The organism is Pseudomonas paeninsulae, assembly GCF_035621475.1.
GTDB classification, from domain to species: domain Bacteria; phylum Pseudomonadota; class Gammaproteobacteria; order Pseudomonadales; family Pseudomonadaceae; genus Aquipseudomonas; species Aquipseudomonas paeninsulae.
The window spans coordinates 3,487,438-3,543,687 of record NZ_CP141799.1 but is presented as its reverse complement, the minus strand read 5'-3'; the positions used below and the strand labels follow the sequence as shown (position 1 = coordinate 3,543,687).

Annotated in this window: 48 protein-coding genes, 4 tRNA genes and 1 pseudogene (2 of these 53 cut by a window edge); 35 read left to right on the top strand and 18 right to left on the bottom strand. The window is 62.5% G+C overall.

Going from position 1 to position 56,250, the window contains the following annotated elements:
• From glyA to purU, 6 genes are all read left to right on the top strand, one after another.
• Positions 1–75 carry the final stretch of a serine hydroxymethyltransferase gene (gene glyA / locus VCJ09_RS16300; protein ID WP_324731178.1) on the top strand. The gene continues 1,179 nt to the left of window position 1, outside the view, so 75 of the gene's 1,254 nt are visible here — the last part of the coding sequence; its start codon lies off the left edge, out of view; the stop codon is at positions 73–75.
• Between the two features lie 120 nt (positions 76–195).
• Positions 196–1,446: a sarcosine oxidase subunit beta family protein gene (locus tag VCJ09_RS16295; RefSeq protein WP_079204272.1), complete on the top strand. Its 1,251-nt coding sequence runs from the start codon at positions 196–198 to the stop codon at positions 1,444–1,446.
• A 15-nt stretch (positions 1,447–1,461) separates the two neighbouring features.
• Positions 1,462–1,791 (top strand): sarcosine oxidase subunit delta, encoded by a 330-nt coding sequence (locus VCJ09_RS16290; protein ID WP_025163301.1) that lies wholly within the window; start codon positions 1,462–1,464, stop codon positions 1,789–1,791.
• Positions 1,788–4,805: a sarcosine oxidase subunit alpha gene (locus VCJ09_RS16285; protein WP_324731177.1), complete on the top strand. Its 3,018-nt coding sequence runs from the start codon at positions 1,788–1,790 to the stop codon at positions 4,803–4,805. Before VCJ09_RS16290 ends, VCJ09_RS16285 begins: the two co-directional genes overlap by 4 nt.
• An 86-nt stretch (positions 4,806–4,891) precedes the next feature.
• Positions 4,892–5,521, top strand: coding sequence for a sarcosine oxidase subunit gamma (locus VCJ09_RS16280; protein ID WP_324731176.1), 630 nt, complete (start codon positions 4,892–4,894; stop codon positions 5,519–5,521).
• A gap of 134 nt (positions 5,522–5,655) precedes the next feature.
• The gene (purU, locus tag VCJ09_RS16275) at positions 5,656–6,513 is read left to right on the top strand and encodes a formyltetrahydrofolate deformylase (protein ID WP_324731175.1); all 858 of its coding nucleotides are present in this window, start codon (positions 5,656–5,658) and stop codon (positions 6,511–6,513) included.
• 519 nt (positions 6,514–7,032) lie between these two features.
• Here purU and VCJ09_RS16270 read toward each other — a convergent pair.
• Positions 7,033–7,587 carry a UPF0149 family protein gene (locus tag VCJ09_RS16270; protein ID WP_324731174.1) on the bottom strand — a complete coding sequence of 185 codons (555 nt, stop codon included), beginning with the start codon at positions 7,585–7,587 and terminating at the stop codon, positions 7,033–7,035.
• A 244-nt stretch (positions 7,588–7,831) separates the two neighbouring features.
• On the opposite strand from VCJ09_RS16270, the gene VCJ09_RS16265 reads away from it, so the two are divergent.
• Both VCJ09_RS16265 and VCJ09_RS16260 read left to right on the top strand, forming a co-directional pair.
• Positions 7,832–8,695, top strand: a complete 864-nt coding sequence (locus VCJ09_RS16265) for a fumarylacetoacetate hydrolase family protein (protein ID WP_324731173.1) — start codon at positions 7,832–7,834, stop codon at positions 8,693–8,695.
• 659 nt (positions 8,696–9,354) lie between these two features.
• Positions 9,355–9,944: pseudogene (locus VCJ09_RS16260) on the top strand (aminotransferase-like domain-containing protein); the annotation flags it as partial.
• 302 nt (positions 9,945–10,246) lie between these two features.
• Here the strand turns inward: VCJ09_RS16260 and VCJ09_RS16255 are convergent.
• Positions 10,247–11,251 (bottom strand): cyclase family protein, encoded by a 1,005-nt coding sequence (locus VCJ09_RS16255; RefSeq protein ID WP_324731172.1) that lies wholly within the window; start codon positions 11,249–11,251, stop codon positions 10,247–10,249.
• A 127-nt stretch (positions 11,252–11,378) separates the two neighbouring features.
• Between VCJ09_RS16255 and VCJ09_RS16250 the strand changes: the two genes are divergently transcribed.
• Positions 11,379–12,269 (top strand): LysR family transcriptional regulator, encoded by an 891-nt coding sequence (locus VCJ09_RS16250; RefSeq protein ID WP_324731171.1) that lies wholly within the window; start codon positions 11,379–11,381, stop codon positions 12,267–12,269.
• Positions 12,270–12,453: 184 nt separating this feature from the next.
• Here the strand turns inward: VCJ09_RS16250 and VCJ09_RS16245 are convergent, their stop codons facing one another.
• Positions 12,454–12,762, bottom strand: coding sequence for an antibiotic biosynthesis monooxygenase family protein (locus VCJ09_RS16245; RefSeq protein WP_324731170.1), 309 nt, complete (start codon positions 12,760–12,762; stop codon positions 12,454–12,456).
• A gap of 87 nt (positions 12,763–12,849) precedes the next feature.
• Between VCJ09_RS16245 and VCJ09_RS16240 the strand changes: the two genes are divergently transcribed.
• Together VCJ09_RS16240 and VCJ09_RS16235 are read left to right on the top strand one after the other, a co-directional pair.
• Positions 12,850–13,062 (top strand): hypothetical protein, encoded by a 213-nt coding sequence (locus VCJ09_RS16240; protein ID WP_324731169.1) that lies wholly within the window; start codon positions 12,850–12,852, stop codon positions 13,060–13,062.
• Between the two features lie 10 nt (positions 13,063–13,072).
• A complete protein-coding gene (locus VCJ09_RS16235) occupies positions 13,073–13,228 on the top strand; it encodes a fumarylacetoacetate hydrolase family protein (RefSeq protein WP_324731168.1) in 156 nt (51 codons plus the stop codon).
• 277 nt (positions 13,229–13,505) lie between these two features.
• On the opposite strand, the gene VCJ09_RS16230 is transcribed toward VCJ09_RS16235, so the two are convergent.
• The 5 genes from VCJ09_RS16230 to VCJ09_RS16210 all read right to left on the bottom strand — a co-directional run bounded on the left by VCJ09_RS16230 (position 13,506) and on the right by VCJ09_RS16210 (position 17,736).
• Positions 13,506–13,667 carry a hypothetical protein gene (locus VCJ09_RS16230; RefSeq protein WP_324731167.1) on the bottom strand — a complete coding sequence of 54 codons (162 nt, stop codon included), beginning with the start codon at positions 13,665–13,667 and terminating at the stop codon, positions 13,506–13,508.
• 450 nt (positions 13,668–14,117) lie between these two features.
• The gene (locus VCJ09_RS16225; RefSeq protein WP_324731166.1) at positions 14,118–14,327 is read right to left on the bottom strand and encodes a hypothetical protein; all 210 of its coding nucleotides are present in this window, start codon (positions 14,325–14,327) and stop codon (positions 14,118–14,120) included.
• A 236-nt stretch (positions 14,328–14,563) separates the two neighbouring features.
• Positions 14,564–14,908 carry a YdbL family protein gene (locus VCJ09_RS16220; RefSeq protein ID WP_324731165.1) on the bottom strand — a complete coding sequence of 115 codons (345 nt, stop codon included), beginning with the start codon at positions 14,906–14,908 and terminating at the stop codon, positions 14,564–14,566.
• Between the two features lie 11 nt (positions 14,909–14,919).
• Positions 14,920–15,111, bottom strand: a complete 192-nt coding sequence (locus VCJ09_RS16215) for a YnbE family lipoprotein (protein ID WP_324731164.1) — start codon at positions 15,109–15,111, stop codon at positions 14,920–14,922.
• Between the two features lie 15 nt (positions 15,112–15,126).
• A complete protein-coding gene (locus tag VCJ09_RS16210) occupies positions 15,127–17,736 on the bottom strand; it encodes an intermembrane phospholipid transport protein YdbH family protein (RefSeq protein WP_324731163.1) in 2,610 nt (869 codons plus the stop codon).
• 853 nt (positions 17,737–18,589) lie between these two features.
• On the opposite strand from VCJ09_RS16210, the gene VCJ09_RS16205 reads away from it, so the two are divergent.
• Both VCJ09_RS16205 and rmuC read left to right on the top strand, forming a co-directional pair.
• Positions 18,590–18,937, top strand: coding sequence for a tetratricopeptide repeat protein (locus VCJ09_RS16205; RefSeq protein WP_324731162.1), 348 nt, complete (start codon positions 18,590–18,592; stop codon positions 18,935–18,937).
• Positions 18,938–19,006: 69 nt separating this feature from the next.
• Entirely contained in the window at positions 19,007–20,494 is a 1,488-nt protein-coding gene (gene rmuC, locus VCJ09_RS16200; protein ID WP_324731161.1) for a DNA recombination protein RmuC, read from the top strand.
• 450 nt (positions 20,495–20,944) lie between these two features.
• On the opposite strand, the gene VCJ09_RS16195 is transcribed toward rmuC, so the two are convergent.
• The 3 genes from VCJ09_RS16195 to VCJ09_RS16185 all read right to left on the bottom strand — a co-directional run bounded on the left by VCJ09_RS16195 (position 20,945) and on the right by VCJ09_RS16185 (position 27,116).
• Positions 20,945–21,970 carry an IS110 family RNA-guided transposase gene (locus VCJ09_RS16195; protein ID WP_324731160.1) on the bottom strand — a complete coding sequence of 342 codons (1,026 nt, stop codon included), beginning with the start codon at positions 21,968–21,970 and terminating at the stop codon, positions 20,945–20,947.
• A gap of 225 nt (positions 21,971–22,195) precedes the next feature.
• On the bottom strand, positions 22,196–23,452 hold the full coding sequence (locus VCJ09_RS16190; RefSeq protein ID WP_324731159.1) for an MgtC/SapB family protein: 1,257 nt from the start codon (positions 23,450–23,452) through the stop codon (positions 22,196–22,198).
• A gap of 181 nt (positions 23,453–23,633) precedes the next feature.
• Positions 23,634–27,116, bottom strand: a complete 3,483-nt coding sequence (locus tag VCJ09_RS16185; protein WP_324731158.1) for a hybrid sensor histidine kinase/response regulator — start codon at positions 27,114–27,116, stop codon at positions 23,634–23,636.
• A 248-nt stretch (positions 27,117–27,364) separates the two neighbouring features.
• On the opposite strand from VCJ09_RS16185, the gene VCJ09_RS16180 reads away from it, so the two are divergent.
• The 5 genes from VCJ09_RS16180 (at position 27,365) to VCJ09_RS16160 (ending at position 32,175) form a co-directional block, all read left to right on the top strand.
• A complete protein-coding gene (locus tag VCJ09_RS16180) occupies positions 27,365–27,934 on the top strand; it encodes a GNAT family N-acetyltransferase (RefSeq protein WP_079202619.1) in 570 nt (189 codons plus the stop codon).
• Positions 27,935–27,937: 3 nt separating this feature from the next.
• Positions 27,938–28,777 (top strand): AraC family transcriptional regulator, encoded by an 840-nt coding sequence (locus VCJ09_RS16175; RefSeq protein ID WP_324731157.1) that lies wholly within the window; start codon positions 27,938–27,940, stop codon positions 28,775–28,777.
• Between the two features lie 250 nt (positions 28,778–29,027).
• Positions 29,028–29,738 (top strand): AzlC family ABC transporter permease, encoded by a 711-nt coding sequence (locus tag VCJ09_RS16170; protein ID WP_079202617.1) that lies wholly within the window; start codon positions 29,028–29,030, stop codon positions 29,736–29,738.
• Positions 29,738–30,067, top strand: a complete 330-nt coding sequence (locus VCJ09_RS16165) for an AzlD domain-containing protein (protein ID WP_079202616.1) — start codon at positions 29,738–29,740, stop codon at positions 30,065–30,067. Before VCJ09_RS16170 ends, VCJ09_RS16165 begins: the two co-directional genes overlap by 1 nt.
• A gap of 230 nt (positions 30,068–30,297) precedes the next feature.
• Positions 30,298–32,175: an MFS transporter gene (locus VCJ09_RS16160; RefSeq protein ID WP_324731156.1), complete on the top strand. Its 1,878-nt coding sequence runs from the start codon at positions 30,298–30,300 to the stop codon at positions 32,173–32,175.
• Between the two features lie 4 nt (positions 32,176–32,179).
• On the opposite strand, the gene VCJ09_RS16155 is transcribed toward VCJ09_RS16160, so the two are convergent.
• Positions 32,180–33,670, bottom strand: coding sequence for an MDR family MFS transporter (locus VCJ09_RS16155; protein WP_324734678.1), 1,491 nt, complete (start codon positions 33,668–33,670; stop codon positions 32,180–32,182).
• 49 nt (positions 33,671–33,719) lie between these two features.
• Positions 33,720–34,769: an HlyD family secretion protein gene (locus VCJ09_RS16150; protein WP_324731155.1), complete on the bottom strand. Its 1,050-nt coding sequence runs from the start codon at positions 34,767–34,769 to the stop codon at positions 33,720–33,722.
• Positions 34,770–34,890: 121 nt separating this feature from the next.
• Here VCJ09_RS16150 and VCJ09_RS16145 point away from each other — a divergent pair, with 121 nt between their 5' ends.
• The 8 genes from VCJ09_RS16145 (at position 34,891) to VCJ09_RS16110 (ending at position 39,492) form a co-directional block, all read left to right on the top strand.
• Positions 34,891–35,811: a LysR family transcriptional regulator gene (locus VCJ09_RS16145; RefSeq protein WP_324731154.1), complete on the top strand. Its 921-nt coding sequence runs from the start codon at positions 34,891–34,893 to the stop codon at positions 35,809–35,811.
• Positions 35,812–35,843: 32 nt separating this feature from the next.
• Positions 35,844–37,325: a glutamate--tRNA ligase gene (gltX, locus tag VCJ09_RS16140; RefSeq protein WP_324731153.1), complete on the top strand. Its 1,482-nt coding sequence runs from the start codon at positions 35,844–35,846 to the stop codon at positions 37,323–37,325.
• Between the two features lie 123 nt (positions 37,326–37,448).
• A tRNA-Ala gene (locus VCJ09_RS16135) sits at positions 37,449–37,524 on the top strand.
• A gap of 65 nt (positions 37,525–37,589) precedes the next feature.
• Positions 37,590–37,665: transfer RNA gene (locus VCJ09_RS16130), tRNA-Glu, on the top strand.
• A gap of 52 nt (positions 37,666–37,717) precedes the next feature.
• Positions 37,718–37,793: transfer RNA gene (locus VCJ09_RS16125), tRNA-Ala, on the top strand.
• A gap of 62 nt (positions 37,794–37,855) precedes the next feature.
• Positions 37,856–37,931, top strand: a tRNA-Glu gene (locus VCJ09_RS16120).
• Positions 37,932–38,101: 170 nt separating this feature from the next.
• Positions 38,102–38,641 (top strand): TetR/AcrR family transcriptional regulator, encoded by a 540-nt coding sequence (locus VCJ09_RS16115; protein ID WP_324731152.1) that lies wholly within the window; start codon positions 38,102–38,104, stop codon positions 38,639–38,641.
• An 11-nt stretch (positions 38,642–38,652) separates the two neighbouring features.
• On the top strand, positions 38,653–39,492 hold the full coding sequence (locus tag VCJ09_RS16110) for an alpha/beta fold hydrolase (protein ID WP_324731151.1): 840 nt from the start codon (positions 38,653–38,655) through the stop codon (positions 39,490–39,492).
• Here VCJ09_RS16110 and VCJ09_RS16105 read toward each other — a convergent pair.
• Positions 39,462–41,378: a sensor domain-containing diguanylate cyclase gene (locus VCJ09_RS16105; protein WP_324731150.1), complete on the bottom strand. Its 1,917-nt coding sequence runs from the start codon at positions 41,376–41,378 to the stop codon at positions 39,462–39,464. The genes VCJ09_RS16110 and VCJ09_RS16105 overlap by 31 nt on opposite strands.
• A gap of 332 nt (positions 41,379–41,710) precedes the next feature.
• On the opposite strand from VCJ09_RS16105, the gene VCJ09_RS16100 reads away from it, so the two are divergent.
• Positions 41,711–42,160: an acyl-CoA thioesterase gene (locus VCJ09_RS16100; RefSeq protein WP_324731149.1), complete on the top strand. Its 450-nt coding sequence runs from the start codon at positions 41,711–41,713 to the stop codon at positions 42,158–42,160.
• 9 nt (positions 42,161–42,169) lie between these two features.
• Here the strand turns inward: VCJ09_RS16100 and VCJ09_RS16095 are convergent, their stop codons facing one another.
• Positions 42,170–42,559 carry a hypothetical protein gene (locus VCJ09_RS16095; protein WP_324731148.1) on the bottom strand — a complete coding sequence of 130 codons (390 nt, stop codon included), beginning with the start codon at positions 42,557–42,559 and terminating at the stop codon, positions 42,170–42,172.
• Between the two features lie 150 nt (positions 42,560–42,709).
• Between VCJ09_RS16095 and VCJ09_RS16090 the strand changes: the two genes are divergently transcribed.
• Complete coding sequence (locus VCJ09_RS16090) at positions 42,710–43,699, top strand: tRNA dihydrouridine synthase (protein ID WP_324731147.1); 990 nt, start codon at positions 42,710–42,712, stop codon at positions 43,697–43,699.
• A gap of 177 nt (positions 43,700–43,876) precedes the next feature.
• Here VCJ09_RS16090 and VCJ09_RS16085 read toward each other — a convergent pair whose 3' ends face one another.
• The 3 genes from VCJ09_RS16085 to VCJ09_RS16075 form a co-directional block, all read right to left on the bottom strand.
• A complete protein-coding gene (locus VCJ09_RS16085; protein ID WP_324731146.1) occupies positions 43,877–44,623 on the bottom strand; it encodes an SDR family oxidoreductase in 747 nt (248 codons plus the stop codon).
• Between the two features lie 68 nt (positions 44,624–44,691).
• Positions 44,692–48,369 carry a PAS domain S-box protein gene (locus VCJ09_RS16080; RefSeq protein WP_324731144.1) on the bottom strand — a complete coding sequence of 1,226 codons (3,678 nt, stop codon included), beginning with the start codon at positions 48,367–48,369 and terminating at the stop codon, positions 44,692–44,694.
• Between the two features lie 94 nt (positions 48,370–48,463).
• Positions 48,464–49,369 carry a LysR family transcriptional regulator gene (locus VCJ09_RS16075; RefSeq protein WP_324731143.1) on the bottom strand — a complete coding sequence of 302 codons (906 nt, stop codon included), beginning with the start codon at positions 49,367–49,369 and terminating at the stop codon, positions 48,464–48,466.
• Between the two features lie 212 nt (positions 49,370–49,581).
• Between VCJ09_RS16075 and leuC the strand changes: the two genes are divergently transcribed.
• The 7 genes from leuC to VCJ09_RS16040 form a co-directional block, all read left to right on the top strand.
• Positions 49,582–51,009 (top strand): 3-isopropylmalate dehydratase large subunit, encoded by a 1,428-nt coding sequence (gene leuC / locus VCJ09_RS16070; protein WP_324731142.1) that lies wholly within the window; start codon positions 49,582–49,584, stop codon positions 51,007–51,009.
• 11 nt (positions 51,010–51,020) lie between these two features.
• Complete coding sequence (leuD, locus tag VCJ09_RS16065; protein ID WP_324731141.1) at positions 51,021–51,665, top strand: 3-isopropylmalate dehydratase small subunit; 645 nt, start codon at positions 51,021–51,023, stop codon at positions 51,663–51,665.
• Between the two features lie 9 nt (positions 51,666–51,674).
• Positions 51,675–52,439, top strand: a complete 765-nt coding sequence (locus VCJ09_RS16060; protein WP_324731140.1) for a class I SAM-dependent methyltransferase — start codon at positions 51,675–51,677, stop codon at positions 52,437–52,439.
• A 37-nt stretch (positions 52,440–52,476) separates the two neighbouring features.
• On the top strand, positions 52,477–53,559 hold the full coding sequence (leuB, locus tag VCJ09_RS16055; protein ID WP_324731139.1) for a 3-isopropylmalate dehydrogenase: 1,083 nt from the start codon (positions 52,477–52,479) through the stop codon (positions 53,557–53,559).
• Positions 53,560–53,614: 55 nt separating this feature from the next.
• Positions 53,615–54,727, top strand: a complete 1,113-nt coding sequence (gene asd / locus VCJ09_RS16050; RefSeq protein WP_324731138.1) for an aspartate-semialdehyde dehydrogenase — start codon at positions 53,615–53,617, stop codon at positions 54,725–54,727.
• Between the two features lie 162 nt (positions 54,728–54,889).
• Positions 54,890–55,900 (top strand): aspartate-semialdehyde dehydrogenase, encoded by a 1,011-nt coding sequence (locus VCJ09_RS16045; RefSeq protein WP_324731137.1) that lies wholly within the window; start codon positions 54,890–54,892, stop codon positions 55,898–55,900.
• Positions 55,901–56,054: 154 nt separating this feature from the next.
• Positions 56,055–56,250: the start of a FimV/HubP family polar landmark protein gene (locus VCJ09_RS16040; RefSeq protein ID WP_324731136.1), read on the top strand. 2,627 nt of this gene lie beyond the right edge of the window; 196 of the gene's 2,823 nt are visible here — the first part of the coding sequence; it begins with the start codon at positions 56,055–56,057; its stop codon lies off the right edge, out of view.

Below are 56,250 nucleotides of genomic sequence, written 5' to 3'. Positions count from 1 at the left end.
GGCGATGCCGACGTCGAGGCCCAGGTGGCTACTCTGGCGGCAGGGCTGTGCGCCGATTACCCGGTATATCGCTGAAAGCAATGATCCGGTAGGAGCGGGGGGGACGCCAAGTCCCATGCCCGCGAAGTGTAGAGATCGCGGGCATGGCCCGCTCCTACAGACAAGGTTCCAGCTTTCCGTTTCAGGAGCATCCCCATGCAACGTTATTCCGGCTTCGGCCTGCTCAAGCACTCCTTCAGCCACCACGAAAACTGGCAGCGCATGTGGCGCACGCCGACACCCAAGCCGGTCTACGACGTGATCATCGTCGGCGGCGGCGGCCATGGCCTGGCCACGGCCTACTACCTGGCCAAAGAATTCGGCGTGAAGAACGTCGCGGTGATCGAGAAGGGTTGGCTGGGCGGCGGTAACACCGCGCGCAACACCACCATCGTGCGTTCCAACTACCTGTGGGACGAATCGGCGCACCTCTACGAGCACGCCATGAAGTTGTGGGAAGGCCTGTCGCAGGACATCAACTACAACGTGATGTTCTCCCAGCGCGGCGTGTTCAACCTCGGTCATTCTCTGCAAGACATGCGCGACATCGAACGCCGGGTCGGCGCCAACCGCCTCAACGGTATCGATGGCGAGGTGCTCAATGCCAAGCAGGTCGAGGAACTGATCCCGTACATGGATTGCAGCAAGAACACCCGTTACCCGGTGATGGGCGCGTCCCTGCAACGGCGCGGCGGCGTGGCCCGTCACGATGCCGTGGCCTGGGGCTATGCCCGTGCCGCCGATGCCCTGGGCGTCGACCTGATCCAGCAGACCGAAGTGACCGGTTTTCGCAAGGAAAACGGCGTGTGCATCGGCGTGGAAACCAACAAGGGCTTCATCGGCGGCAAGCGCGTCGGCGTGGTCACCGCCGGTAACTCCGGGCACATGGCCAAGCAGGCCGGTTTCCGCCTGCCGATCGAGTCGCACCCGCTGCAGGCGCTGGTGTCCGAGCCGATCAAACCGATCATCGACAGCGTGATCATGTCCAACGCGGTCCACGGCTATATCAGCCAGTCGGACAAGGGTGACCTGGTCATCGGTGCCGGTATCGACGGTTACGTCGGTTACGGCCAGCGCGGCTCCTACCCGACCATCGAACACACCCTGCAGGCGATCGTCGAGCTGTTCCCGGTGCTCTCGCGGGTGCGCATGAACCGCCAGTGGGGCGGCATCGTCGACACCACGCCGGACGCTTGCCCGATCATCAGCAAGACCCCGGTGCCGAACCTGTTCTTCAACTGCGGTTGGGGTACCGGCGGCTTCAAGGCCACCCCGGGTTCCGGCCACGTATTCGCCGCCAGCCTGGCCAAAGGCGAGATGCATGCACTGGCCAAACCCTTCGCCATGGACCGTTTCTACAACGGCGCCTTGATCGACGAGCACGGCGCTGCCGGCGTCGCCCACTAACAGGAGAAATCCGACATGCTGAACATCTTCTGTCCCCATTGTGGCGAGCTGCGCTCCGAAGAGGAATTCCACTCGGCCGGCCAGGCGCACATCCCGCGCCCGCTGGACCCGAATGCCTGCACCGATGCGGAGTGGGGCGAGTACCTGTTCTTCCGCGACAACCCGCGCGGCATTCACCACGAGCTATGGATTCACGCGGCCGGTTGCCGGCAGTACTTCAATGCCACGCGCGACACCATCAGCTACGAAATTTTCGAAACCTACAAGATTGGCGAAAAGCCGAGCGTGACCGCTAAGCCGAACAGTGCGAAGCAGCCCAGCCGTGCGGCAGGAGAAAAGGCATGAGTCAGATCAATCGCCTGAGCAAGGGTGGCCGGATCAACCGCAACCAGCCTTTGACCTTCACCTTCAACGGTGAGAGCTATCAGGGTTTCAGCGGCGACACCCTGGCCGCCGCGTTGCTGGCCAACGGCGTCGACGTCGTCGGTCGTAGCTTCAAGTACTCGCGTCCGCGCGGCATCGTCGCCGCCGGCGCCGAAGAGCCCAACGCGGTGCTGCAGATCGGCGCCAGCGAAGCGACTCAGATCCCCAACGTGCGCGCCACCCAGCAGGCCCTGTACAGCGGCCTGGTGGCCAACAGCGTGAACGGCTGGCCGAGCGTCAACAATGACCTGATGGGCATTCTCGGCAAGGTCGGTGGGCAGATGATGCCGCCGGGGTTCTATTACAAGACCTTCATGTACCCGCAGAACCTCTGGCTGACCTACGAGAAGTACATCCGTAAGGCGGCTGGCTTGGGCCGCGCGCCGAAGGAAAACGATCCGGACAGCTACGACTACCTGAACCAGCACTGCGACGTGCTGGTGGTCGGTGGCGGCGCCGCCGGTCTGGCCGCCGCATTGGCTGCCGGGCGTAGCGGTGCACGGGTGATTCTGGCCGACGAGCAGGAAGAGTTTGGCGGTCATCTGCTCGACAGCCGTGAAAGCCTCGATGGCAAACCGGCCGCCGATTGGGTGGCCAAGACCCTCGCCGAACTGCAGAAGATGCCGGAAGTCACCCTGTTGCCGCGCTCGACCGTGCACGGTTATCACGATCACAACTTCCTCACCATCCACGAGCGGCGCACCGATCACCTCGGTGATGCCGCACCGATGGGCGAGGTGCGTCAGCGCCTGCACCGTGTGCGTGCCAAGCGCGTGGTCCTGGCCGCCGGCGCCCACGAGCGTCCGCTGGTGTATGGCAACAACGACGTGCCCGGCAACATGCTGGCCGGCGCGGTGTCCACCTATGTGCGCCGTTACGGCGTGGCCCCGGGCAAGCAGCTGGTGCTGTCGACCACCAACGATTACGCCTACCGCGTGGCGCTGGACTGCCTGGAAGCCGGGATCAAGGTGGTCGCCATCGCCGACGCCCGGCCCAATCCCAAGGGTGCCTGGGTCGAAGAAGCACGGGCCAAGGGCCTGCGCGTCCTGACCGGCAGTGCGGTGATCGAAGTGCGTGGCAGCAAGCGCGTCAGCGCGGCGCGCGTCGCGGCGATCGATCCGCAGGCACATAAAGTCACCAGCCCCGGCGAATGGTTGGAGTGCGACCTGGTCGCCAGCTCCGGCGGTTACAGCCCGGTGGTGCACCTGGCCTCGCACCTGGGCGGCAAGCCGACCTGGCGCGAAGACATCCTCGGTTTCGTGCCGGGTGAAGGTTTCCAGGCGCGCGTCTGCGCCGGTGCCATGAACGGCGTGTTCGCCCTCGGCGATGTGCTCGCCGACGGTTTCGAAGCCGGCGCCAAGGCGTCTGCCGACGCGGGCTTTACCCCGGTCTCGGGCGAACTGCCGAAAGTCTTCGGCCGTCACGAAGAGCCGAGCATCGCGCTGTTCCAGGTACCGCACGAAAAACCGACCGCACGGGCGCCAAAGCAATTCGTCGACCAGCAGAACGACGTCACCGCGGCCGGTATCGAACTGGCCACCCGCGAGGGCTTCGAGTCGGTCGAGCACGTCAAGCGCTACACCGCGCTGGGCTTCGGTACCGATCAGGGCAAGCTGGGCAACATCAACGGGCTGGCGATTGCCGCGCGTTCGCTGGGCATCAGCATCCCGCAGATGGGCACCACCATGTTCCGCCCGAACTACACCCCGGTGACCTTCGGCGCCGTGGCCGGACGTAACTGCGGTGCGTTGTTCGACCCGGTGCGTTACACCGCGCTGCACAGCTGGCACCTGAAAAATGGCGCCGAGTTCGAGGACGTCGGTCAGTGGAAGCGCCCCTGGTACTTCCCCAAGGCCGGTGAAGACATGCACGCCGCCGTCGGCCGCGAGTGCAAGGCGGTACGCGACAGCGTCGGCCTGCTCGATGCCTCGACCCTGGGCAAGATCGACATCCAGGGCCCGGATGCGCGCGAGTTCCTCAACCGCGTGTACACCAACGCCTGGACCAAGCTGGACGTCGGTAAGGCCCGTTACGGCCTGATGTGCAAGGAAGACGGCATGGTCTTCGACGACGGCGTGACCGCCTGTATGGCCGATAACCACTTCGTCATGACCACCACCACCGGCGGCGCTGCGCGCGTCATGCAGTGGCTGGAAATCTACCAGCAGACCGAGTGGCCGGAGCTCAAGGTGTACTTCACCTCGGTCACCGACCACTGGGCGACCATGACCCTGTCCGGCCCCAACAGCCGCAAGCTGCTGGCCGAGGTCAGCGACATCGACCTGGACAAGGACGCCTTCCCGTTCATGACCTGGAAGGAAGGCCAGGTCGGCGGCGTGCCGGCGCGGGTGTTCCGCATCTCCTTTACCGGTGAGCTGTCGTACGAAGTCAACGTGCAGGCCGACTACGCCATGGGCGTGTTGGAAAAAATCGTCGCGGCAGGCAAGAAGTACAACTTGACCCCGTACGGCACCGAGACCATGCACGTGCTGCGAGCCGAGAAGGGCTTCATCATCGTCGGTCAGGAGACCGACGGTTCGGTGACCCCGGACGACCTCAACATGGGCTGGTGTGTCGGTCGCACTAAACCTTTCTCCTGGATCGGCTGGCGCGGGATGAACCGTGAAGACTGCACCAAGGCAGACCGCAAGCAGCTGGTCGGCCTCAAGCCGGTCAACACCAGTGCGGTGCTGCCGGAAGGCGCACAGCTGGTGTTCGACGCCAAGCAGGCGATTCCGATGAGCATGGTCGGCCACGTGACCTCCAGCTACTACAGCACCAGCATGGGCTACAGCTTTGCCCTGGCCCTGGTCAAAGGCGGCTTGAAGCGCATGGGCGAGAAGGTTTTCGCACCGCTGGCAGATGGCACCCTGATCGAGGCCGAGATCGTCAGTTCGGTGTTCTTCGACCCGAAAGGCGAGCAGCAGAACGTCTGAGACCACGACCACTCGCCAGGCCCCAGCAGGCTGGAGCCTGGCGAGCAACGAATTAGCGCTGACGTACCTACGACAGGCGGAACAACATGAGCACAGTAAACGTTTACAAGCAGCGCCCCGATGCGGCGCACGCCGAGTCCCCGCTGTTTCACGCCGGTCTGCATGAGCTGGCAGGCAAGGGCAAGAGCAGCGCGGGCATCAGCCTGCGCGAGAGAAAACTGCTGGGTCACCTGACCCTGCGCGGCGATGGCCATGACGCGGCCTTTGCCGGCGCCGTGCACAAGGCCACCGGCCTGGAATTGCCCGGCGCACTTGGCCTGGTGGTCAAGGGCGAGACCTCGTTGCAATGGCTGGGCCCGGACGAGTGGCTGCTGATCGTACCGAGCGGCGAAGAGTTCGCCGCCGAAAAGAGCCTGCGCGAAGCGCTGGCCGGCCAGCACCTGCAGGTGGTCAACGTCAGCGGTGGGCAGACTATTCTCGAACTGACAGGGCCGAAAGTCCGCGAGATGCTGATGAAGTCGTCGATCTATGACGTGCATCCCCGCAATTTCCCGGTCGGCAAGGCGGTCGGCACCACCTTCGCCAAGACCCAGCTGGTGATTCGCCGCAGCGGCGAAGAGACCTGGGAGCTGCTGGTGCGCCGCAGTTTCTCCGATTACATCTGGCTGTGGCTGCAAGACGCCTGCGCCGAATTCGGCCTGGCGATCAAGGCGTAGGCAGGCAAAGACGTAGGTTGGGTGGAGGCGCGTAGCGCCGATACCCAACATGCCCCGTCGCTCTCGTTGGGTGGCGCTTCGCTCAGCCTGCGCGGCCCGCCCCAACCTACGCCCACGCTGCACAGGAGATCGATATGAGTCGCACCCCCGACACCTGGATTCTCACCGCCCACTGCCCGAGCGTGCTCGGCACCGTGGACGCGGTGACGCGCTTCCTGTTCGAGCAGAACTGCTACGTCACCGAGCACCATTCGTTCGATGACCGGCTGTCCTCGCGCTTCTTCATCCGCGTCGAGTTCCGCGTGGCCGAGGGCTTCGACGAGCAGGCCTTTCGCGCCGGCCTCGACGAGCGCCTGTCGCCCTTCGACATGCACACCGAACTGACCCCGCCGGGCTACCGGGCCAAGGTGGTGCTGATGGTGAGCAAGGCCGACCATTGCCTGAACGACCTGCTCTATCGCCAGCGCATCGGCCACCTGGCCATGGACGTGGTGGCGGTGGTGTCCAACCATCCCGACCTGGAACCGCTGGCGCGCTGGCACGAGATTCCCTATTACCACTTCCCCCTCGACCCCAACGACAAGCCGGCGCAAGAGCGCAAGGTGATGCAGGTGATCGAGGACAGCGGCGCCGAGCTGGTGGTACTCGCCCGCTACATGCAGGTGCTCTCACCCGAACTGTGCCGCAAGCTGGACGGCCGGGCGATCAATATCCACCACTCGCTGCTGCCCGGCTTCAAGGGCGCCAAGCCCTATCACCAGGCGTACCAGAAGGGCGTCAAGCTGGTCGGCGCCACCGCCCATTACATCAACAACGACCTGGATGAGGGGCCGATCATCGCCCAGGGCGTGGAGGCGGTGGACCATGCCCACTACCCCGAAGACCTGGTCGCCAAGGGCCGCGATATCGAGTGCATGACCCTGGCCAAGGCGATCGGCTATCACCTCGAGCGGCGTGTATTTCTGAATGACAACCGAACAGTGATTTTGTAAAGGAAGTCAAAGTTCGACCACCATAAAAACCAGTGTGTATATGGCTTACTGTCTGCCGCCGTGCGCTTCCAGTCAGGGTGTTAGATTTACCCGGGTTGTAGAGGATCTATGCGGGAAGGCCACGTAACTCAGCAGGCGTCAGATAGTCGGTACATGCTAATGCCCCATTTGCAGTACTTTCCAGAAGTAGAGGTCAGGCCGACATGGCCAACCTCTGTTTGGGGGGGATGCCTACCAGGGTCATGTTTAGCCGTTCGTGATGGTATGTCTGTTGTTGCCGACGTGTTTTTGACCCGAGTACTGACGCTGGACTGACCCAGTCCAATACTCCGAAAAACCACATTCAACGAGGGTTCACGAGACGCGGAACTGGGTCAATGAAATCCAGGTAAGCGGGTCAAGAATGTATCAGTAGCAACATTTTCACCCGGCCTGGGTCGATAGATGCCGTTCACAAAGACTGCTATCGACCCGAATCGTAAAATCCATGGTTGTAAAAAAACCAAGTCCAAGCAGCCCTTAGCGCTGAGCCAGCCAGTAGTCATGCAAGGCATGTGCAGTCTGCTCGATCGCTTCCACACGCTGGCGATGTTGCTCCACATCCAGATCCGCCCGGAGCTCGAAGTTGTCTTGCTCGGCGCAGAAAGTAAGCGCTTGCAGCTTCGCGGCCAGGGGCGCGGACAACTCGGGCCAGTTGCCCACGGCGACACCACGCAGGTAACCGAAGCACCACTCTTCAGCCAGGGTAAGTGTCCGGCCAAAGTGTTCGGTCTGTTCGAACCGTGGCTTGAACGCCTGTGTATTCAGGGTCAGCTGGGTGGCCAGTGTGTTCATGTGGCGCACGCTCAGTTCTATGAACTGTTTGCACTCATCTGGGTTCTCCCAATCTGGATTTTGCCCGCCCCAGATGGCCGGAAACCACTCGGCGATATCCACCTGTACGGGGCCGGAGACCAAGGCAGTGAAGTAACCATCGAGCTCGGAGGAGTTGAGTACGGAGTGATCGTCGCCGTATTTCAGCAGGGTGTCTTCGATGAGCTCGAAGTCGGTGGGACCGAGATGTTGGTTTTGCATAGGGATGTTCCTTCGTTTATCGGGCGCCGCAACGCGTTGAAGTGCGCTTCAAAAAGGCGTGGATGATGGCGCTCCCGGACTTTTTTATCCAGCCGCGCCAAGCGCTATCTGTGCCGTAAGCTGCCATTCTCGGCGAGAATAGGCCGGCAACTGGTCGCTCGACTGGAGCAGGAAGAGCATTGGCCCAGTTTTTCGGGGCTACTGAGTACCGCTGCACAGCGGGCATGAATTCAAGGGTGGTGTGATGAGATTAGTAACTTTCCAAGTGGGCGAAACGGTCGGGCTGGGCAAGGTTGTCGGTGATCGGGTAATTGCCCTGGCGGCGGCATTGCCTGACCTGCCCGCTAGCATGGCGCGTCTGCTGGCGGCCGGCCCCGAGGCATTGGCGCGGGTAGCCGCGCTGCAGCCGGACAGTGACAGTCTGGCGCTGGATCAGCTGCACCTGCTGGCGGCGGTGACCGATCCACAAAAGTACCTGGCTATCGGCATGAACTATCGCGCCCACGCCGCCGAGGCCGAGCGTAACGGTGTGCCGATTCCCAAGTCGCAGCTGTGGTTCAACAAGCAGGTCTCCTGCCTCAACGGGCCTTATGACCCGATCGACATGCCCAAGGTCTCGGCCAAGCTCGATTACGAGGCCGAGTTGGGCGTGGTCATTGGCAAGCGCTGCCGACATGTGTCGGTGGAAGATGCGCCATCGGTGGTTGCCGGTTATCTGGTCTGCAACGACGTCAGCGTGCGTGACTGGCAGATGCGCAGCCCGACGTTCACCCTCGGCAAGTCCTTCGACAGCCACGGTCCGATTGGCCCGTGGCTGGTTAGCGCCGATGAGGTGCCGGACCCTCATGCGCTGATGATGCGGGCTTATGTGAATGGCGAAAAACGTCAGGAAACCAGTACCGGCGACATGATCTACAGCATCTGGGAACAGATCGCCTACCTGTCGACGGTGATGACCCTGGAGCCCGGCGATATCCTTGCTACCGGCACGCCGGCCGGGGTTGGCGTCGGCTTCACGCCCAAGCGCTTCCTCGCCGTGGGTGATGTGGTACGAATCGAGATCGACGGTCTCGGCCATATCGAGAACACCGTGGTCGCCGAGGCCTGAGAGGCTGTACAAATCTACCGTCTATTGCGATAGCTGCTGACGTTGCGCTGAGCAAGGAAATGGGGTCATTCAGCTCTCTAAACGCCTCCCATTTTTTGCGTAGCGTCCGCTGGCCGGCGAGCTGTTCGACCAGGCCTGTGTGCGCGATGGCGACTGGAAACGGGTGGTGGCCCATGCCTCGGATGCTAGTGCGCCGCTGCTCAATCGCCCCTATGAGTGGACACTGTACAACCTGATCGAGGATCGCGGCGGGACCACCGATCTGTCCTTCCGCTACCTACAAGTTTCTGGATAGGCTTGAGGCTATGGACAAACGGATTAACCGATCAGGCCACTAGCCCGGATGTTTCATATACGCGGCAGCCTGCTCAAACTTTGAGCAGGCTGCCGTTTTTGTTTGCGCGTTTGAAGGCCGAGCCAGGCGCGGCCAGGCCGAAATTGATGTGCTGCACATAAAAAACCAAGACCGCGGCGCGCAATATTCGAGCGTCGCGCCCTGAATCGCTGAGCTCAGGCGTATGAGTGCCTCCAGCCTTGGCCAGATCAAATCATGGCGGTTGGTGAACCGGTGTTCTGCGTCAGTTGCTGAGTGGTGGCGGGTGGGCGAGCTAGAGCAGTTTGCTGACGCGGTGCAGCAGGCCTTTGAGCGGGCAGGCGCTCGGCAGGTGCCCTTGATCGAGGACGATGTCTACGCCGAGCTGTACTTCGGCACGCAGCCACCGAAGTCGATGAAAAGCTTCGATCGCGACGCCCTGGTGATGCACTGCGGCTCGTTCTCCAAATGCCTGGCGCCGGGCTACCGGGTCGGCTGGGTAGCGGACGGGCGCTACGCAACCGCCATCCACCGCCTCAAGCTGATGACCACCATCTCGCCCTCGGCGCCGGCCCAGGCGGCTATCGCCGACTACCTCCAGGATGGCGGCTATGACCGCCACCTGTGTAAATTGCGCCATGCCCTGGAGGCCCAGCAGGGCTCAATGCTAGCCTCGGCAGCCCGGCATTTCCCGGTTGAGATCCGGGTCACTCACCCTAGCGGCGGTTACTTCCTCTGGTTCGAATTCCCCGAGCAGGCCGATTCCCTGCAGTTGTTCCAGTTCGCCTTGGCCCAGGTCATCAGCCTCGCACCGGGGCCGATTTTTCCGCCACTCGACGCTTCAGCAACTGTGCCCGCCTCAACTATGGCCACCCCTGGGATACCCAGAGCGAGCAGGCGATGGCGCTGCTTGGACGCATACTGGATTCCTTTTGATCGGGGTGACTACTCAAGGGTCGAGCATGGCGAATAGGTTTTACGAGTTGCCGTAGATCATGCCCGTCAGATGCGCTCAATCGATTGCCAGCCAGTCAGGCTGTACCTAACGACGAGATATGGGACTGGCGTCATAGTTCGATTGGTCAGAAACCCGTTAGCCGAGGAGTTATATCGTCCCCATAGGCATGGCTATAGGGCCTTGTGTGATGGCGGTATGGTTCGACCTGCTTTCGAGTGGAGCCTGCTGCTTGGCGCGGCACGGATGCTGGCAAACAGGCTCCTTCACGGCGTGTCAGCCTTCAGTCGATGGGCAGGGCGATCGGCCGCATGGGCGCGGCATCGGCGCCGCGGAACTTCAACGAAGCGCCGATAAAGGCGAACTGATACACACGGTCGCGCGATAGCGCTTCCAGGTTCACCAACTCGAGAATCGGCGCACCCTGCTGGGCGAGCAGGTAAGTGTGAACCGGCACGTAGTTATCCGACACCTCCGCCGGGAAGGCCTCGAAACTCAGGTTGTCGGCACCGACCAGCATGGCCCCACCTTCCTCGATGAGAAACTTGGCCGCATCCAGGCCCAGGCCCGGCGCATTGTTCATATAGGCCTGGGCATTGGCGTAATCACGCATGCGCCCGGTACGGATCAGCACCACATCGCCCTCCTCAAGCTTGACCTGCTGCTGGCTCAGGGCATCGCGCAGGTCCTGACGGGTGACCCGGTAATTATCGGCCAGCATCTGAACGCCCTTTGCCGCCGCGATATCGATCAACACACCACGGCCGATAATCGGCGGCAGCTTCTCCGCTCCGGTGACGTTCCAGCCGCGATCGCCCAGGTGCTCCGCCGCGGTAAAGCCGTTCCAGATCTTGCCGTCCAGGCCGAAGTGGTTGAGGGCATCGATGTGCGTACCCATGTGCGTGTACATGGACACCGCCGAGCCGCTGTAGCTGACATGCCGGTTCATCGGTTCGCCGACGCCCATGGGGTCGGCAATCTGGTTGCCATTCGGAGTGTGGGTCATCCACATCTGGTACGACGGGTCGCCGGCCGCCTGCCAGCTCGGCATGCCGACGAAATATTCCACCGACAGGTCATACGCCTGATCACCATTCACTCGCGCCAGAATGGCCGCGCGGGTGGCCGGGGTGATCAGGTTCAAGCGGCCGATTTCATCGTCCTTGCCCCAAGGACTGACGCCGACTGCCTGCGCGGCGTTGGCGCCGCCACTGAACAGCGCCAGCAACAACGGCACAACAGCCAGCCGACCGATGACAGATGTGGAGGAATGAGTGGGTAGGTACATGACGGTACTCCTTGCGAACAATCAACTTCCCACTGGTGCAGGGGAAGGCATGCCGCCATGCTATTTTCTCCCTGCGAATAGATAATCAGCTAAATATTCAAATCATATTCAACCACAGAGAAACTATATGGACCTGCTCGCGAACATGCGCACCTTCCGCCGGGTGGTGGAACGCGACAGCTTCAGCAAGGCCGCCGAAGACCTCGGGCAATCGACGGCCGCGGTCAGTAAACAGGTGCGGCAACTGGAACAGCGCTTAGGCACCCTTTTACTCATGCGCACCACCCGACGCATGAGCCTGACCGATGCCGGCCGCGCCTATTTCAACGAGTGCTGCCGCCTGCTGGATGAACTGGAGGCACTGGAACGCAGCATGACCCAGGGCTCGGACCAGGTCAGTGGACGTCTGCGGGTCAACGCGCCACTGTCGTTCAGCCACAAGGTGCTGTCGCCCTTGCTGGCGAAGTTCATGGCACGCTACCCGCAATTGAACGTCGAACTGACGCTGGACGATCGTCTGCTCGATGTGGTGTCCGAGGGCTTCGACGTCTCGCTGCGCATTCGCGCCGAACTGGCCGACTCCTCGCTGATTGCACGACGCCTGGGCGAAGTGGAGCAAATCATCTGCGCCTCGCCCGCTTACCTACAGGCGCGCGGCACACCGAGAACGGTCGCAGACCTGCACAGTCATGACTGCCTGGCCTACCGACTGGCCGATCATCCCGGCCATTGGCACCTCGAGGGGCCGCAAGGCAGCACCAGCGTCGATGTACCGGCCCGCTTCTCCGCGGACAACAGCCTGATCCTCGGCGACATGCTGCTCGCCGGAGCCGGCATAGGGGCACTGCCATCGTTCATCGCCCAGCCACTGTTGGAGCGCGGCGAGTTGGTGCGGATACTCCCTGATCAGCAGTTCGCCAAACGCGGCATCTATGCGCTGTACCCCAGCAACCGCCACCTGCAGCAGAAGGTCCGGGTGTTTGTCGAGTTCCTTGCCGAGGCCATGCTGACACCCTGAATCACACTCGCTAAGCATTACGGCGAGCGCCCAAGGGCCCGTCATGGCCTGTTCGATTGGCTAGGAGCCTGTTGGACTTAACGCTGCCCTCGCTACGGACGGTCAAGTCCGACAGGCGCCTAAGAGTTGCGGGCGAGGCTTGCGTGATTTTTGCTGCAGGCCGCACCCGCAGTCCCCAGCAGTGTCAGCCTGCCTCGGGGCTGAAGTGCCCCATGAAGACTAATTCTTCGATTGCTTGCATATAGGGAGCGAAGCGAGGGTCGCCCTCGGCGAACGCCTTGGCGGCGGCCATGGCGCTCTCCAGGCTGTCCCATCTAGCAAGGTCGGCAAAAACCTGGTCATCCTGTAATGGGCTGTAGCCGCAGAACTCCAGCAAGCCAGGGAAGCTCTTGAGCGCTTCCCGTAGGCCGGCGCGCAGCGCAGGCATATCACCTTGATAGCCGGCCTTGACCTTGAACATGGCCACTTCCAGTACGTGGTTGTTTTGCATCATCCGCTGACAAACCCCTACCGAAGCGCAACAGCACCACCCCGTCGTCTTATCGATACTGCCGCGTCTAAATCGCCAACGAAGGTCGGTATGCGTCGGGGTTCCCTGTTTCCATTGTTCAGTGCGTCAAGGCCTGTGGCCCATGGCCGTTTGATGGTCATCGACGTGCTCCGCGGCGTCGCCGTGCTGGGCATGCTGATCAAGTCCTTCGGCCTGCCCGAGATGGCCTACTTCAACCCCACCGTACTGCCGGGCTCGGTGGCCGATGCCTGGGTATTCGGGCCTCAGCTATGTATTCGCTGAGTCGAAGTTCATGACCCTGGAGCCCGGCGATATCCTTGCTACCGGCACGCCGGCCGGGGTTGGCGTCGGCTTCACGCCCAAGCGCTTTCTCGCCGTGGGTGATGTGGTGCGGATCGAGATCGACGGTATCGGTCATATCGAGAACACCGTGGTCGCCGAGGCCTGAGAGGCTGTAAAAATCTACCGTCTATTGCGATAGCTGCTGACGTTGCGCTGAGCAAGGAAATGGGGTCATTCAGCTCGCTAAACGCCTCCCGTTTTTTGCGTAGCCTCCGCTGGCCGGCGGGCTGTTCGACCAGGCCTGTGTGCGGCTCGGTTCGCAGCGTTTTTCCTTGCAGGAAATATGACCTCGTTTCCGTCGTGTATTCAGGAAGTTAAAGCAGAAAAACCGGCAAATGCCGGTTTCCTGGAGTCGCGGATGCTGCAGTCGATTCAATCGAATCTCAGCAGTTACCCTTTTTTGCTTGGCCAGGTGGGCAATGAGATGGGCCTCCACCACCGCCGCCACCGTGGCCGCCAATATCGATGCCGATGCCGGGTAAGCGCAGGCTACAGCCTGAGATCAGCAGGCCTGCAAAAACAACAGCCATGATGCGTACTAACATTTAGCAATTCCCTTTCATACGATGCCCGGAGTGGGCAGAGGTGGCCGCCATGACAGCTGCCACCAAGATCCAGATGTACAGCGTCCGCGTGGCCTGTCCGCGCGTTGAAGCGAGCAGCATCGAGGTTCACACAGGGGAGAACCGCGCACGCCGCTGTGGGCCTACTGGGATAATGACTCTGGCTGGATGCTGCAGGCACAACCGCTCTCGGGATCAGACGAGGCGCACGATCATTCGTTCAGTCTAGCGCGGCCAAATGCGGCACTCGATACCTCAATCCTTGGATGGGTTACGTCGCCCCTTCAAGTGGTGTGGGCGCTGTCATGTTTAGCTGACTCTCTGGTGGTTGGGCAGCGTGGGCGTCCTGGAAAACCAATCGCTATCCCTGCCTGTCTCCCTTGACGTCGGGGGGGGGCGCGGCGGCTGCTATGGCCTCGCACGATTGGCTGCTTATGCAAGCCGCTCCCAGATTTCGGCATTGGCCAGGTCCTGTGTGGTGGCGTGTTTCGACTGGCCGTAGATGGGGGCGAGTTCGTAGCCGTCGCCCGCTTCATCGGCGGCCGAGTAGCGTACGCCGCTGGGCTTGTGCAGGTAGCGCTCGGGGCGGCTGCACTGTGCATTGATACGCTGTACTTGGGGCGATTCGGTCATGCCGTTCATTGCCTGTCCTGCTGCAGCTGGTGCTGCTCCGGTTTCTTCGGAGTCTGTTCTCGATAAGGCCGGGGGTCTGTGCGCTATCGAACCATTCCGCCGTTGACCAGAGATCCCAGGGTTTGATGCCGTGCCCCGGTGACAGGCGGTGTGAGCACGACTGTACAGATTCCGTCGGAGTGAAAAACCCCTGAGGCGTTGGCCTCAGGGGTTTTGGTTGTGCGGCGTGGCGCTTGGTCGTCGGTCTACTTGCGCCGCCACTGGCCTTGCCATTGGATGTACAGACCGGGTGGGGTCTTGTCGATGGCTTTTTGTCCGGCGATGAGTTCCACGTCGCTGAGCTGGATACCGTTCTGGGTCGCCAGTTTCTGGTATTCGGCGCGCCGAGCCTGGTTGATCAGACGGGCGATTTCATCGACCTCAGGGCCGGGCTTGACTACGCCGAGGTAGCCGTTGGGCATTTCGCCGAGTTGGCCGCTGGTCTTGGCGTCGCCGAGGGCGGACATGGCTTCGTTGAGGTTCAGGGCCAGCACCGGCAGGCTCAGGCTGAGCAGCAGGAGCAGGCTGGCGATTCGTTTTGACAGGTGCATGGTGTGGCTCCTTAGAACAGTCCGCTGGACTCGCTGAACATGCTGTCCAGCGCCTTATCCACCTTGATGTAGATTTGGTGCTCGATCTTCACGTTGAGGTTGATGTTGATCGGTTCGTTGGGCATCGCCAGCTGTACCGTCGGGGTACAGGCTACGCTCAGCAGGCCCATCAGCAGGGCGGCGAAATAACTACGCAAGCGCATGGCGCTTCTCCTTGATTAAGGCTCCTTGGGGGATGCTGCATTGCGCTCCAGCATACGCTGCTGCACCCGTTGCTGGATGATCTCGTTTACCTTGTCGGTCAATTGCAAACTGGCCAACAGGGTAGGGATGTCTTCCTCCAGGTTGATGTTGAAGTGGATCGGGCGGCCCTGTTCGATGGCCGGGTTGCGCCCTTCCAGGCGCATGGCCAAGAGCAACTTGCCATGCCGATCATAGTTGACCTGACTGCTCAGTGTCGTGAAGTGAAAGTCTTCCAACGATTGCGTCACCAGTTGCATGGCCGGGTTGCTGCGGCCCAGCGCCCTGATGCGCTCCGAGTGAAACGCCAGGCGCCCGCCTGGGGCGCGGGCGAACAATTGGCCCTGCTCGATCTCGATGCCGGCGGGGCTGACGCTCAACGGCAGTTGGCCGTCGATCAGGCCGCTGCCCGCCAGGCCCTCGGCCGGGTAGAGGGTGAAGAACTGATTGAGGTCGAGGCCTTGCAGCCGTAGGGGAAACACCTGCTTGCTCTGCTGCAGGTCCCACTGGCCGGGATCGAGCCGGAGCGTACCGCCCATTACCGAGGCCTGGGCCTGTTGCAACTCGAGCAGGCCCTGGCTCGGATGGGCGCGTGCTGCCTTGTAGGTGCCGCGTAGCCGCGCCGGACCAATAGGCATGCCCGGGTTGACTTGCTCCAGCTGCAGCTCGGTCAGGGCGAGATAGAGCTGGCGTTGATCCAGGCGCAGTTGCAGGCGCGCGTCCAGGCCGCTGAGTTCGCTGCGGTCATAGATGCCGGCCAGGCCTTTGCCGTTGAGCCCGAGTTGTATGTCGGGCGAGTCGCGGCCCGGGGCGAGGCTGAGGCTGGCGTTGCCGGTCAGGCGGCCGTTGTTGAGGTCGAGCAGCGCCGGCCAATCAGCCAGGGTTTTAGCCAGCGGGTTGCCGGCACGCAGAAACACTTCAGTCAGCTGCGCCTTCAGTTGCAGGCCCTGGCTGCTGTTGTGTTGCAGTTGCACGGCCATCTGCAGATCGGCATCTGCCGACACCTGGCCGCTGAGGTCGAGCTGTTGCTGGCTGGCCGCTAGCGTGCCTTGCCAGCGCCAGCCCTGCGGCTTGAGGGTCGCGTGCTCGAGACGTTGGCTTGCCAGTGTGGCGGCACCGTGCAGGCGCCACGCCTGCACGGTGCCGGCCTGGTGCTGCGCTTGCAGCTGCAAGTCCTGGGTGGTGGCACTGACCTGCAGCAGACGCAGCTGCGCACCGCTCAATTGGCCCAGTTCGAGTTGTGAGCCTTTGCTCAGGTCGAGGCGCAGTTGTTGACTGTCCAGGTAACCGGTGAAGTTCAGCTTGGCTTGCAGGTTGCGTAGTTTCCAGTCGCCGACAGCCAGGCCTGGGCTGCTGACCTTGAGCTGCGCCTTGCCCAGTTGCGCGGCCCAGGGCGGTGCGTTGGCCAGGGCCAGCGTGGCCTGCAGGTCGAGTTGGCTGGGGCCGCTACTGGTCAGGTTGATCGCCAGTGGCAGCGAGCGCTCGGCCAGGTTGCCGGGTAGCTCGGCAAGTGGGCTGGTGGGTTGAATGCGCAGGTGCAGCGAGTCGGGGCGCAGGGCTGGCGGCAGCTCGCTCAGCCACGGCGCGGGCAATTGATTCAGCTGCAGGTCGGCCTCAAGGCGTTCGGCGAACCATTGGCCCTCGACGCCGCGGGCGGCGATGCCGAAGCTGCCTTGCACCTGGCCCGCGCCCGGGATTGGCCAGGGTTGTGGCAGGGTGGCGCTGGCGTCGACTTGGCCACTGGCGCTGCGCAGTTGTTGCAGACTCAGGGCGCCGGAGGCCAGCTGTAGTTGCCAGGTCGCCGAGAGTTGCGCCGCGCTCGGGGCGCTGGGCAGTCGAGCGTCGGGGGCGAGGGTCCACTCGCTGAGCCAGTCTTGCAAGGCCACGGCCTGGCTGAGGTCGGGGGCATTCAGCTGGCCGCTCCAGACCGGTCCGGCAGGGCTGGTGCGCAGGCTGCTGTGCAGGCTCAGTTGGCGTTGTCCGTCGACTGCCAGGGTCAGTTGCAGGTCCGCCGCCTGAGCGTCGCCCTGCAGTTGTGCACGCCATGCCAGCTGTTGCTCGCGGTGTTGCAGGTTGAGCAGCAGTTCCAGGGCTCGCGGGGTATCTTGCGTCTGGTTCAGTTCCAGGTCGCCTTGCAGCGTGCAGCGCCCGCCGGGGCAGGGCAGTTCGGCAGTGAGCTGCTCGATGCGCAGACTGAGTGGCAGCCAGGCCAGCGCTGCGGCCAGTTGCTGCAGATCGGGCGCAGTAGCAGTGGGCTCCGGCTGGTTATCCTGTGCGGCGGGCTGCCAGGCAACGGCGAGACGCTCGAGGCGAACATGCTGCCAGAAGGGCGGCGTCAGGCTGAATTGCTGCCAGCTCAGGTGCAGATCTTGCGCAGTGACTTGGGTGCTGCCGGTACTGTCGCGCTGCTCCAGGTCGAGGCGAGCCAGGCCGATACCGGTTAGCGACAGACGTGCTCCCTGCCAGTCGAGTTGGTGAATCGCGTGACGCTCGAGCAGGCGCAGCCAACTGAAGTAGCTGTAACCGCCAAGCAGTACCAGCAGCATGAGCACGCTGATGATTCGCAGCCCGGAACGCCGGCTGATCATGAGTACATTTCCATTGTGGTAAGGCAGGGCGCTGCCTGGACGTTAACCCATGAGCCTGGGGCTGCCAATCAGCCACTGGTGGGTCGTTGATAAACTGGCGTGCTCGCCATCGTCCATATGGCGGCCCACGGCTATTGCGGTGGGTGGGGCCGCGACTATCAGTCGCAGCTGCGATGAGCTGGCCAGCGTTGTCGCGCCAGGGCGAGGCGGGGCAGGCCATGTCGCAGGGTTGACCCTATTGCCGGCGATACCCGGTTTTTAGCTGCTATATGCATGAAAATACTTGGTAAATAGCTAAAGAGTTGCTGTCAGGCGTGGTTATAGCGGGGCAGTGGCGGTCAATATTTTCCCGGTCTGAAGACTCTGGGCGAGTGGCGTCCCGGGAAGTGGCGTTACTTGTCGTGTAAGACCGCTTGAGGCGTGCGTCTTGGCCGGAAAATGCGCCTAAACAAGGCGCTTAGGCAGTCCGGCAGAAAAACTTTTGCACAATTTCGCTGCGCCTTGTCAAGGCTGAATTTGTGATTGATGTAAATCCTTGATTCTTTATAAGATTTTTTTAAGTCAATGAAAAATATGAATTTTTTGCGCTGGTGAAAAAATCATCAGTTTGACCTCAGGCCCCATAGCATAGGCGATCAGGCGTCTTTCTCCCATGTTATCCACTGAGTTATCCACAGCTTCTGTGGATTGTCGCAAGCCTTTGTTCTAGCCCGCTCTCGAGTGGGTTTATCGGGGCTTTACCTCGGCGAAAAAAGGAGTAGAGTGCCCGCCTTTCCCGCTACAGCTGCTTCTTATGTCACGCGTATTGCCTCGTTTATCCGCTGCAACATCCCCCGTCAGTCCTCGCTTGCTGATGCGCGTTGCGCTCTGGCTGCTGGACAGCCCGCGCTTCGGTCATGCGCCAAGCGTTAAACGCTTCGCCGGCCAGTTGCTCAAGCAGCCAGCGCGTCAGGGTGTGGTGCTGGCCCAGAGCCGGCTGGGGCAATTGCTCTGCCGCGACTGTGGCAACACCCGCGATCGGCGTATCGGCTTCGAATTGCTGCGCCAGGCCGCACGTTCCGGCGATCGCCAGGCCCAGCTGGAGCTGGGGCGGCTGTACAGCCAGCCGCGTCGCAATGAACCGTTGCAGGCGCGGCACTGGCTGGAGCTGGCAGCCGCACAGGGCTCGACTGAAGCCAAGCAACTGCTGACCGGCCCCTGATCCCCGCCTGAGCGTTCTGCGTGGGGCCGGGCTGGGTATACTGCCCGGCAATCTTGCGCGGAGCCTCTTATGCCAATCGATTTACCTTTCCAGCTACCTGCATTGCTGCTCGGCTTGGCCGCTGCGGGCTTGCCGTTGCTGGCGCTGGCCTGGTCGCTGCAGCGGCGTGCGGCCAGTGCGCAACTCGAATCCAGCCTCTTGCAGGAGCGCCTGAGCAGTGCGCAGTTGGCTCAGGCTGGCCTGGGCGCACAGCTCGATGAATGTCGCCAGGAGCTCGCCGAGATCAGCGAGATCAAGGCCGACCAGCAAGCCGAGTTGGCGGCCAAGCGGCGCGAGACCGAACTGCTGCAGCACGAGCGGCAGGTCGCCCGCGAGGCCGCCCTGGCCTGGCAACAGCAGCGTGAACAACAGGAAACCGAACTGCGTCGCCTGGGCGCCGAACGCGCGGCCTTGAGTGCCGAGTTGCGCGAGCAGCAGGGTAGCCACCAGCAGCGCCTGGACGACCTGCAAGGCTCGCGCGATGAGCTGCGTGCGCAGTTCGCCGAGTTGGCCGGGAAGATCTTCGACGAGCGCGAGCAGCGCTTCGCCGAGACCAGCCAGCAGCAGCTCGGCCAGTTGCTCGATCCGCTCAAGGAACGCATCCAGTCCTTCGAGAAACGCGTCGAGGAGAGCTACCAGCAGGAAGCCCGCGAGCGCTTCTCGCTGGGCAAGGAGCTTGAGCGGCTGCAGCAACTCAATCAGCGACTGGGCGATGAAGCGACCAATCTGACCCGTGCCCTGCAAGGGCAGAAGACCCAGGGCAACTGGGGCGAGCTGGTGCTGGAACGGGTGCTGGAACATGCCGGGCTGGAGAAGGGCCGTGAATACCAGACTCAGGTCAGCCTGAAGAGCGCCGACGGCCAGCGTTTCCAGCCCGATGTGCTGATCCAGCTGCCCGGCGACAGGCAGGTGGTGGTGGATGCCAAGGTCAGCCTGACGGCCTATCAGCAATATGTCGCCGGCGAAGACGAGCCAACCCGGCAGCAGGCCCTGAAACAGCATGTGCTGTCGTTGCGTGGTCATCTGAAAGGCTTGTCGCTGAAGGATTACCAGCGCCTGGAAGGGCTGCACAGTCTGGATTTCGTGCTGTTGTTCGTGCCGATCGAGGCGGCCTTCGCCGCTGCGCTGCAGGCCGACACCGGCCTGTTCCAGGAGGCCTTCGAGCAGAACATCGTGATCGTCAGTCCGACTACCCTGCTGGCGACCCTGCGGGTGATCGACAGCCTCTGGCGCCAGGAGCGGCAAGGCCAGAACGCTCGCGAGATCGCCGAACGCGCCGGGGCGATGTACGACAAGTTCGTCGCGTTCATCCAGGATCTGGATGAAGTCGGTGCGCGCCTGCAGCAGCTGGACAAGGCCTATGCCGCGGCGCGCAACAAGCTCTGCGACGGTCGCGGCAATATCATCAGTCGGGTGGAAAACCTCAAGCTGCTCGGCGCCCGCGCGAGCAAGAGCCTGCCGCCCGATTTGCTCGAACAGGCGGCAGGGGTGGCGGTGTTGGATGAGGCGGCTGAGTAGGGCGCAGCGCCGCCTAGCAGGGTTGTCGCAAGACGCGCGTGCGAAACACCGAGGTTGCGTAGGAGATCCCCCGTCGTCCAGACGCCGCGCTGTCGCGCAGCAAACTGGAGGCAATGGTGTCTGTCGGCTTGTGGGTACCTGTAGGCGCGGGGGGGACGCCCAGTTCCATGCCCACGATGGGTTTCGCGGGCATGGCCCGCTCCTACATCTATGGTTACCCCCTTTTCTGCAATACTGAATGCGATGCGTGTTTGGCTTGCGTCAATCTATCCGGCGTCTGGGTGTATGCCCGCGCCTTGATGAAAATCGCGCCCGACGATCCTTTAATAGGGGGACGGCTTCAAGAAGCCTCGTAGGAGCCCAGGGTCTTCGTCGGGCCGGTTGGCCGTTCACGTCATCAGTTATCCAGCATCGCAAAACCAGGTGGGTGGTGCTTGGGTGACAGCAGGGTCAGGCGTTCATCGCGCTTGGCCCTGCATCATATTCGCGGTGGTTTGCGGCTATCGCCCAGGCGATACGCGCTATCTTGTTGGCCAGCGCACACGCTACCTTGTTGGCGTGATGGCTGCTTAACAGTTGGCGGACCCAGTCTGCCAACTGGCCTTTTTGTCGCTCCAGGTTTATCAGGTAGACCCGAGCGCACTGGATCAGCAGTCGTCGCTGATTTCGATCTCCTCGTTTGCTGATACCCAGCAGCACCGGCTTGCCGCCGGTAGTGTGCTGTTTGGGCACAAGCCCTATCGAGGCGGCGTAGTCCCGCCCGCACTTGAATTGACGACCATCGCCCAACTCCGCAGCCAGGGCGGTGGAGATGACCGGGCCAACGCAGGGGATCGTCATCAAACGATGAGCCAGGTCATCTTCAGCGGCTTGGCATTCGACCTGTCGATCCATGACCTTGAGCTTCTGGTCCAGGTAGATGAAGTGGCTGTGCAGCTCCATCAGCAGCGACTTGATGGCCGGATGAAAGGTGCAATCTTCAAGCACAACAGGCAATTCCCTGATCGATTTGTATCCGGGAGACAGGCCGATGCCGACCTCCAGACACATCGAATGGATGCGGTTGGAAGTAGCAGTGCGGTCCTTGATGTAACTTTCACGCACTGCACCGAGCATCGCGAGCGACTGCTGCGCCTCGGACTTGGGCGCCACAAAGCGCATGCTGGGACGGCCCGCCGCCTCGCAAATAGCCTCAGCGTCGGCGTAGTCGTTTTTGTTGCTTTTGACGTAGGGTCGCACGTGTTGAGCCGCGATCAGCTTGGGCTGATGCCCGAACCTGACCATCTCTCGGGCCATGAAATGCGACCCGCCACAGGCTTCCATTGCCACGATGCAGGGTGGAAGGTTGGCAAAGTACTTGGGGTATGTCTTGCGGCTGAGCTTCTTACGATGAAGCTCGTGCCCATGCTCATCATGAGCGACTACGTGGAAGGTCTGTTTTCCCAAATCAATGCTGACAATCGCTGCAGGTTTCATGGCAATGGCCTCCAATAGGTACCCGGTGAAGCGTAATGCACGATCACCGGGTAGGCGGGGGTAACCATTTCATTAGGGCTTTGTGTGTATTTAATTTTTATATATAAAACAATGAGTTATATTTTTTTGATGAGAGCGGCCCATGGCCGCGAAGATTGTTGCCGTACCACGGGTCGTCGGCATGCGACTAGGCGTTCCCACTGTGCCTACGGAACCCGGTCGCTCTCAAACCAGCAGCAACACCGTCGCACCCGTCAGCAGGCCAGCGGCCATTACCGGCAGGGTCCGCAGGGCCAGCTGACGGCCGCCGATCAGGGCGATCAGCAAGCCCTTGATCAGGCTGTTACTCAGGACCGCGAGGAAGATGCCGTGCACCGCGACCTGCGGAGCCAGCTCGGCTTTGGCGCTGCGTGCCAGGGTCAGGGTGATGGGGTCCACGTCGGCCAGTCCGGAGAACAGCGCCACCAGGTACACGCCAGCATCGCCAAGCCAGCGCCGTGCGCCTTCCGCGAGAAACAGGATCAGCACCAGCAGCGCGGCGAATCGCAGCGCCGAGCCCAGCTCGAAGGGGTTCTTCAGGGCTGGTTCGGCGTTTTCCTCCGACAGGCTGCCGGCCAGGCGAAAATAGACCAGCGCGCCCCCGGCATAGACCAGGGCCGCCACGCCCAATGGCCAGAGCAGGCGCGGCAGCAATTGGGCATTGATCAGGCCGACTTCCAGCAGCACGCGAGGAAACATCAGGGCCGAGGTCGCCAGCAGGCCGCAGGCCAGCATGGCGTGCAGGCCGCGCTGCTGGTTCAGGCGGGCGAGGGTGACGGTCATCGCGGTGGAGGAGACGATGCCGCCCAGCAGCGCGGTGATCAGCAGGCCATGGCGGGTGCCGACCAGGCGGATTGCCACATAGGCGGCAAAGCCGAGACCGGCAATCAACACCACCATCCACCAGGTGACATAGGGGTTGAACGCCTGCCAGGGGCCGTAGCCCTGGTTGGGCAGGGCTGGCAGCAGCACTAGGGAAATGAACAGCAGTTTCAGCACGGCCGACAGTTCCGCCTCGTTGAGTTGGCGTAGGGCGCCGTGCAGGGTGCGTTTGAGGCTCAGTAGCAGTGCCACCGCCACGGCACCGGCAGCGGCCAGCGGAGGATGTCCGGCGACTGCCAGGCTGCCGAGGATGAAGGTGATCAGCATTGCGACTTCGCTGGTCAGGCCCTTGTCGCCGCTTTGCAGCAGGTCGCCGAAGTACGAGGCGAGTACCAGCGCGGCGAAACCGATGAAGACGACCGCCCAGGCGACCACGCCGAAGCGCTCGCCGAGCAGCATGGCGAAACCACCGAGCAAGCCGGTCAAGGCAAACGTGCGGATACCGGCAGCCAGGCGACCGTCCTCGCTGTTGCGCTCCTGCCAGCCGCGTTCGGCGCCGATCAGCAGGCCAGCCGCCAGCGCGCTGGCGAAATTCACTAGGGTGTCGAGCGCCTCGGGCATGCTGCGTCCTTGATCGGGGCTTGGTGGTGGCAGTCTAGCTGTACGCCACCGCCTGATATTGCTGCAGGTCAGTGGATGAGTGTCGCGGCCACTGGCAATCGCGGCTGAAGCCGCCCCCGCGTGGAAAACGCGTTGCATCTTGTGGGAGGGGCTTCAGCCGCGAGCGGTTCCCGCGGCCAGCCTAGCGCAACGTCAGGTGGCGGCTGAGCAGGGCGCGCAAGGCTGCGGGCTTGACCGGCTTGGCCAGGTAATCGAGGCCGGCGGCGTGGACTTCGGCGATCACTTCGGGGCGGCCGTCGGCGCTGATCACCACGCCGGGCACCGGCTCGCCTAAGCGGGTGCGCAGCCAGGCCATCAACTCGGTGCCGGTTTCGCCTTCGTCGAGGTGGTAGTCGACCAGGGCCAGGTGCGGGCGGACGTCCTCGCTGAGCAGGTGTTCGCATTCCAGGCGGTTGCGCGCGGTCCATACCTGGCAGCCCCAGCGTGACAGCAGGCTGTGCATGCCGGTGAGGATGCTGTCCTCGTTGTCGATGCACAGCACCTGGCTGCCGGTCAGCAGCTGGCCATTGAGTTCGGCGTTGGCCGGCTTGGGTTTGGCCAGCGGGGTGCGGGCCAGCGGCACGGTGACGCTGAAGACGCTGCCCTTGCCCGGCCAGGACCGCACCTCCAGCCTGTGCTCGAGCACCCGACACAGGCCGTCGGCAATTGCCAGGCCGAGGCCGAGGCCTTTTTCGGCGCGGGTCTGGTGGCTGTCCAGACGCTTGAATTCCTCGAAGATCACCTTGCGCTTGTCTTCCGGGATCCCCGGGCCGCGGTCCCAGACTTCCAGGCGCAGTTGCCCGCCTGAGCGGCGCACGCCCAGCAACACGCGGCCCTTGGCGTAGCGGAAGGCGTTGGTGAGAAAGTTCTGCAGCACCCGGCGCAGCAGTTTGCTGTCGCTGTCCACGCGCAGGCGGCTGCCGCGCAGGCGGAAGTCGACGCCGCATTCGGCGGCCAGTACCTTGAACTCGGCGCCCAGGGTATCGAACAGGGTATTGAGAACGAAGGCGTTGCGGTCCGGGGTGATGCGGCCATTCTCCAGACGCGAGATGTCCAACAGGTCGCTGATCAGGTCTTCCGCCGAACGCAGCGAGCTGTCCAGGTGGCGCACCAGTTCCTTGGCCTCGTGCGGCAGCGCTTCCTCCTGGTGGGAGAGCGCCGCGGAGAACAGTCGCGCGGCGTTCAGCGGCTGCATCAGGTCGTGGCTGACGGCAGCGAGGAAGCGGGTTTTCGACTGGTTGGCCGCCTCGGCCACGCTCTTGGCCTCGGTCAGCGCCTGATTCAGTTGTGACAGTTCATGGGTGCGTGCGGCAACCCGCTGTTCCAGGCCTTCGTTGGCGTCCTTGAGCGCCCGCTCGGCCTCGCGGAATTCGGTGATGTCGGTGAAGCTCATGACGAAGCCGCCGCCGGGCATCGGATTGCCGATCAGTTCGATCGCCCGGCCGTTGGGGAAGGTGCGCTCGTAACTGTGCGCGGTGCCCTGGCGCATCCAGTGCAGGCGCCTGGCAACGCTCTCTTCGATATCGATGTCACCTGCGCCGAGCAGACCGCGTTGGGCGTTGAAGCGGATTAGCTCGGCAATCGGCCGGCCGACGTAGACTTGGCCGTCCGGGTAGTCGAACAGCTCGACATACCGATGGTTCCAGGCCACCAGACGCAACGATTGATCGACCACGCTGATGCCCTGGGTGATGTTCTCGATCGCCCCTTGCAGCAGGGCGCGGTTGAACTGCAGCACCTCGCTGGCTTCGTCGACGATGCGCGCCACATCCTCGACCTGCATCTCGCGTCCTTCGATGGCCGCCTTGACCACCGCCCGGGTCGAGGAGGCGCCGAGCACGCCGGCGAGCAGGCGTTCGGTGTGGGCGATCCACTCGCTGTTGGCCGGCAGGTTGGGGTTGAAGCTCTGACCCTGGCGGTGGGCACAGCGGATAAAACTCTGTTGTGCGCGCTCCGCGCCGACGAAGCGGCTGGCAAGGATCAGCAAGTCGTTGACCTGGACCGCCAGCAGGCTGCGGTTGCTCGGTTTGACACCGAAGTCGTGACCGATGAAACGGCCGGCTTGCCAGTGTTCGGAAACCCGCGTGCGGGAGAAGTAGGACACCCAGACGAACAGCAGGAAGTTACCGGCCAGCGACAGCACCACGCCGCGGGTCAGGGGGTCGACCGCGAAGCCGATCGGCGCGTAGAGCAGTGCTTGCAGGCCGGGCAGGCTGTCCAGCGACCAGCCGGCGCTGCGCGCCACCAGCGGCATGATCAGGGTGTAGAACCAGATCAGCGCGCCGAGGGCCATCCCGGCAAATACGCCGCGGCGGTTGGCCTGCTTCCATACCAGGGCGCCGAACATCGCCGGTGCCAACTGGCTGATGGCGGCGAACGAAATTTGGCCAATGGTCGCCAGGCTGGCGTTGGAGCCGAGCAGGCGGTAGCAGACATAGGCCAGCAGCAGGATCAGCACGATGCTCACCCGGCGTGCCGTGAGCATCCAGTGGCGGAAGGCCTCGAACGGCCGCTCGGTGTTCTGCCGATGCAACAGCCAGGGCAGCAGCATGTCGTTGGAAATCATGGTCGACAGCGCCACCGAGGCGACGATGACCATGCCGGTGGCGGCCGAGGCGCCGCCAATGAAGGCCAGCACGGCCAGGATCGGGTGCGCCTGGGCCAGCGGCAGGCTGATAACGAAGGAGTCTGGCGTCACGCCGGCCGGCAGCAGCATCTGCCCGGCCAGGGCAATAGGTACGACGAACAGCGCGGCCAGCACCAGGTAGGCGGGGAACACCCAGCGGGCCAGGCGCAGGTCCTTGGGCTCGATGTTTTCCACCACGGTGACGTGGAACTGTCGCGGCAGGCAGATGATGGCGATCATCGACATGCCGGTCAGCGTCATCATCGCCGGCCAGTTCACCGCCTCGGCCCAGAATTCGTCGAGTGCGGGGGTGTTGCGGGCCTGCTCGAACAGATCGCCGAAACCGTTATAGAGGCCGTAGGTGACGAACGCGCCGACGGCGAGGAAGGCCAGCAGTTTGACAATCGATTCGAAGGCGATCGCCAGCACCATGCCGCGGTGATGCTCGGTGACGTCCAGATTGCGCGTGCCAAACAGGATGGTGAACAGTGCCAGGACCAGCGATACGATCAGCGCGGTGTCCTGGGCGCGGGTGCCCGTGGAGTCGGCGCCAGCGCCGATCAGCAGGTTGACCCCGAGCACGATGCCCTTGAGTTGCAGGGCGATATAGGGCAGCACGCCCACCAGGCAGATCAGGGCTACGACTATCGCCAGGGCCTGGGATTTACCGTAGCGCGCCGCGATGAAGTCAGCGATGGAGGTGATGTTCTCCTCTTTGCTGATCATCACCATCTTCTGCAGCACCCAGGGGGCGAACAGCATGATGATGATCGGCCCCAGGTAGATCGGCAGGAATGACCAGAGCTGCTCGGCAGCCTGGCCGACCGCGCCGAAGAAGGTCCAGCTGGTGCAGTAGACCGCCAGCGACAGGCTATAGACCCACGCGCGCATGCGCGGCGGCAAGGGCGCGCGGCGCCGGTCGCCATAGAAGGCGATGGCGAAGAGAATGGTCATATAGATCAAGGCGACCGCAGCGATCAGCCCGCTGGACAAAGACATGGGTACTCCGACAGCAAACTATATGGGACTTGCCCGGTCTTAATTCAGGTGCTGACCACAGCCCCTTCGAGACGAGACCATACTTCAAATGAATCCTCAGCAGTGTCGCAGTAAAGTGCCGTGCCGTCAGGCGCGACTAAGGTCGCAGGCCGGGGCGAAAACAACTCGGCTGCTAGCGCTTGGTAATTGTGGCCGGGCGTCTGCCCTGTTAGCGTGGCGCGCTTGCGTCTAGTCGGAGGAGGGACCCCATGTTCAAGCCGCAATTGATTACCCTGCAGCGCGGCGCGCTGCGTATCGAACCGATGCTCGATGCCGATATTCCGGCGCTGGTCGCCCTGGCCGAAGCCAATCGCCAGGAGCTGATCCACATGAGCGGCGCCCAGCGCCTGGATTGGTACCGCCAGGGCCTGCTCGATCAGCGTGAGGGCAAGGCGCTGCCGTTTGTCATTCGCCTCGGCGAGCAACTGGTGGGCACCACCCGTTTCGGCGACTTCATGCCGGCGCTGCCCGCCGCCGAGATCGGCTGGACCTGGCTCGATCACAGCCAGCACGGCACCGGCCTGAACGTCATGGTCAAGTACCTGATGCTGCGCCACGCCTTCGAGAACTGGCGCATGGTGCGCGTGCAGTTGAAAACCGCCGCCAGCAACCTGCGTGCGCAGCGCGCGATCGAAAAGCTCGGTGCCCAGCGCGAGGGCGTGCTGCGCAATCATCGCCGGCTGGCCGACGGGCGGCTGGATGACAGCGTGCTGTACAGCATCACCGATCAGCAGTGGCCGGCGCTCAAGCAACAGCTGGAGGCGCGTTTCAGCGGCTGATCTATGCCATCGACTGAGGTTGAGCGCACCCGCTTCTGGACGTCGCCCGAGCTGCGCGGGGTCGAGCTGCTGCATGCCCACTACATCGAACAACGCTTTAACCCGCATGTGCATGAGGGTTTCGTGTTCACGGTGATCGAGCACGGCGCGCAATCTTTCCGGCATCGTGGCGGCGACCACCTGGCGCCGGTCGGCAGCATGGTGCTGATCAATCCGGATGAACTGCACACCGGCTCCAAGGCCCATGAGCAGGGTTGGCGCTACCGCGGTTTCTACCCGGATAACCGCCAGATCGTCGGGGTGATGAGCGAACTGGGACTGGATGCGGGTGGCCTACCGTCGTTTGCCGACAGCGTATTGCACGACCCGCAGTTGCACCGCATGTTCGCTGAGTTGCATCGGTTGCTGGACAGCCGAGCCAGTGCCTTGCAGCAGCAGACCGCCTGGCGCGAGGCGATTCTGGCGTTGTTCCAGCGCCATGCGCGGATTCCGGCTGGCCGCGCGCCAGGGCACGAGCCGCGGGCCGTGGCGCGGGCCAAGGAATTACTGAGCAGCCAGCTCGCCGAGCCGCCGTCGCTGGAAGCGCTGTCCCAGGCGGTCAACCTGTCACCCTTCCATTTCGCCCGGGTGTTCCGCCGCGCCACCGGCCTGCCGCCCCACGCCTGGTTGATGCAGCGCCGGCTGGAGCAGGCGCGCGCTTTGCTGAAAAACGGCTGTGCGCCGCTGAGCGTGGCCATGCAACTGGGCTTCGCCGATCAAAGCCACCTGAGTCGGCAGTTCAAGCAGACCTATGGCGTCGGGCCGGGCGCATACCGCAAAGCCTGTAGCGGGTGGCCTGGGTAGGGTGCCGTGCGCATCAGTGGCGCCGGTCACTGATGCCAACCCTCGGCCAGTGTGGGAGCGGTCTCGGCCGCAAACTGCAGCGTCCGCAATACCGCCTGGTTGGTTCGCGGCTAAAGCCCCTCCCACAGAAGTGCAGCACCGCGCAGGGAAGGGCTTCTGCGACATTGCCTGTCCCTCACGAGCCACTGCGCAAGATCGTTCAAGACCGTCCTCGAACCGCGCTGTAACCTGCGCAGTCCAAGGAGGCTCCATGTCCCGTCAACACGAATTCGCCCAGGGCGCCCGCGACATGCTGCCGATGCTGCTCGGCGCCGTGCCCTTCGGCATCATCTTCGGCAGCCTGGCCGGGGCCGCCGGCCTGAGCCCATGGCAGACGCTGGGCATGTCGTTGCTGGTGTTCGCCGGTTCGGCGCAGTTCATCGCCATCAGTTTGCTGGGCGCCGGTACCGGCCTTGCCGTGTTGCTGCTCACCACCCTGGTGGTCAACCTGCGCCACGCCCTGTACAGCGCCAGCCTGCAACCCTACGTCCGCCATCTGCCCAAGCGTTGGCGCATGCCGCTGGCCTTCTGGCTGACCGACGAGGCCTACGCGGTGGTGCTGCAGCGCTACACCGCTGCGGATAGCTCGGCGCACAAGCACTGGTACTTTCTCGGCGCGGCGCTGGCCATGTACCTGAACTGGCAACTGTGCACCCTGATCGGCGTGCTGTTCGGCCAGCGCGTGCCGAATCTCGCCGCCTGGGGCTTGGACTTCGCCATGCTGGCGACCTTTATCGGCATCGTCGTACCGATGTTGCGCAATCGGCCGCAGGTCGCGGCGGCGCTGGTGGCCGGTGCGGTGGCGCTGGCTTGTCATGCCTGGCCGTACAAGCTCGGCTTGCTGGCTGCCGCGTTCAGCGGGATTGTCGTGGGCGTACTGCTGGAGCGGTGCAATGAACGGGTCGAAGAGGAGCTGGCCTGATGGATAACTGGTGGTTAATTCTCGGCATGTTGGCGATCACCTTTTCGATCCGCTACAGCCTGTTCGCCTTTCCCGATTTGCGCTTCCCGCCGTTGGTTCGCCAGGGCCTGCACTTTGTGCCGACCGCGGTGCTGACCGCCATCGTGCTGCCGGGCATGTTGCTGCCGGATGGCCAGCACTGGGCGCTGCGCCTGGACAATGCCTACCTGTGGGCGGGGCTGGCGACTATCGCCATCGCCGCCATCACCCGGCATTTATTGGCGACCATCGGCGGCGGTCTGTTGGTGTTCTTCCTGTTGCGCTGGGCCATGGGCCAGTTGCCGCTCTAAGCGCTTGTGAAACAACGCCCGCTGCGGCGTTGCGCTGCGCACGCCTGGAGGTAGCGCCGCGACGGTGCACGATATGTTCACCACCGCTGCGGCGGTTTTGCCGAACGCCTGGCAAAAATCGTCGATCGTTGTGGCTTTGCTGCGGCCTGTTGCAGTCCAATGCTGGACGGGCGCCGAGGCGCCCGCGGATTTCCCGGCCCTGCACGGCCCTAATGCCAGGTACATGGACGATGACCCAACACTCGCAATTCCGCCTGCTCGGTACCAGGCGCTTCCTGCCGTTTTTCCTCACCCAGTTGCTCGGCGCCTTCAACGACAACATCTTCAAACAGTCGCTGATCCTCGCCATCCTCTACAAGCTCAGCTCCAGTGCGGACAGCGGTCTGCTGGTCAATCTCTGCGCGCTGCTGTTCATCCTGCCGTTCTTCCTGTTTTCCGCGCTCGGCGGGCAGTTCGGCGAGAAGTTCGCCAAGGACAGCCTGATCCGGGCGATCAAGTTTGCCGAGATCCTGATCATGCTGGCCGGCGCCGCTGGGGTGCTGCTGGGCAACCTGCCGCTGATGCTCGCCGTGCTGTTCTGCATGGGCACCCAGTCGGCGCTGTTCGGTCCGGTGAAGTATTCGATCCTGCCGCAGCACCTGCGCGAAGAGGAACTGGTCGGTGGCAACGCCCTGGTCGAGATGGGCACCTTCCTGGCCATTCTCGCCGGCACCATCGGCGCCGGCATCATGATGGCCAGCAGCGGCTATGCCAGCCTGGTCGCCGGCACAGTGGTGACGGTGGCGGTGCTCGGCTATCTGGCCAGTCGTGGCATTCCCCGCGCCCATGCGGCGCTGCCGGAGCTGATGCTGGACTGGAACATCTTCCGCCAATCCTGGCGCATCATGCGCCTGGGCCTGGCCGAACAACGTCCTTCGGTCTCGCGCTCGTTGGTGGGCAGCTCCTGGTTCTGGTTTCTCGGGGCGGTCTACCTGACCCAGATCCCGGCGTATGCCAAGCAGTGGTTGTACGGCGACGAGAGTGTGGTGACCTTGATTCTCACCGTGTTCTCGCTGGGCATCGCGCTAGGGTCGATGCTGTGCGAGCGGATGAGTGGGCATAAGGTGGAGATCGGCCTGGTGCCGTTCGGCTCGATCGGCCTGACCCTGTTCGGCGTGCTGCTTTGGTGGCACTCGGGTGGCTTCCCGCAGGGCATCCAGGCCCACGACTGGCTGACGGTGCTGGGCTACGGCCAGGCCTGGTGGGTACTGTCCTCGATTCTCGGTATCGGTTTATTCGGCGGTCTCTACATTGTGCCGCTGTATGCGCTGATCCAGTCGCGCACCGCGGAACACGAGCGGGCGCGGGTGATTGCCGCGAACAACATCCTCAACGCGCTGTTCATGGTGGTTTCGGCGATTGTCTCGATCCTGTTTCTCAGCGTCGCCGAGCTGTCGATTCCGCAGTTGTTCCTGGCGATTGCGCTGATGAATGTCGCGGTCAACAGCTACATCTTCAAACTCGTCCCCGAGTTCAGCATGCGCTTCCTGATCTGGCTGCTCGGTCACTCGATGTACCGGGTCGAGCATCAGGGGCTGGACGCGATTCCCGAGGAAGGTCCCGCGGTCCTGGTGTGCAACCACGTGTCTTTCGTCGATGCCCTGCTGGTCGGCGGTGCGGTGCGTCGGCCGGTGCGTTTCGTCATGTATTACAAGATCTACAACCTGCCCGTGCTCAACTTTATCTTCCGCACCGCCGGCACCGTGCCGATTGCCGGGCGCAGTGAGGATCTGCTGATCTACGACGCGGCGTTCAAGAAGATTGCCGAGTACCTGCGTAACGGCGAGTTGGTGTGCATCTTCCCGGAGGGCAAGTTGACCGCTGATGGCCAGATCAACGAGTTCAAGAGCGGTATCGAGCGCATCCTCGGAGAAAACCCGGTGCCGGTGATTCCCATGGCGCTGCAAGGTCTGTGGGGCAGCTTTTTCAGTCGAGATCCGCACAAGCGCTTGTTCAGGCGCCTGTGGTCGCGGATCAAACTGGTGGCGGGCGCACCACTCGGCGCCGAGCAGGCCGATCGGCAGCTGTTGCAGGCACAGGTGGCAGCGTTGCGTGGCGATCTGCGCTGAATAGCTAGTGTGCCGCGCCACCGGTCGTGCCGGCGGGTAAGCGCCTGGTCAGCAGCACGGCGAGCATGCTGATGGCGAGGGCGATACCGATGCAGTGGAAGGCATCGTTGTAGGCCATGATCGCCGCCTGCTGATGGGTGATCTCGCTGAGCTTGGCCAAGGCCGCCTGCTCGCTGCCGAGTTTCTCGCTCAGGAGCGCCAGACGTTCGGCGACCTGCGGGTTGCTCGGCACCAGGGCCTCGCGCAGGTAGTCGAAATAGACCTTGGCACGGCTGTCGAGCAAGGTCGCGAGCAGGGCGATGCCGATGGCGCCGCCGAGGTTGCGCAGGATGTTGAACAGGCTCGAGGCCGAGCCGGCATCTTGCGGCAGCACGTAGGCGGTGGCGATCAGCGAGATGGTCACCATCACCAGCGGCTGGCCGAGGGCGCGGATGATCTGGATATGATTGAACTGCTCCCCGGCGAAGTCCGGGTTGAGTACCCCGGAGGCGAAGCTGGCGGCGCCGAACAGGGCGAAACCCAGGGCGCAGAGCAGCTTCGGCGAGACCACTTTCATCAGCAGTGGCACCAGGGGAATCAGGAATAGCTGCGGAATGCCCATCCACATGATCACCTCGCCGATCTGCAGGGCGTTGTAGCCCTGGATCTGCGCCAGATACAACGGCAGCACATAGATAGAGCCGTACAGGCCCATACCCAGGCCGACGCTGGAAATGCCCGCCAGGCCGAAGTTGCGCTCGCGCAGCACGCCGAGGTTGATCAACGGGTTGGGCCGTGACACTTGCAGGATGATGAACAGCACCAGGCTGATCGCCGCGATGCTGCCGAGCCCGGCGATCAGGTTGGACTCCAGCCAATCCTTGCGATGGCCTTCCTCAAGAAACACCTGCAGGCAACCCAGGCCCAGGCCGAGGGTGAGAATGCCGGCATAGTCGCTGGTTTTCAGCAGCTCCCAGTGCGGCGCTTTTTTTTCCAGACCGTAGAGCAGCCCGGCAATCATCAACAGGCCGGGCACCACGTTGATATAGAAGATGTATTTCCAGCCGAAGTTTTCCGTTAGCCAGCCGCCCAGGGTCGGTCCGATGGATGGAGCGAAGGTCGCTGTCAGGGCGAACAGTGCCATGCCTTTGGCGCGATGGTGTTCGGGCAGTTTGATCAGGATCAGGGTGAACGCCAGGGGGATCAGTGCGCCGCCGGTAAAACCCTGCAGGGCGCGGAACACGATCATGCTCTCCAGGCTCCAGGCCATCGAGCAGAGCAGTGAGGCGGCCAGGAATCCCGTAGACACCCACACCGCCAGGCGTCGCGCGGAGAGGAGCTGGACCAGCCAGGCCGTCATCGGAATCATGATGATTTCGGCAACCAGGTAGGAGGTGGAGATCCACGAGCCTTCCTCCAGGGTGGCCGACAACGCACCCTGGATATCCTTGAGTGAGGAGTTGGTGATCTGGATGTCCAGCACCGCCATGAAGGCGCCGAGCAGGGCGCTCATCACCGCGATCCAGTCGCGCCGGCTGGGTTCGCCAGTCGGGCGAATCAGCGCATCAGCCGCCATGCTGTTGATCGGTCTGGATGTCGACCTTGACCTCTACCGACATGCCGGGACGAATCAGGCCCTGGAGCGGGTTGTCCACGGCGAAGGTCAGTTTGATCGGGAAGCGTTGCACCACCTTGGTGAAGTTGCCGGTGGCGTTATCCGGTGGCAGCAGGCTGAACTGTGCGCCAGAGGCGGCGAACAGGCTGTCGACCCGGGCCTCGATGGGGGTGTCGGGGAAACTGTCGAAAGTCAGTTCGGCGCTTTGTCCGGGTCGCATACGCCCGATCTGGGTCTCCTTGAAGTTGGCTTGAACCCAGATGTCCTGATCCGGTACCAGCGACAGCAGATAGGCCCCGGCTTGCACGTATTGACCGTTGCGTGCGGCGCGCTGGCCGATAAAACCGCTGATGGGTGCGAGGACCTCGGTACGCGAGAGGTTCAGCTGTGCTTGGGCCAGGTCGGCGCGGGCGCTGGCGATCTGCGCGTCAAGACGTTTGATCTCGGCTTGCAGGCTGTTGACCTGCTGGCGCTCGGCTTGTAGATCCGCCTGGGCCTTGCTCACCTGTGAACGCGCGATGCGGCTATCGGCCGCCAGGGTGGTCACCCGTTCCTCGGAGACATAGCCGGGTTTGCGCAGGGTTTGCGCGCGTGACAAATCGATTTGGGTACGTTCCAGGATGGCTTCGCTGGCCGTTACGCCAGCCTGGCTGGCGGCAATCAGACTGGCCTGCTGGCTCAGTTTGCTCTGCGCCTGAAGCCGTTCGGCTTGGCGGGTGGTGAGGACGGACTGAGCACGCTGCTGCGCCAGCTCAAAGTCAGCGCTTTCCAGTTTCAGCAACAACTCGCCCTGCTGTACATGCTGGTTATCACCCACCAACACCTTGACGATGCGCGCGCCAAGCTGGCTGGAGACGCGGGTGATTTCACCCTGGACATAGGCGTTGTCGGTGCTTTCGAGATAGCGCCCGACGAGCAGCCAGCGGGCGGAGAAGGCCGCAGTGATGAGGCCGAGTACGACCAGGAAGATAAGTAGGCGACGTTGCAGTTGGGCAGGCATGGCAGGCGCTCGAAGCTCGGGCAAGAGGGTGGTTACAACATGGCATCGGTGAATCTAACAGTGTTTCTTTGGAGTCTGTAAGGCTAAAATTCATAAGCTTTGTTGCTTATGGGGAACAATAATGGGTCTTGATGATGCCCTGATCTTCACTCGTGTAGTCGAGTGCCACAGCTTCACCCATGCCGCTCTGGGGCTGGGCATGCAAAAATCCACGGTCAGTCGACGCATTGCCTTGCTCGAGGAACGCCTCGGCGTACGCCTGCTCAATCGCACCACGCGCAAGCTGCGCCTGACCGAAGTCGGTCAGGCCTATTACGAGCGCTGTCGGCAGATCATGCTCGATTTCGCCGAGGCCGAGCAGGCGGTCATGCAGCTACAGCAGGAGCCATCCGGTTTGCTGCGCATCACTGCGCCGATCGAATTTGGTCAGCTGTTTCTCGGTCGCGTGCTTGGCGATTTTATGCGCCAGTACCCGCTAATCACCGCCGAAGTGGAGCTGACTTCGCGGCATGTCGATCCGGTCGAGGAGGCTGTGGATATCGTCATCCTGGTCGGCCAGCCACAGGACTCCACGCTGATCGCACGCAAGTTGTTCGAGACCAACCGCTCCTTGTGCGCCAGCCCCGACTACCTGGCCCTGCATGGCACCCCACAGACAGTCGCCGAGTTGGCGTCGCATCGGGCGATTCTGTTGCCGCATGACTCGCCGCGTCACTGGCCGCTGCTCGGCGAAACCATCGCGTGCCAGCGGGTCTTGACCTCGAACAACATTACGTTTGCCCGTGAAGCGGCGTTAGCGGGGGCGGGAATTGCCGGCCTGCCGGTCATGATCAGTGAGCGCGCGGTGCAGGAGGGGCGGTTGGTCGAGCTGTTGCCTGAGGCTCGATTGCCGGTTGGCGAGTTGTATGCGGTCTATCCTTCCCGGCGGTTCCAAGCGATGAAGGTGAAAACCTTCCTCGATTTCCTGATGAATAGTCTGCCGTTCCAAGGTGGCCGGCTGCTGGAGCCGGCAGTGCCGGGGCTGTTAATATCGCCGTCTTAATCGGTTTTCGCTTCACTTCTTCGAGACTCGCCATGACCACCGTCCGCACCCGTATTGCGCCATCGCCGACCGGCGATCCGCACGTAGGCACTGCCTATATCGCCTTGTTCAACCTGTGCTTTGCCCGTCAGCACGGTGGTGAATTCATTCTGCGTATCGAGGACACCGACCAGCAGCGCTCGACCCGCGAGTCGGAACAGCAGATCTACGACGCCCTGCGCTGGCTGGGTATCGAATGGAGCGAAGGCCCGGATGTCGGCGGCCCGCACGGCCCGTATCGACAGAGCGAACGCGGGCATATCTATCAGAAGTACAGCGCCGAGTTGGTGGAAAATGGCCACGCCTTCCACTGTTTCTGCAGCGCCGAGCGCCTGGATCAGGTGCGCGCCGAGCAGATGGCAGCCAAGCAGACGCCGCGCTATGACGGCCACTGCATGCATTTGTCAGCGGAGGAGGTGCAGCCGCGCCTGGCAGCCGGCGAGCCTAACGTGGTGCGCATGAAGGTGCCGACCGAAGGCGTTTGCGTGGTGCCGGACATGCTCCGAGGCGAGGTCGAGATTCCCTGGGATCGCATGGACATGCAGGTGCTGATGAAGACCGATGGCCTGCCGACCTACTTCCTAGCCAACGTGGTCGACGATCACCTGATGGGTATCACCCATGTATTGCGCGGTGAAGAGTGGCTGCCGTCGGCTCCCAAGCTGATCCTGCTGTACGAATACTTCGGCTGGGACAAGCCGCAACTGTGCTACATGCCGCTGCTGCGTAACCCGGACAAGAGCAAGCTGTCCAAGCGCAAGAACCCGACCTCGATCACCTTCTACGAACGCATGGGTTTCCTGCCGCAGGCGATGCTCAACTACCTTGGGCGCATGGGCTGGTCGATGCCGGATGAGCGTGAGAAGTTCAGCCTCGACGAGATGATCGAGCATTTCGATATCCAGCGTGTGTCTCTGGGCGGGCCGATCTTCGACCTGGAGAAGCTGTCCTGGCTCAATGGTCAGTGGATGCGTGAACTGAGCGTCGAGGCGTTTGCCGCGGGCGCGCAGCAGTGGGCATTCAACTCGGACTACATGATGCAGATCGCCCCGCACGTGCAGGGGCGGGTCGAGACTTTCAGTCAGATCGCTCCGCTGGCCAGCTTCTTCTTCGCCGGTGGCGTCAACCCCGACGCCAAGCTGTTCGAACACAAGAAGCTGTCGGCGGATCAGGTGCGTCAGGTCATGCAGTTGATCCTGTGGAAGCTGGAGGCGCTGCGTCAGTGGGAAAAGGACAAGATCACCGGTTGCATCCAGGCGGTAGTCGAGCATCTTGAATTGAAGCTGCGCGACGCCATGCCGTTGATGTTCGCTGCGATAACCGGTCAGGCCAGCTCGGTATCGGTACTCGATGCGATGGAAATTATCGGCCCGGACCTCACCCGTTTCCGCCTGCGCCAGGCCATCGAGCTGCTCGGTGGGGTGTCGAAGAAGGAAAATAAGGAGTGGGAAAAGCTGCTGACGTTCATCGGCTGATCGCGATTTTGCTGGTAGATCAGGGTAAGTGGTTGTTCTGTCAGCATAAAGAAAGCAGCTATAGGTAAAAATTTTGTTGACAGTAGGGGGGCGTGCTCTTAACATGCGCCCCGTCCTTGAGATGGGGCTATAGCTCAGCTGGGAGAGCGCTTGCATGGCATGCAAGAGGTCGACGGTTCGATCCCGTCTAGCTCCACCAATCTCAAAGCCGAAAGGCTTGCCACAGTCAGCATTCGTGTTGGCTGAGTTTTGAAGGGTATTTGCGTCCCCTTCGTCTAGTGGCCTAGGACACCGCCCTTTCACGGCGGTAACAGGGGTTCGAGTCCCCTAGGGGACGCCACTATTTAAAAAGCAGCTCCGTTGGGAGTTGTGAGCCGCGAGGCGATAAATCTGGGGGTATAGCTCAGCTGGGAGAGCGCTTGCATGGCATGCAAGAGGTCAACGGTTCGATCCCGTTTATCTCCACCAAATTTAGCAGTCATAACACTGCCACGGGCCAGCGTAAGCTGGCCTTGTTTTTCGAAGGTTTCGTCCCCTTCGTCTAGTGGCCTAGGACACCGCCCTTTCACGGCGGTAACAGGGGTTCGAGTCCCCTAGGGGACGCCATTTTTCCCGCTCTGCGGGACTTTTAAAGGGTCATTCTTTACGGAATGGCCCTTTTGTTTTTTTGCTCCGACTTTCCTTCCAATCAACTACCCCGACCAACGGTAAGGGTTTCTGCTTGCTTAAATTTATTACGAGCATAATATTTCAACCGTAATATTTTGGAGGTGAGTATGAACGACAAGAAAGCCCAAACCCGTGAACGCATTCTTTCTGCAGCCAGTGCCGCGTTGGTGCAGCGCGGCCCCGCCGAGCCGAGTGTCGGCGAGGTGATGGGCGTTGCCGGGCTGACCGTGGGTGGCTTCTATGCGCACTTCGAGAGCAAGGATGCGCTGATGCTGGAGGCGTTCAGGCAGTTGCTCGGCCAGCGCCGCGAGTTGATTAAGCAGATGGACAGCGATCTGCCGGCCGACGAGCGGCGGGCACTGATCGCGGCGTTCTACCTGTCACGCAAGCACCGCGATGCTACCGAACAAGCCTGCCCGCTGCCGAGTTCGCTGGGCGAGCTGACGCGTCTGCCCGAGGGCTTTCGCACGGCCTTGGCCGAGCATCTGGAGTTGATGGTGGCGCAGTTGTCGGCAAGCCCTGAGGACGCTTCCCGTGTGCTTGCCGATATCGCCTTGATGGTTGGGGGGTTGGCGCTGGCGCGGGCGCTGGGTCCCGGCGAGTTGTCTGACCGCGTTCTGCGTGCCGCCAAGTCGGCGATCGTTTGAGGAGAAGGGTAATGAGCAATCTGAATTGGGTTCGTGGGTTCAATGCCACTGTCGGCTGGGTGGCGCCGCAGGTAGTGGCAAGCAAGATGCGTCGCCAGTTCATGACGCCGCGCGAGTTGCCGCCCCGCGATTGGGAGCTGCCGCTACTGACTCAGGCCGAGCGCATCACCCTGCGTTTCGGGCTTTCGGCATTGCGCTGGGGCAGTGGGCCGACGGTGTTGCTGATGCACGGTTGGGAAGGCCGGCCGACCCAGTTCGCCGAGCTGATCAAGGCGCTGGTGCAGGCCGGGTATGCCGTGGTCGCCCTGGATGCCCCGGCGCATGGGCGCTCGCCAGGGCGGGAGGCGAATGTGGTGGTGTTCGCCCGCGCCTTACTCGAGGCCGCCAGTGAATTGCCGCCATTGCAAGCAGTGATCGGCCATTCGATGGGGGGCGCCAGCGCCTTGCTGGCAACGCAGATGGGCTTGCGTGCCGAGGCGGTGGTCAGCATCGCGGCGCCGAGCCGAATTCTCTCCATGCTGCGGCTTTTCGCTCGCTATATGGGCTTGCCTGCCCAGGCGCGGGCGCATTTTATCCGTCTGGTCGAGGAAAAGGCTGGGATGCCGGCCGGGCACCTCGATGTGGCGCGCTACCAGCTGGATTTTCCGGGTTTGATCGTGCACGCCGCAGACGACCCGGTTGTGCCGTATAGCGAAGCACAGGCGATCCATGAGGCCTGGTTCGACAGCCGGCTGTTGCGTCTCGAGCAGGGCGGGCATCAGCGGGTCTTGTCTGACCCGCAGCTGGTGCAGGCGGTTATGCAGCTATTGGCTGCGCTGCGTCAGACCTCGTCAAGCAAGCTGGCCTCATAACTTTCTACGCGATTGCGGCCGGCCGCCTTGGCTTGATAGAGAGCCTGGTCGGCGTGCTGCAGTAGCTGTTCGCTGTCCGCACTGTCGGGTAGCCCGGCGCACACGCCGATGCTGATGGTCAGGCCGATGGTCTGGCCTTGATAGGTGCAGGGATGGCGGGCCAGATCCGCGCGCAGTTGTTCCGCCAGGTCATGAGCGCCGGCCTGATCGGTATCGTTCAGTACGACGACGAACTCTTCGCCGCCGAAGCGGGCGAGCAGGTCACCGGCGCGCAAGCGTTGCTGCAGGCGTTGGGCAGCGTGGTGCAGGCAGGCATCGCCGGCCAGATGGCCATAGCGGTCGTTGACCTGCTTGAAGTGGTCAAGGTCCATCATCAGGATGGCCATGGGGCGCTGGCTGCGCACGGCCTGGGCCAGGCTTCGGTGCAATTCGTCGTTAAGGGTCTGGCGGTTGAACAGGCCGGTCAGGCTGTCCCGGCGATTCAGCTCGGACAGTTGCTGGTGGGCGCCGGAAAGCGCCTTCAGGGCCTGTTCCAGTTCCGTTGTGCGTTCCTTGACGCGGATCTCCAAGCCCTCGTTGAGCTGTCGTTGCAGGCACAGGCCCTTGGCCTGTTCCACGCTCAGTTGTTGCTCCTGGGCGAGCAGTTGCGCCTGGGCCAGGCGTTGGGCGCTCTGCGCCTGGCGGATGCGCACTGCCAGGGCGATGGAAAAAACCACCAGCTCGATCAGTCCACCGATCTGTTGCGCGTGCAGGGTCAGCAACGAGTTGGCGATCAAGCCAGTGCCGCTGAGGATGCTGAACAGGCTGGCGCTGATCAGTACGAACCAGCCGATGGCGAAGAGGCGGGCGGGTTTATAGCCTTCTCGCCAGCGCAGCAGGGTGAACAGGCAGGCGAGTGCGGCGCAGACGATGACCAGGGCGAAACCGCCGAGCAGTGCTACTCGATAGGGGGCGAGCAAGGACAAGCCGATGACCAGCCAGGTGAAACCCAGTAGTACGCGCACGACCTGGGTGTAGCGCGGCGATGCATGCCTGAGGTCGAGCACTCCATGGGTGAACAGAATGCCGAACAAGGTAGCTACTGCCGAACTGAGCGGGAAACTCAGCTGGTGCCAGTCAAGCGATTGCGGCCAGAGCCATTGCAGGGCGAAGCCGAGCTGGATGAACTGGTAGCCGCCGAAACTGGCGACGAACAGGCTGTACCAGAGGTAGTCGCGGTCACGGGTGATGACGAAGATCGACAGATTATAGACCAGCATCGCCGCCAGCGCGCCGAAGAACAGCCCTTGCAGGAGCAGCATGCGTTGTTCATGGCGGTCGAAGGTGGCGCTGGTCATCAGGCTGGCGCTGAGGTTGGCCGAGCCTTCGGTCTGCATGCGCAGGATCAGCTCGCGGCTTTCCCCGGCGGCCAGGTGTAGTGGTAGCAGCAGTTGCCGGTGTTCGATCCAGCGCGCCGCGAATGGGCGCTGATCGCCAGAGCTGTAGACCCGCTCGCCATCCAGGCCATAGGCATCCAGATAGTCCAGCAGCGGGTTAGCGATCAGCAGTACCCAGTCCATGTTGCGGGATTCGGGGTTATGCAGTTGCAGGCGTAGCCAGTAGGCGTTACCGCTATAGCCGAAGCTGGCATCGCGGCGGGCAACCGGTTGCCAGGCCGAGTCTGGCAGGCTGCGTACATCATCTATAGTTGCCTGCTTCTGCGGATCATGCCAGACCTGCATGAAAGGCCCCGGCAGCACGACTTGCTCCGTCGTGGTCAGAGACAGCACACCCGCCTGGCTCAGGCTGGGCAGGAGCAACAACAGCAACACGCGTAAGGCTGCAATCACGTGCAAGTTTCTCGGGTAAGTGACGGTCGAAATGAAGCCGCGCAGGTTGATATCCATAAGGCCTGCAGGGCGATAGCCTAGTGGCTTCGGCCGATTAACCAAAATACTTTAGGCATTTAGTGGCTTGCAGCTGCGGATGGGCACAGGCGCGCTGGGGTGAAGCCAGCGTGTAGAGTGGATGGAGTCAGCGCGTATTTAGCGCCTAGAATAGTGCGCTGGCCAACCTGGCAGTCCATCACTTCAAGATTCAGGAGCAAACCCATGAGCCCGACGGTGAAGATCACTCAAGCGCCGATGCGCCTTGTGCCTGCACGCTGCTGGCGGCAGCCTGTAATCAGACTTGCGAGCGCGTTGAGCAACAAGTTGAGCTCCAATCTGGAGCAGCCGCGATGAGTTGGGACCTGGCTAATCCATTTGTGCTCGACATCGGCGTGGTTGCCGACGATATCGACGGCCTCGGGCATGCCAATAATGCGGTCTATGTCAGCTGGCTGGAGCGCTGCGCCTGGCGCCACTCGCAATACCTGGGCCTCGATCTGGCCGAATACCGCCGGCTCGACCGGGCCATGGCGGTGTTGCGCCATGAGATCGACTACCTGGCTAGCGCCTATGAAGACCAGGAGCTGCAGATGGCCACCTGGATTGTCGAATCGGATCAGCGCTTGAAGATGGATCGGCGCTTTCAGCTGGTCCGTCCAGCGGATGGCATCACCCTGTTGCGAGCCAAGACCACGTTCGTCTGTATCGAACTGTCCAGTGGCAAACCCAAGCGCATGCCGGTCGAATTCGTCGAAGGCTACGGCCGCGCTTTGCAGTTGCCCTTTCCGCTGGAGCTTTGACTCGCGCGGTTATTGCAGTTGCGGGGCGAGGAACAATGCATTGTTGTCGAGCATTACCAGGTACTGCTTGGTCTCTCCTGCCTTGAGTAGAACCGACTGGCCGCTGGCCAGGCCAGCTGCATCGCAGTTGTCAGCTGATTTCAGGCGTGCCCTGAGATAGAGCGTGCCGGCCGGCACATCCAGGCTCACCGACTTGCCGGCTGGCAGTTGTGCCACCGGCTTCTGCTCCACGAGTAACTCGACAGCGCAAGTGTTGGGCACCTTGCGGTCGCGGCTGATAACCAGCTGGGCCGTGTCTTCGGGGGCGGGTCGCAGTGCGGGTTCGCCGGTTTGCCGTGACTCTGCTTGGCTCAGACCGAGGCTGAAGTACAGGCTGGCGAGCAGTATAAGGATGCGCATGTTCGTCCTCCGTGGCGTTGTAGTGTCTCGGTAATGGACTCCCTGAAGCCGGCGGCGTTCCATTTCGTTGGTGTACGCCTGCCTTGGCGGGCATTTCATTCAGGGCAATTCGCTGGGTACACTACGCGGCGTTTTTTCGAGATTTTTTCTATGCAGATCGCCCTTGCACCGATGGAAGGATTGGTCGATGAGATCCTCCGCGATGTGCTGACCCGGGTCGGTGGCATCGACTGGTGCGTGACCGAGTTTATCCGCGTCACCGAGCGAGTGCAGCCCGCCTCGACCTATCAGAAGCTGGCGCCGGAACTGTTCAGCGCTGCGCAAACGGCGGCCGGTACGCCATTGCGCGTGCAGTTTCTCGGCTCCGATCCGCAGTGCCTGGCAGATAACGCGGCCTTTGCCTGCGGCCTCGGTGCGCCGGTGATCGACCTCAACTTCGGCTGCCCGGCGAAAACCGTGAACAAGTCCCGTGGCGGCGCGGTGTTATTGAAAGAGCCGGAACTGCTCCATGCCATCGTCCGCGAGGTGCGTCGCACGGTGCCGGCCGGGATACCGGTAACGGCCAAGATGCGCCTGGGTTTCGACCATAAGGACTACGCCCTGGAATGTGCCGAAGCACTGGCCGAAGGCGGGGCGTCGCAGCTGGTGGTGCATGCGCGCACCAAGGTCGAGGGCTACAAGCCGCCGGCCCATTGGGAGTGGGTGGCGCGGGTGCAGGAGGTGGTCAAGGTGCCGGTGTTCGCTAATGGTGAGGTGTGGACGTTGGACGACTGGCGCCGTTGTCGCGAAATCAGCGGCGTCGAGGACATCATGCTTGGCCGCGGCCTGGTGGCGCGGCCGGACCTGGCCCGGCAGATTGCCGCGGCGCGGGCCGGGCAGGCCGTGGTCGAAATGGACTGGGCCGCAATGCAGCCCTTGCTCGCCGATTTCTGGCGGCAGGCGCGGCGCAAGATGTCCCCACGCTATGCCCCGGGACGCTTGAAGCAATGGCTGGCGATGCTCACCCGCAGCTATCCCGAGGCGTTCGCGTTGTTCAATTCGCTGCGCCGGGAGAACGATTGCCAGCGTATCGATGCGTTGCTCGGGATTGATTGTCCCGCTGACCAACCGGCAACAACCGGCTTTTGTCGGGTGGGGTAGCCGCTGAGCCGCTATTCGGTCAGGGCTGCGGTTTGTGCGCGGCATAACCCATCGTTGCGCTGTGCCTGCTGGCGTTCTTCGGCTCGCGCGGCGTCTTTTTCGGGGTTCTTCGGGCGCCGCGCGCTTCCCTGGAGTGAGCCGCGGCTTATCCGACTACGGTAGTGCGCATGGCACTACTCAGCGGCCGCCGCTGACATCCAGCAGGGCGCCGCTGGTGTAGGACGCCTGTTCGCTGGCCAGCCAGAGAATCGCCTGGGCGACTTCCTCGGCCAGACCGCCACGGCCCATGGGTACGCTCTGGCTGACCCGGGCGACCCGTGCCGGTTCGCCGCCGCTGGCGTGGATCTCGGTGTCGATCACCCCTGGGCGCACGGCGTTGACGCGAATACCTTCGGCGGCGACTTCCTTGGCCAGGCCCAGGGTCAGGCTGTCGATGGCGCCTTTGGCGGCGGCATAGTCGATGTATTCGCCGGGCGCGCCGAGGCGGGCTGCCGCCGACGACAGATTGACGATGGCGCCACCGCTGCCGCCATGGCGGGTCGACATGCGTTTCACCGCCTCACGGGCGCAGAGAAAGCTGCCGAATACGTTGACGGCGAAGACCCGCTGCCAGCGGCCGAGGTCCATCTGTTCCAGGCGCATCTGCTGTTCCAGTATGCCGGCGTTGTTGACCAGCACGTCGAGGCGGCCGAAGTGCTGGTCGATGCGGGTGAACAGTCGCAGTACCTGGGCTTCATCGGCTACGTCGGCCTGCACGGCGATGGCCTGTCCGCCGGCCGCGACGATTTGTTCAGCCAGAGCCTCGGCGGCTTGGTTGTGCTGGCGGTAATTGAGGCATAGGGCATAGCCCTGGGCTGCTGCCAGCCTGGCGGTGGCGGCGCCGATGCCGCGGCTGGCGCCGGTGATCAGCATGACTTTACGCATGGGGCGGGTCTCCGGGATGGTCTGGCTGCGGCTGGCTGCGTGGCACGGGTGTTTCGCTGCGTGGCCCTTCAGGGCGTCGCCAGACGCTGGCGGGTGTGTGCCAACAGTGCGCGGAACTCGGGCAATGGCAGCGGTTTGCTGAACAGGTAGCCCTGGTACAGGTGGCAGCCCTGTTGCGTGAGAAAATCCAGCTGCTGCTGTTGTTCGACACCTTCGGCAATGATCTCCAGGCCTAGGCTGCGCGCCATGGCGACGATGGCGCGGATGATTTCCGCGTCGTTGGTATCATTGGGGGCGTCGCGGACGAAGGATTGGTCGATTTTCAGCAGGTCCACCGGCAGGCGTTTGAGGTAGGTCAGCGAGGAGTAGCCGGTGCCGAAATCGTCCATGGCGAAGCTGACGCCGAGCTTCTTCAGGCGATTCATCTTGGAGATGGTGTCCTCGATGTTCTGGATGACGATGCCTTCGGTGATTTCCAGCTTGAGCATGGGATTGGGCAAGGTGCTGTTGCGTAGGCTGCTTTCCACGCGCTCGACAAAGTCGTTGTGGCGGAACTGGCGCGGGCTGATGTTGACGCACAGGCTGAAGTTCTCCGCATCGATCAGCCCTTCTTCAAGCAGTTGCGCGCAGGCATGGCAGGCTTCGGCGAGCACCCAACCGCCGACTTCGAGGATCAATCCGCTTTCTTCCAATACGTGGATGAACAGTGCTGGCGACTGTGGGCCAAGGGTTGGATGGAGCCAGCGCAGGAGTACCTCGGCGCCAATGATCTGGCCGGAGCGGGCATCCGCCTGGGCCTGGAAGTACAGCTCGAACTCACCGCGCGCCAGAGCCAGGTGCAGGTCATTTTCCAGGCGTAAACGCTCGCTGGCGGCTTCCTGCATGGTCCGGCGGAACAGCTGGACGGTATTGCGCCCGGAGTCCTTGGCGCGATAAAGGGCGATGTCGGCGCGTTTCAGCAGGTCGGCCGGGGTGGCGCCGTGGTCGGGGATCAGGGCGATGCCGATGCTCGGTGTGACCTGCAGGCGATGGCCGTCGATGAGCATGGGCTCGGCCAGCAACTTGCGCAGTTTTTCCGCGACAATGCGGGCCTGGCGGGTGACGGCCGAGCGATTGCCTTCAAGGCCGGAGAGCAGGATGACGAACTCGTCGCCGCCGAGGCGGGCGACTGTGTCTTCCAAGCGTATGCTGGCTTCCAGGCGGGCGGTAACCAGTTTGAGCACGGTATCGCCGACCGGGTGGCCGAGCGAGTCGTTGATGTGCTTGAAGTGGTCGAGATCGAGAAACAGCAGGGCGCCGCGCAGGTCGTGACGCTTGAGCAGGGCGATCTGCTGGGTCAGGCGGTCCATCAGGAGGGCGCGGTTGGGCAGGTTGGTCAGCGAGTCGTGGTAGGCCAAGTGCTGGATCTGCGCCTGGGCTTCCTTCAACAAGCTGATGTCGCGGGCGGTCAGCAGCAGGCAATCGAGACCGTCCAGGTCGATCGGCTCGACCGACACCTCCACCGTCTTGACACTGCCGTCACGGTGCTTGCCGAGCATCTCCCGGTGCGTCACCCGGCCGTCGCGCTGGAGCATTTCGAGCATCTCCTGGCGCTGTCTGGGGTCGGCCCAGATATTCAATTCCAGGGCCGAGTGACCGATGACCTCCTCGGCGTGGTAGCCGGTGAGGCGGTAGAAGCCTTCGTTGACCTCGATATAGCGGGCCGTATCGCGTTCGGTGATGGTGATGGCGTCGGGACTGGAGTGAAAGGCCTTGGCGAATTTTTCCTGGCTGGCCTTGAGTGCGGCCTCGGCTTGCAGGCGCTCGCCGACGTCGCGCAGGGTGCTGAGGATGCACAGTTGGCGGTCGACCCGGATGAACCGGCTGGACACCACGCAGGTCAGTTCATCGCCAGCCTTGGTGCGGTAGCGGGCTTGCTCGTTGTTCAGGCCCTGCTGCGCGGTGAGCTTGTTGTACAGGTGCAGGCGTTCGTCGCTGTCGGCCCAAAAGTTGGCCTCCGGGCCGCTGCGCCCGACGATCTCCTGCGGCGTCCAGCCGAAGACCTGGCTGAAGCTGTCGTTGATTTCGACGAATACGCCGTCGCGGATACGCGACACACAGATAGGGTCGGGGCTGGCCTGGAACAGGGTGGCGAATTTCTCTTCCGAAGCGGACAGGCGTTGTTCGCGCTGTACCCGTTCGCTGATGTCGATGAGGATGCCGGCCATGCGCAAGGGCTGGCCTTGTTCGTCGCGATAGAGCTTGGCGGTACTCTCCAGGTAGTGCACTTCCTTGTTGCTGTAGATTGCCCGGTAGGTGACCTGGTAGTCCTGCTCAGTACCTTGCGTCAGGTCCTGGTAGGTCTGGCGCATGGTGCGCCGGTCGTCCAGCGGCACATGGCTGAAGAACTCGCGAAAATCACCATGAAAAGGCGCCTGGCTCACACCGTGCAGCGTTGCGGCGCGGGCCGAGGCAAACAGCATGTTGCTCGGGATGTGCCAGTCCCAGGTGCCCAGGTCGGCCGACTCCAGGGCCAGGGTCAGGCGTTCCTGGCTGTTTTTCAGGGCCTGCTCCTGAACACGCTGCTGGGTGATGTCGCGCACCGTCAACACCAGGCAGGTGCGTCCGTCCAGCTCGATTTGTCCGCCGAACAACAGGTTGTCGCTGACGCTGCCATCGCGGCTGTACAGGCGCACTTCCAATTCGTCCAGGCTGCCTTGGCGCGACGCCTCAAGCATCCGCTGGCGATCATTGGGGTCGGCCCAGATGCCCAGTTCCAGCGAGGTGAGCCCCAGGGTTTCGTTACTTTTCCAGCCGAATTGCCGCTCGAAAGCCGGGTTGACCTCGACGAAACGCCCGGTTTCCATATCGGTGATCACCACCGCGTCAGGCGTGTGACAGAACGCCTGGGAGAATTTTTCCTCGCTGTTGCGCAGTGCGGCTTCGACCCGCTGGCGTTCGCTCGTGTCGAGAAAGGTGCAGAGTAGAAAGGCTTGCCCGTCCAGTTCGATGTATTGGCTGGACATCACGCCATCGAGAATGCGCCCGTCGCGGGCGCGCATCTGTACTTCCTGGATGACCGGTTCGCGGCTGTTCGGCGCAGCACGGCGTAGATAGTCGCGCTGCTGGTCATGCACCCAGAGATTCAGGTCGAGGGTCGAGCGGCCAATGATCTCGTCGGTCGGCCAGCCGAAGGTGCTGGCGAAATGCTGATTGGCCTCGGTGATCATGCTGTCGGCGAAACGCACCAGTAGAATCACGTCCGGGCTGAGGTGGAACAGATTGGCGAAGCGCTGCTCCGAGTTGAGCAGTGCCTGGGCGCGTTGTTGCTGTGCGGTGATGTCGCGGATGACGCCGAACATCTGTTGCTTGCCGCTGTCGTCGGTCTGCAGGCTGCCGCTGATTTCCAGCCAGCGCAGGCTGCCGTCCGGCCAGCGGATGCGATGCTGCAGGGCGTGGCTGCTTGGTACGCCGTCGAGCACGGCCTGGAACATCTGCAGTACCGCGCTGCGGTCTTCTTCCGGGATCAGTTCGATGTAGTCGATCCGGGTGCGCAAGGGGCGGGTCGGGTCCAGACCGAACAATGCCTGGGCGCCACGCGACCAACTGACCTGGCCGCTTGACACCTCCCAGTACCAGGCGCCCAGTTGCGCGCCGTTGAGCGCCGCCAGCAGGCGCGGGGCGTCGTTCCAGGTGTTCTCGAATACGGCCGGATCCAGGGCAGGAATGTGCGGCAGCGGTGGCCGGTTGTCACTGGCGTTGGCCATTGGCAGCCTTTTGGTTATGGGGTGAGCTGTGCTGGGCGTGAGATGCACTGCGGTACAGGGTCAGGCAAAGGGCCCTTCGTCACCGTTATACGCCTCACGTTAGCCTTTGCGCAGGCGCCAGTGCAAGACCGTCGCGCTGCGCATCGAGCAACTGCATAAAAGCCCGTGCGGCATTCGATAGGGTGCGCTCGGTGTGCGAGATATAGCCGAGCTGGCGCGACAACTGAATGCCGGGCAGCGGCAGGCGGGCGACCTGCTCGTCGAGCATGGTACGTGGCAGTACGCTCCAGGCCAGGCCGATCGACACCATCATCTTGATGGTTTCCAGGTAGTTGGTGCTCATGGCGATATTCGGCGTCAGCTCCTGGGCTTCGAACAGGCGCCGTACGATGTGGTGGGTAAAGGTATTGCCGCCCGGAAATACTGCCGGGTGGCGGGCTACGTCGGCCAGACTGATTACGCCACTGCGTGCCAGCGGGTGTTCGGGCGCGGCAACGAAATCCAGCGGGTCGTCCCATACCGCTACCGCATGCACCGGCTCGCGGGTCTCCGGGGCCAGGGTGATCACCGCCAGCTCGGCGCGCCCGTGGAGGACTTCTTCGTAGGCCACTTCGGAGTCGAGAAACTGGATGTCCAGGGCCACCTGCGGGTACGCGCGGGTGAAGGCGCGCAGCAATGGCGGCAGGCGATGCAGGCCGATGTGGTGGCTGGTGGCCAACGTCAGTCGGCCGCTGACCTCGCCGCTGAGGTTGTTCAGGGCGCGGCGGGTATCGTCCAGCACATTGAGAATCTGGTAGGCGCGTGGCAACAGGGCGCGGCCGGCCTCGGTCAGACTGACCTCGCGACCCAAGCGGTCGAACAGGCGCACATTCAATTGCTGTTCCAGGCTGGCGATGCGTTTGCTCACGGCCGGCTGGGTCAGGTACAGGCGTTCGGCGGCCTCGGAGAAGCTGCCAAGCTCGGCGATGGCGATAAAGGCATTGAGGGTGGCGAGTTCCATGGCAAAAGCTCCAGACGGTAGGCCTACGCTGCAAGGGCAGCGCTGTGAGCCCGCGCGTGCAGTCTGAGGTTTATAACCTATTGCTATTCCTGATAGGAATACTTTGGATGAAAAATATGAATTTGAGTAATTCAATCCAAAGCCATAGGATCACCCTATAAATACAGGGCTATTCGTCCTTGAATAGAAACACGCTGATGAGGGAATCGCTGATGGCCGGCAAAACGCTCTACGACAAGCTCTGGGAAATGCATGAGGTGAAGCGCCGTGACGATGGTTCGTCGCTGATCTACATCGACCGCCATATCCTCCACGAGGTGACCTCGCCGCAGGCCTTCGAAGGGCTGCGTCTGGCTGGGCGCAAGCCGTGGCGCATCGACGCCAACATCGCCACCCCGGATCACAATGTGCCGACCACCAAGGCCGAGCGGCAGGGCGGTCTGGAGTCCATCGCCGATGAAGTCTCGCGCATTCAGGTGCAGACCCTCGACGAAAACTGCGACGAGTTCGGCATCCTCGAGTTCAAGATGAACGACGTGCGTCAGGGCATCGTCCATGTGGTCGGTCCGGAGCAGGGCGCGACCTTGCCGGGCATGACCGTGGTCTGCGGCGATTCGCACACCTCGACCCACGGCGCTTTCGGCGCTTTGGCCCACGGCATCGGCACCTCCGAGGTCGAGCATGTGCTCGCCACCCAATGTCTGGTGGCCAAGAAGATGAAGAACATGCAGGTCCGCGTGGAGGGGCAGTTGCCCTTCGGCGTGACTGCCAAGGACATCGTCCTCGCGGTGATCGGCAAGATCGGCACCGCCGGCGGTAACGGCCATGCCCTGGAGTTCGCCGGCAGTGCGATCCGCGAGCTGTCGCTGGAAGGACGCATGACCATCTGCAACATGTCGATCGAGGCGGGCGCGCGCGTCGGCATGGTCGCGGTGGATGAGAAGACCATCGCCTATGTCGACGGTCGCCCGTTCGCACCCAAGGGGGCGGATTGGGACAAGGCGGTCGCCCAGTGGCAAGACCTGGTGTCCGACGCCGATGCGCATTTCGATAAAATCGTCGAGTTGCGTGCCGAGGACATCAAGCCGCAAGTCAGTTGGGGGACTTCGCCGGAAATGGTCCTGGCCGTTGATCAGCGCGTGCCGGACCCGGCGGTCGAGGCCGATCCGGTCAAGCGCGACTCCATCGTCCGCGCCCTCAAGTACATGGGCCTGAGTGCCAATCAGGCGATCACCGACATTCAACTCGATCGGGTATTCATCGGCTCCTGCACCAACTCGCGTATCGAAGACCTGCGCGCCGCCGCCGCCGTGGCCAAGGGGCGCAAGGTTGCCGCGACCATCAAGCAGGCCATGGTGGTGCCAGGCTCCGGCCTGGTCAAAGCCCAGGCCGAGCAAGAGGGTCTGGATCAGGTGTTTATCGCGGCCGGCTTCGAATGGCGCGAGCCAGGCTGCTCCATGTGCCTGGCGATGAACCCGGACAAACTCGGCAGTGGCGAGCATTGCGCGTCCACCTCCAACCGCAACTTCGAGGGTCGGCAGGGCGCCGGTGGACGTACCCATCTGGTCAGCCCGGCCATGGCGGCGGCGGCGGCGGTGACCGGCCACTTTATCGATGTGCGTGAATTGATCCAGGCCTGAGGAGTCCGAACATGAGAGCTTTTACTCAACACACAGGCTTGGTTGCGCCGCTCGATCGCGCCAACGTCGACACCGATCAGATCATTCCCAAGCAGTTCTTGAAGTCGATCAAACGCAGCGGCTTCGGCCCCAACCTGTTCGACGAGTGGCGCTACCTGGATATCGGTCAGCCCAATCAGGACAGCTCCAAGCGCCCGTTGAACCCGGATTTCGTGCTGAATTTTCCGCGTTACCAGGGCGCCAGCGTGCTGCTGGCGCGGGAGAACTTCGGTTGCGGCTCGAGCCGCGAACACGCCCCCTGGGCGCTGGAAGAATACGGTTTTCGCGCGATCATCGCGCCGAGCTTTGCCGATATCTTCTACAACAACAGCTTCAAGAACGGCTTGCTGCCGATCATTCTCGACGAGTGCGATGTCGATGAGCTGTTTCAGCAGAGCGAAGCCTGCGAAGGCTACCAACTGACTGTCGACCTGGGCGCGCAGACGGTGACTCGTCCGGATGGCAAGCAGTACCGCTTCGACGTCGACGCCTTCCGCAAGCATTGTCTGTTCAACGGTCTGGACGATATCGGCCTGACCCTGCAGGACGCCGAGGCGATCCGCTCGTTCGAGGTCGGCTATCGGCAGAACCAGCCCTGGCTGTTCCGCGACGCCTGAGAGGTAGTGATGAGCGACAAGCTCCATATACAAGTGGTGCAGCGCCAGTTCGGCGAGCAGGCCAGCGCCTACCTGAGCAGCACGGTGCATGCCCAAGGCGCCGAGTTCGCCTTGCTCCAGGCCGAGCTTGACGGGCATGGCGATGCGCGCGTGCTCGATCTTGGCTGTGGCGCCGGGCATGTGAGCTTCCACGTCGCGCCGCTGGTCGCCGAGGTGGTGGCCTACGACCTGTCCGAGCAGATGCTCGCTGTGGTGACCAGTACCGCTGCGCAGCGTGGCCTGGATAATGTGCGCAGCGAACGCGGCGCGGCCGAACACCTGCCCTTTGCCGATGGCAGTTTCGATTTCGTCTTCAGTCGTTACTCGGCGCATCACTGGAGTGATCTCGGGCTCGCCCTGCGCGAAGTGCGACGGGTCTTGAAGCCCGGCGGTGTAGCGTGTTTCATCGATGTGGCGTCTCCTGGAAGTCCGTTGCTGGACACCTATCTGCAGACCGTCGAGGTGCTGCGCGATACCAGTCATGTGCGCGATTATTCCGCCGCCGAATGGCTGCAGCAGGTGAGCGACGCGGGCCTGTATCCACGCAGCCACGTTCGCCAGCGTCTGCGCCTGGAGTTCGCCTCCTGGGTCGAGCGCATGCGTACACCCGAGGTTTTCCGCGAGGCGATCCTCGCCTTGCAGAAGTCGGTAGGCGCTGAAGTGCGCGAATATTTTGAAGTGGCCGCTGACGGTTCCTTCAGCACCGATGTCGTGGTGTTGTGGGCCGAGCGCTGAGAATTGCTGGCGCATGGGCGCCTAACGAGAGGATTGCATGAGCAAACAGATTCTGATTCTACCCGGCGACGGTATTGGCCCGGAAATCATGGCCGAGGCGGTCAAGGTGCTGCAGCTGGCCAATGACAAGTTCGACCTGGGCTTGGAGCTGTCGTTCGACCAGCTGGGCGGCGCCGCCTATGAGCAATACGGCGTGCCCTTGGCCGATGAGACCCTGGCGCGCGCCCGCGCCGCCGATGCGATCCTGCTCGGCGCGGTGGGTGGGCCCCAGTGGGATGCCATCGATCCGGCCCTGCGTCCCGAGCGCGGCCTGCTGAAGATCCGTTCGCAACTGGGTCTGTTCGCCAACCTGCGCCCGGCCATCCTCTATCCGCAGTTGGCCGATGCCTCATCGTTGAAGCCTGAAGTGGTCGCCGGTCTGAACATCCTGATCGTGCGTGAGCTGACTGGCGGCATCTACTTCGGCAGTCCGCGTGAATCCCGCGTGCTGGAGAATGGCGAGCGCATGGCGTTCGACACCCTGCCGTACAGTGAGAGCGAGATCCGCCGTATTGCCCAGGTCGGCTTCGACATGGCCCGTGTGCGCGGCAGCAAGCTGTGCTCGGTGGACAAGGCCAACGTACTGGCCTCCAGCCAGCTGTGGCGCACCGTGGTCGAGGAAGTGGCCAAGGATTACCCGGATGTCGAGCTCAGCCACATGTACGTCGATAACGCGGCGATGCAGCTGGTGCGCGCGCCCAAGCAGTTCGATGTGATGGTCACCGACAACATGTTCGGCGACATTCTGTCGGATGAGGCTTCCATGCTCACCGGTTCTATCGGCATGCTGCCGTCTGCCTCGCTGGATGCCAACAACAAGGGCATGTACGAGCCGTGCCATGGTTCGGCGCCGGACATTGCCGGGCAGGGTATCGCCAATCCCCTGGCGACTATCCTCTCGGTCTCCATGATGTTGCGCTACAGCTTCAGCCAGAACCAGGCCGCCGATGCCATCGAACAGGCCGTCAGCAAGGTGCTGGATCAAGGCCTGCGCACTGGTGACATCCATTCCGTCGGTACGACCAAGGTCGGCACTGCGGCCATGGGTGATGCGGTAGTCGAGGCGTTGCGTAGTCTGTAATCTTCTAGGCTCTCCGGAGAGTTTCCGGCGGTCTGTTCATATAGGTGTAGTGGTTATGAAACGTGTAGGTCTGATCGGTTGGCGTGGCATGGTCGGTTCCGTGCTGATGCAGCGCATGCTGGAAGAGCAGGATTTCGACTTGATCGAGCCGGTATTCTTCACCACCTCCAATGTGGGTGGTCAGGGGCCGGCCATCGGCAAGGACATCGCCTCGCTGAAGGATGCCTACAGCATCGATGAGTTGAAGAGCCTGGACGTGATCCTCACCTGTCAGGGTGGCGACTACACCAGTGAAGTCTTCCCCAAACTGCGTGAAGCCGGTTGGCAGGGCTACTGGATCGATGCGGCATCCTCACTGCGCATGGCCGATGACGCGGTGATCGTGCTGGATCCGGTCAACCGCAAGGTGATCGATCAGCAGCTGGATGCCGGGGCCAAGAACTACATCGGCGGCAACTGCACCGTCAGCCTGATGCTGATGGCCTTGGGCGGCCTCTATGAAGCCGGTCTGGTCGAGTGGATGAGCGCCATGACCTACCAGGCCGCGAGCGGTGCCGGCGCGCAGAACATGCGTGAGTTGATCAAACAGATGGGCGCGATCCACGGATCGGTCGCCGATGAACTGGCCGATCCGGCCAGCGCCATCCTGGATATCGACCGCAAGGTGGCCGAGGCCATGCGCGGCGAGTCCTTCCCGGTGGATAACTTCGGTGTGCCGCTGGCCGGCAGCCTGATTCCTTATATCGACAAGGAGCTGCCCAACGGCCAGAGCCGTGAAGAGTGGAAGGCCCAGGCGGAGACCAACAAGATTCTCGGTCGCTTCAAGAACCCGATTCCAGTGGACGGCCTCTGTGTGCGCATCGGCGCCATGCGCTGCCACAGCCAGGCGTTGACCATCAAGCTGAACAAGGACGTGCCGCTGTCCGACATCGAGGGTCTGATCAGTCAGCACAACCCTTGGGTCAAGGTGGTGCCGAATCAGCGTGAAGCCAGTATCCGTGAGCTTGGGCCAACTGCCGTTACCGGCACCCTGAGTGTACCGGTCGGGCGTCTGCGCAAGCTGAACATGGGCTCGCAGTACCTGGGCGCCTTCACGGTAGGCGACCAACTGCTGTGGGGCGCCGCCGAGCCGCTGCGCCGCATGTTGCGGATTCTGCTGGAGCGTTAATAACGTCTGTAGTGAGTTTTGCCTGAGCATGCTCAGTTGTAATGAATAGGAGCCAGCTGAGTCGATGATCGAGGTATTGAGCGATCATCGGCGTAGCTGGCTCCTTTGCATTTGTGGGGCTGCGCTATACAGTGCGGTGCTTATCTAGTCAGAAGCCTGTCCATGACCCGTACCTTTGATATTGCCGTGATCGGTGCCACCGGTAGTGTTGGCGAAACCCTCGTGCAACTGCTCGAAGAGCGCGATTTCCCCGTGGCCAATCTGCACCTGCTGGCCAGCGGCGAGTCGGCCGGGCGTTCTCTGTCTTTCAAAGGCAAGAATCTGCGGGTGCGAACCCTGGAAGCCTTCGATTTCTCCAGCGTCAGCCTGGTTTTCTTTGCCGCCAGTGAGGCGATTACCCGCAGCTATGCGCCCAAGGCGCATGCGGCCGGTTGTACGCTGATCGATCTGGCTGCCGCGTTGCCGTCCGAGCAAGCGCCTCGCGTTGTGCCTGAAGTAAACCCGCAGGTCTTGAAAACCCTCAGTGCCCCCTATCAATTGACCAGCCCGAGTCCCTCGGCGATTGCCGTGGCAGTGGTACTGGCCGCTCTGCGCGAGCAGATCGATGTGCTGCGTGTGGCGGTCACCGCTTGTCTGGCTGTTTCCAGTCGTGGCCGTGAAGGGGTGTCCGAGTTGGCGCGGCAAACCGCTGAGCTGCTTAACGGTCGCTCATTCGAGCCACAGTTGTTCGACCGGCAAGTTGCATTTAATCTGCTGGCTCAAGTGGATACACCGGATAGCGACGGCCATGGTGCTTTGGAAAAGCGCCTGGCCAGTGAGCTCAAAGAGTTGTTTGCTCGGCCACAGCTAAAAGTCTCGGCAACGTGTGTTCAGGCGCCGGTGTTCTTTGGCGACAGCCTCAGTGTGTCGCTGCAGGCAGATGCTGCTGTCGATCTGCCTGCGATTTGTACGGCTTTGCAGGCATGTACCGCCCTGGAGTATGTCGAGCCAGGCGATTATCCGACGGCTGTAGGCGATGCAGTCGGTCAGGATGTGCTGTATGTAGGCCGCGTTCGTGGTGGGCAGGATGACCCAGCTGAGCTCAATTTGTGGATTGCGTCTGATAATGTGAGGAAAGGCGCCGCCTTGAACGCTGTGCAATTGGCTGAGTTGTTGATAAAACACTATCTGTAAAAGATACTTAGCTAGAAATCTGAATAAACTTTCGAGCTTAGCAACATTGGCTGAGTTGGTTGCTGAATGGGGAGCCACCTTCGGGTGGATGCAGGCAGCAGCTCTCAAGACCCTCTCGGATATCGAGAAAAAAGATAAAACAAGGGATAACGCTATGGTTCGGGTTCGCAAACTGGTGCTGGCAATCGCAGCTGCTTCGGCACTGTCCTCCGGTATGGCGCACGCGCTGGGGCTGGGTGAAGTGACCCTGCAGTCGGCGCTGAATCAGCCATTGGTGGCTGAGATCGAATTGCTGGAGGTACGCGATCTGGCTTCCAGCGAGTTGCTGCCGAACCTGGCGTCCCCTGAAG

Excerpts from the sequence above, each read along its gene's own strand:
- VCJ09_RS16295 (WP_079204272.1), top strand. The coding sequence starts at position 196 with ATGCAACGTTATTCCGGCTTCGGCCTGCTCAAGCACTCCTTCAGCCAC.
- VCJ09_RS16290 (WP_025163301.1), top strand. The coding sequence starts at position 1,462 with ATGCTGAACATCTTCTGTCCCCATTGTGGCGAGCTGCGCTCCGAAGAG.
- VCJ09_RS16285 (WP_324731177.1), top strand. The coding sequence starts at position 1,788 with ATGAGTCAGATCAATCGCCTGAGCAAGGGTGGCCGGATCAACCGCAAC.
- VCJ09_RS16280 (WP_324731176.1), top strand. The coding sequence starts at position 4,892 with ATGAGCACAGTAAACGTTTACAAGCAGCGCCCCGATGCGGCGCACGCC.
- purU (WP_324731175.1), top strand. The coding sequence starts at position 5,656 with ATGAGTCGCACCCCCGACACCTGGATTCTCACCGCCCACTGCCCGAGC.
- VCJ09_RS16270 (WP_324731174.1), bottom strand. The coding sequence starts at position 7,587 with ATGCAAAACCAACATCTCGGTCCCACCGACTTCGAGCTCATCGAAGAC.
- VCJ09_RS16265 (WP_324731173.1), top strand. The coding sequence starts at position 7,832 with ATGAGATTAGTAACTTTCCAAGTGGGCGAAACGGTCGGGCTGGGCAAG.
- VCJ09_RS16255 (WP_324731172.1), bottom strand. The coding sequence starts at position 11,251 with ATGTACCTACCCACTCATTCCTCCACATCTGTCATCGGTCGGCTGGCT.
- VCJ09_RS16250 (WP_324731171.1), top strand. The coding sequence starts at position 11,379 with ATGGACCTGCTCGCGAACATGCGCACCTTCCGCCGGGTGGTGGAACGC.
- VCJ09_RS16245 (WP_324731170.1), bottom strand. The coding sequence starts at position 12,762 with ATGATGCAAAACAACCACGTACTGGAAGTGGCCATGTTCAAGGTCAAG.
- VCJ09_RS16240 (WP_324731169.1), top strand. The coding sequence starts at position 12,850 with ATGCGTCGGGGTTCCCTGTTTCCATTGTTCAGTGCGTCAAGGCCTGTG.
- VCJ09_RS16235 (WP_324731168.1), top strand. The coding sequence starts at position 13,073 with ATGACCCTGGAGCCCGGCGATATCCTTGCTACCGGCACGCCGGCCGGG.
- VCJ09_RS16230 (WP_324731167.1), bottom strand. The coding sequence starts at position 13,667 with ATGTTAGTACGCATCATGGCTGTTGTTTTTGCAGGCCTGCTGATCTCA.
- VCJ09_RS16225 (WP_324731166.1), bottom strand. The coding sequence starts at position 14,327 with ATGAACGGCATGACCGAATCGCCCCAAGTACAGCGTATCAATGCACAG.
- VCJ09_RS16220 (WP_324731165.1), bottom strand. The coding sequence starts at position 14,908 with ATGCACCTGTCAAAACGAATCGCCAGCCTGCTCCTGCTGCTCAGCCTG.
- VCJ09_RS16215 (WP_324731164.1), bottom strand. The coding sequence starts at position 15,111 with ATGCGCTTGCGTAGTTATTTCGCCGCCCTGCTGATGGGCCTGCTGAGC.
- VCJ09_RS16210 (WP_324731163.1), bottom strand. The coding sequence starts at position 17,736 with ATGATCAGCCGGCGTTCCGGGCTGCGAATCATCAGCGTGCTCATGCTG.
- VCJ09_RS16205 (WP_324731162.1), top strand. The coding sequence starts at position 18,590 with ATGCGCGTTGCGCTCTGGCTGCTGGACAGCCCGCGCTTCGGTCATGCG.
- rmuC (WP_324731161.1), top strand. The coding sequence starts at position 19,007 with ATGCCAATCGATTTACCTTTCCAGCTACCTGCATTGCTGCTCGGCTTG.
- VCJ09_RS16195 (WP_324731160.1), bottom strand. The coding sequence starts at position 21,970 with ATGAAACCTGCAGCGATTGTCAGCATTGATTTGGGAAAACAGACCTTC.
- VCJ09_RS16190 (WP_324731159.1), bottom strand. The coding sequence starts at position 23,452 with ATGCCCGAGGCGCTCGACACCCTAGTGAATTTCGCCAGCGCGCTGGCG.
- VCJ09_RS16185 (WP_324731158.1), bottom strand. The coding sequence starts at position 27,116 with ATGTCTTTGTCCAGCGGGCTGATCGCTGCGGTCGCCTTGATCTATATG.
- VCJ09_RS16180 (WP_079202619.1), top strand. The coding sequence starts at position 27,365 with ATGTTCAAGCCGCAATTGATTACCCTGCAGCGCGGCGCGCTGCGTATC.
- VCJ09_RS16175 (WP_324731157.1), top strand. The coding sequence starts at position 27,938 with ATGCCATCGACTGAGGTTGAGCGCACCCGCTTCTGGACGTCGCCCGAG.
- VCJ09_RS16170 (WP_079202617.1), top strand. The coding sequence starts at position 29,028 with ATGTCCCGTCAACACGAATTCGCCCAGGGCGCCCGCGACATGCTGCCG.
- VCJ09_RS16165 (WP_079202616.1), top strand. The coding sequence starts at position 29,738 with ATGGATAACTGGTGGTTAATTCTCGGCATGTTGGCGATCACCTTTTCG.
- VCJ09_RS16160 (WP_324731156.1), top strand. The coding sequence starts at position 30,298 with ATGACCCAACACTCGCAATTCCGCCTGCTCGGTACCAGGCGCTTCCTG.
- VCJ09_RS16150 (WP_324731155.1), bottom strand. The coding sequence starts at position 34,769 with ATGCCTGCCCAACTGCAACGTCGCCTACTTATCTTCCTGGTCGTACTC.
- VCJ09_RS16145 (WP_324731154.1), top strand. The coding sequence starts at position 34,891 with ATGGGTCTTGATGATGCCCTGATCTTCACTCGTGTAGTCGAGTGCCAC.
- gltX (WP_324731153.1), top strand. The coding sequence starts at position 35,844 with ATGACCACCGTCCGCACCCGTATTGCGCCATCGCCGACCGGCGATCCG.
- VCJ09_RS16115 (WP_324731152.1), top strand. The coding sequence starts at position 38,102 with ATGAACGACAAGAAAGCCCAAACCCGTGAACGCATTCTTTCTGCAGCC.
- VCJ09_RS16110 (WP_324731151.1), top strand. The coding sequence starts at position 38,653 with ATGAGCAATCTGAATTGGGTTCGTGGGTTCAATGCCACTGTCGGCTGG.
- VCJ09_RS16105 (WP_324731150.1), bottom strand. The coding sequence starts at position 41,378 with ATGGATATCAACCTGCGCGGCTTCATTTCGACCGTCACTTACCCGAGA.
- VCJ09_RS16100 (WP_324731149.1), top strand. The coding sequence starts at position 41,711 with ATGAGTTGGGACCTGGCTAATCCATTTGTGCTCGACATCGGCGTGGTT.
- VCJ09_RS16095 (WP_324731148.1), bottom strand. The coding sequence starts at position 42,559 with ATGCGCATCCTTATACTGCTCGCCAGCCTGTACTTCAGCCTCGGTCTG.
- VCJ09_RS16090 (WP_324731147.1), top strand. The coding sequence starts at position 42,710 with ATGCAGATCGCCCTTGCACCGATGGAAGGATTGGTCGATGAGATCCTC.
- VCJ09_RS16085 (WP_324731146.1), bottom strand. The coding sequence starts at position 44,623 with ATGCGTAAAGTCATGCTGATCACCGGCGCCAGCCGCGGCATCGGCGCC.
- VCJ09_RS16080 (WP_324731144.1), bottom strand. The coding sequence starts at position 48,369 with ATGGCCAACGCCAGTGACAACCGGCCACCGCTGCCGCACATTCCTGCC.
- VCJ09_RS16075 (WP_324731143.1), bottom strand. The coding sequence starts at position 49,369 with ATGGAACTCGCCACCCTCAATGCCTTTATCGCCATCGCCGAGCTTGGC.
- leuC (WP_324731142.1), top strand. The coding sequence starts at position 49,582 with ATGGCCGGCAAAACGCTCTACGACAAGCTCTGGGAAATGCATGAGGTG.
- leuD (WP_324731141.1), top strand. The coding sequence starts at position 51,021 with ATGAGAGCTTTTACTCAACACACAGGCTTGGTTGCGCCGCTCGATCGC.
- VCJ09_RS16060 (WP_324731140.1), top strand. The coding sequence starts at position 51,675 with ATGAGCGACAAGCTCCATATACAAGTGGTGCAGCGCCAGTTCGGCGAG.
- leuB (WP_324731139.1), top strand. The coding sequence starts at position 52,477 with ATGAGCAAACAGATTCTGATTCTACCCGGCGACGGTATTGGCCCGGAA.
- asd (WP_324731138.1), top strand. The coding sequence starts at position 53,615 with ATGAAACGTGTAGGTCTGATCGGTTGGCGTGGCATGGTCGGTTCCGTG.
- VCJ09_RS16045 (WP_324731137.1), top strand. The coding sequence starts at position 54,890 with ATGACCCGTACCTTTGATATTGCCGTGATCGGTGCCACCGGTAGTGTT.